We start from the raw sequence: 56,757 nt of genomic DNA on the forward strand, positions 1-56,757 counted from the left end.
GGCCATGGCCACATTTAGCAGGCGCTGGTAGTCGGCCGCCGTTTCAATCGCCAGCGGGTTGTCGCCCTGGGTGATGGCCTGCATCACCGGCGAGGGGTTGTCGGCATAGACGCCGGCGCTGTCCACCAGTACCAGCCCGCGCACCTGCTGCGGGCGGGCCATGGCGAAGAGTGCGGCGACGCCGCCGCCCATGGAGTGGCCGACCAGCACATAGCGTTGCGCGCCGATGGCATCGACAAAACGGCCCAGGGTTTGGGCCATGCTGTCGGCGGAGGCGTCGTTGGCCAGCGGGGTGCCGCCATGGCCGGGCAGGTCCGGAATGATGACGTGCCAGCGATCGGTGAGATCGCGGGCGACCTCGTTCCAGTGGTTGCGATCGCCGGTGTAGCCGTGCAGCAGGATCAGCGTGGGGGCGTTGGCCGGGCCGCCCTCGGAATAAGGCATACCGCGGCCGTCCGGCAGGGTGGCGGTATGGTTGGTCAGCCCCGCCCAGGCGCGTTCCTGTTGCATGAAGGCATCGAGCTGCGCGGTGGCAGACCCGCTGCCCATATGGGCACAGCCGGCGAGCAGGCCAAGCGCGGCAACCAGCAGCAGCCGGCTGAAAACAAGGGCGTGATTCGAGCGATGACGCATGGCGATCTCCAGCAGCGCCGGCTGATCGGGCCGGCCTTGTGCATCATGGCACGTGCGCCGCGAACGGCGCGCGGTCGCGGCGTCGGCGGTTGGCATGATCGAAAGGCGATAGCCGGCGCGGTTAGCGATGAGGGCGATCGGTCGCGGTGCACGAAGCGCCTACGAGCAGCCGTTATAATCGGCCGCCAATCCATAAAGCCGGCCCGCAAGGTTCTGCGCAGCGTTTGTCGCAGCCTGACGCGGACCGGGATGCGCGATGCACCCTGCGTTTTTTGCTTTGCTGTTCGTGCTGGTTGTCAGCATTCCGTTGTGGCTTCGCTACCAGCGCCACCGCAGGGTGTCGCGGCGGCTGGCCGCCCAGGATGACGCCGATACGCTGTCGCCGCGGGATCAGCTGGCCGTTGCCCTAGCATATCCGCACGAAGTCCTGATCGATGGCCGCGTGCACGCCACTCAAGGAGAGTTCGGCGTCACGGGCGGCCCCAGCCGCGACCGGCGAATTTATATCGGCGATCTATGGGTGCGCGTGCATGAAAGCCTGCTGGAGTCGATCGCGCCGTATTGCACCGCCCGTGTCGTACGCGCCTGGGACAAGTCGCTGGTGGTCGAACTCAACGGCGTGCCCGTGCTGCCTACGCTGGTGGCGGGCGATACGCCGCCGGAAAACCACAAAGACCACGGCGTGCGGTTGCTGGGTGAGTACCGCGAGAGCGGCGCCGATTTTCGTCTGCGCTTGAGCGACAGCGCGGTCGAAACCGGCGGCTTGCGGGTGATAAGCGCGAGCCTGATCGCCCTGGGCGCGGTGATCGTGATGCTGGCGGTGCCGAGCCTGCACCCGGTGTGGTTCGGCGTGGGCAGCCTGCCGCTAGTCTGGGGTTTGCTCGTCTATAGGCCCGGGTCGAGCGTGGGCAGGTACGAGCAGGGCGAGCGCCTGTTTCGGGTACGCGGCCGCGTGAGCGTGGCCGACCGCGAAGCGGATATACCGGGCAGCGAACGAATCGGCGAGCTAACCGGCGATGAGTCGGCGCGTATATCGCAGATGATGATCAACCAGGCGGCCACCGGGCCGGTTCTCAGCCTAGCCCGGAAATGGCCCGTGGTGCTGATCGGCAATATCGTGTTTCGCTACCCCGAACACTGGCTCGAAACCCTGCGCGAGCGTACGCCGGCGGTCGCCGACGTCACGGTGACGCAGCGTGGGCAGGTGATCAGCCATGCGGCGTTGTCGCGCTACAACGAGCTGCGACATTTTCCGCCCGTGGACTGGCTTTCGCACGCGCTGGTGGCCGGTTTGGCCCTGGCGGCTATCGCGATCGCGCTTTTTTGCGGCACGGCGACCTATCGCACGCCCATGGATCTTGCGGCCAGTGCATCAGCTATGGACTGGCTCGACCGGCTGCCGGCGGCGCTGGCGTTCTATGGCCTGGCAGGACTTGGCGTGTATCACGGTATTTGTGCCGTGGTGGGGTTGTTGCGCGGACGCGATCGCAGCGCGCGCCTGGCGCGCTGGCTGGCTGCGCAATAGTTTGCCGGGAGGCGGGTGGCCTAGCCATAGGGCACGCGAAGATGCGACCGGCTACGTAGCGCGCTCGGAAAACGCCGTCGATCGGCGCGATCGGGTTGGAGGCACGCCAAGGACGAGCCCGCCGGGGGCGGCGGGCTCACGGAGCGGCTCAGGCAGCACAAACGGCAGAAGCCGGCGCTGCCTCGTAATGGTCGATAATCGTCTGCCAGCGGTCGCGTTCCTGGGCGATGTTGCAATCGCCGTGGGCGATCACTTCGTCGACGATGGCGCGGAACAGGCCGGCAAACGCGGTCAGGCCGGCGCTCATCTCCGCGGTATCGGGATGCATGAAGTTCAGGTTCGTGCCGTGCCCGACCCGGTTGACCCAGTAATGCACCGACTTGGCATTGCGCCGGGTACCGATCACGGTAAAGGCATGGGCCGAGAGATCGCGAAAGGTGGGGATCAGCCGGGTATCGATGAACGACAGGCTGGTCATTTCCGGCGGCATGCTCGACAGCGCCGGGTCCACCACCTTCTGGGCCGGGTAGACCGGGACGCCGATCATGCTGCGCGCGGCCTTGTTGGCCTTGCGGGCGGCGGCCACGGTCTCGGCAAAGGAGTCGGCAATCGTGAACTCCAGCGGCACCGGATGCGCGAACCAACCCATGCTGTAGTGCTCGGCCTCGGAAACACGCGTCGAGCGCGGCGTGCAGATGGTAAAGCGCTCGCTGTGGCGCACCAGCCGCTCGATCAGGGCGGCCACGGCCGTGAAGCCGGCGCTGAGCGAGCCGCCTGCTTCGGCACAGGCCGCCTCGAAGGCCTCGGATTCGGCCACCGATAGAAAGTCGGGAATGGTGGTCATGCGACCCGGCGCGAAATCTTCCGGGCCGTTCAGCCCGGTGGCAAAGCAGAAGTCCGGCAATGCGCCGCCGTGCAGGGCCTTGAAGCGCTCCCATTCCGCCACCTGGGGCGAATCGGGCGTCAAGCGGGCGCAGTAGGCGGTATCGCGCCGGGCATAGTCGGCATACGACGCGCTTTCGGGTAGTTGATCGAACGGGTCGCGCCCGGCACGGAACGCTTCGTAGAACATCATGAGCTCTTCGAAAATCATGAACACCGAAAACCCGTCGGTCAGCAGATGATCGAGACAGACGGCGACGGTGAACTCCGGGTTGGCGGTATCGGCGCCGGCGTTCTCGATACCGAGCGCACTGAAAGAGAACAGATCCCATTCCGGAATGCGCGGCTGGCGTACATCGATCACCGATGCGAAATCGGCCCCGCCACTGCCGGGCGCGGCCAGGTCCACCGACTCGGCGCTGAGCTCGATATCGTGCGCGGCCACGGTGCGGCTGGCCCAGTCGCCGTCGCGATAGTGAAAGCCTGTGTGGTAGACGTCGTGGCGCTGCAGATGCGCTTCGCAGGCTTGTTTGAAGGCCGCGTCGTCGTAGTGGTCGAACACCTTGAACGCAATGCCGAGAATGCGCACCGCATTGCCCTGCATATAAGCCGAGGTCTCGCGGCTGGAGTCCAGCGCCGCGCGCTGGATTTCCGAAGGCGGCACGCCGTTCTCGGGGGCGCAGGCATGGGCCCGACGGGCGGCGTCGCTGGCGAAAAACAGCCGTGCGGGGCCGGCGGGCGCCGGCCAGTCGCGTAGTAGATTCATCTCCATGGTTAACTCCCTATTACCGATAAACGAATCGAGTGTTCGGGTGTGAACGATCGCTGGTGCGCGATCATTTCATGTCACATGAATTTATCTAAGCAAGTTGCGCGCCAAGGGCGACGGGTACGACACGTCTGCTTGCAGGCGCGGGCTCTTGTGTATCGATACTGCGTTAGCGATATGACGGTTTTTAGACGCGTGGCCTGTGGGCGGAGACGAAGCCGCTCTTCGCCCACGCCTGTGCGAGCGTCCGCGCGCCCCGGCCACGGGCGGTAAAGCCATTGGGGGATAAGACGCACAGCTGCCGGCGTCGACTTCTAGACGACGTTTAAAACAGTTGGCACGGCCAGCCGTTTTGGTGCCGGATTAATGGTCAACACCGGCGGCGGCTATCGGGGCGGATGCAGGCCTGGTAAGAGAACGCGCAAGCGCGCTTGTTATCCGTGTTGGCGAGCGCCGGGCGGCATAGGGGCTCGTTGGACGCGAAAACCGTTTCGTTACGAGCGCCCGGGCGCGGGCCAAGCCAACGCCTGCGCTCGCATCTGCATCGCTACGGTGAACGATTACACGCCATAGGCAGGCGCGGCCGGATCATGCGATGCGTCGGCCCATTGCTCGCTCGGGCGGCGTTCGCTGCGTGCCTGAAACTGTGATGCCGCCTGGGCATTGTGCGAGCTGAGCTTGAACGCGCCGATGATGCGCGCCAGTCGCGTGGCCTCCTGGCTGAGCGAATCGGAGGCGGCCGCCGACTCTTCCACGAGCGCGGCGTTTTGCTGGGTCATTTCGTCGAGCTGGGAGACGGCCTGGTTGACCTCGAGAATGGCCGTGTTCTGCTCCTGTGCCGCGGTGGTGATTTCAGTGATTAGCCCGTTCACGCGATTGACCTGTTCGACGATGGATTTGATCCGCTCGCCCGTGCGCTCAACCAGGGCTTCGCCGTTGGCGGTTTTCTCCACCGAGGTATTGATGAGTGTCTTGATCTCGCCCGCGGCCTGCGTGCTGCGGTTGGCGAGGTTACGTACTTCCTGGGCCACCACGGCGAAGCCGCGGCCCTGTTCGCCGGCGCGGGCGGCCTCTACCGAGGCGTTGAGAGCGAGCAGGTTGGTCTGGAAGGCGATGGAATCGATCACGGCGATGATCTTTTCGATTTCGCGGGCAGAGCCGCTGATGTCGCGCATGGTATCGACTACCGCGGCCATGGATTGGCTGCCTTCGTCTGCCGCCTGAGCCGCCTCGGAAGACAGGCGCGCCGCATGCCGCGAGGATTCGGCCGAGTTGGCCACGGTGCTGGTGAGCTCTTCCATGGCGGCGGCGGACTGCTCCAGGCTGGCGGCCGTGTTCTCGGTGCGCCGCGACAGGTCCACGCTGCCGGTGGAAATTTCGCCGGAAGCCATTTTCACGTTTTCGCTGCTGTCGCGCACGTCGATCATCACGTGGTCGATCTTGTCGACAAAGGCGTTGAACTGGGTCGCCACGGTGGCCAGCTCGTTGCGGCCGGCGACCGGCAGACGCTGGGTGAGATCGCCGTCGCCGCTGGCGATTTCACGCATGCGATCGCCAAGCTGACTCAGCGGACGGGCAATACTGCGGCCTACCATCCAGATCAGGACCAGGCCGAGCAGGGCAACCAGGCCGCTGACGAGAACCATGCCCAGGGTGTCGGCCGTACGCTGGTCGGCGAGGTCGCCTTGCAGCACATCGAGATCGGCCATGACCGCGGCCACCGGCAGCTGCATGACCAGCGTCCAGACGGTATCGGTATTGCCGACCCGAACCGGGCGATAGGATTCGATCATCTCGCCGTTGGTCGAACGGGTGCTGACCGCTTCGCCGCTCTGGCGGGCCTGGGCCAGCTTTTCGAGCCCTTCCGCGCTCAATACGCTCGTCGCCGGTTGGCCGAGTCGGGCTGCATCGCCGGTGTAGGCGACCAGCCGTCCCAGCGGCGCGACCAGCGCCATGCGCCCCGCGCCTTCATAAAGACCCTGGTTCGACTGGCTGAGCAAGGTCTGGATGAAATCCACGGATACGTCGGTGCCGGCCACGCCCTTGAACGCGCCATCCACCACGATGGGCACGCTGAAGGTGGCTACCATCACGCGCTTGTCGTCGTAGTCGTAGAACGCTGGGTCCACCACACAGGTGTCGCCGCCTTCTTTCGGACACAGATAGTATTCGCCGCGTCGGATGCCGGACTCCAGCATCTTGGGGTTTTCCATGCCGGTGATGTCGAGGGCCGATACTTCAGCAACGCCTTGGTCGTTCTTGAATGCCCAGGGCCGGAAACGGCCGCTGCCATCATAGCTCTGCGCGTTGTTTTCGGGCACGACATAGGCATCGTCGTTGCCGAAGGCGTTCGGCTCCCAGCCGATGAAGGCATCCAGCAGGAAGTCGTTCTTTGCCACGGCCTGTTGGACCAGCGCCGACAGCTCCGGGCGGCCGAATTCGAACGCGGCGCTGTTCGCACCCGGCTCGGCCGCCAGTTCGCTTGCCGCGGCCAGGTCGCGGGCGATGCCCAGGGCCTGTTCCAGCTTGCGGTTGATCTGCTCGCCCTGGGCGTTGGCCAGGGCGGCCAGGCGTTCGTCGATGGCCCCTTCCAGCAGGGCGCCGGTACGTTGCTCCACGAACTCGCCGGTACGCTTGGTGGCGACATAGTTGTAGATCAGCAGGGCGGCGACCACGCTCAGAATACAGGCGCCAGCGGCCAGTACGACGAAGTGTTTGATCGAGGTGAAATGCTTCATGCGGCGAGGTCCGGATATCAGACGAACAGTGGTGTCATCGGATCCGGCTTGCCTTGAGGCGGATGGGCCGGGTCTCTCTCAAGGTAACGACACGGCTAAAGCAAACTTTAAAACCATGCGCTGGGTGGTATGCACAGCTAAAGCCTCCGTCGATTCTTAATAAAGTGGCGCGAGGAGCGCCAAGCGGGCGCCCTGAGCTAAAACTGGCTGCTGGATGAAAGCCGCTATCTGAGCGATCCCGATAGGTTTCGATCGCTAAATATCTGCCACAAGAACAATTCTCGGTTTAGCCGGCGCGATAACAGGCCGTAATGCTCGGCGCGTGATCGATAGCGCAAGAGAAAATTCATGTTGAGTGCAGTTGTTCGCGGCGTGATATGCCGTATCAAAAACCGGCCAGCCGCAGCTGACAGGACCCGCAGATACAAATGGCCGATACCGTCTCGCGGGGCATGAAACGCATGACGGGCGTCGACAAGCACGGCGGCAGGCATGCGACACCTGGCGGACGGGCGAGATTGTTGTCAGTCGGTGGCAACGACCCAGTGGCCATCGCACAGGGTTTGGGCAAGCCAGTCGGCGACCACCCGCAGGCGCGGCAGATGCGCCATGTCCTGATGGCGCACCAGCCAGAGTTCGCGCCCGGCAGGGTCGATATCCAGCATGGCCAGGCCCGGGGTGCGATCGCCGACACAGCGGGGCATGAGGCAGCAGGCGCCGGTGGCCAGTGCCAGCTCGGCGATGATGCCCCCGCGGTTGGCGCGCAGCAGAGTTCGTCGTTCGGGGAAATGTTCGGCCAGCCATTGCTGTTCGGGCTTGTCGATGAAGGCCTCATCCAGATCCACCCACGGCGCGCGGTACGGATCGGCGTTCCTGTCGGCGGCATAAATGCCGTAGGCGAGATCGCCCAGCCGGCGGACATCGAGGGTGGTGCCGGCCGGCCGGGCCAGGCGCAGGGCGATATCGGCCTCGCGCTGGGCAACGCGCAGGTTGCGATTGCCGCCAATCAGGTCGATACGCAGGCCCGGATGCTCGGCGAGCAGGGCATCGATGCGGGGTGCCACTGCGTTTTCGAGCACGCCATCCACGCCGGTGATGCGTACCAGGCCGGAGACGGGCTGGCGGCCGGGCGGCCTTTCCAGGCCGGTCAGCGTCGCGGCGAGCCGGTCTTCCATGGCACGGGCGGTGTCCAACAACGGTTCGGCGTGGGCGGTGGCCCGGAGGCTTTGGCCGTCCCGGCGCAGCAACGGCTGGCCCAGTTTTTGTTCGAGGCGCTGCAGCCGTCGTGCCACGGTGGTCTGGTTCACGCCGAGCTCGCGCGCGGCCGCGCTCATCGTGCCGCCGCGACATACCAGCGCAAACGTTTTCAGGCCTTCCCAGTCGAGCGTGCTCATAACGACTTTGTACTCTATCGCGGGTCTGCATTTATGCAGAATGTGCCTGCAAAAGCCCCGATTTTAATTGCGAATTAGCAGGTGCATGATGTGCCCGTCCTATTCACCCGTCCATTCAGGAGAGACAAGATGTCCGCACAAACCATGCTCCAGATCGCCGGCGCGGCGCTGCCGCTCGGCACGCCGAAAAACGCCGCCCTTATCGTGATCGATGCCCAGGAAGAATATCGCGACGGCGCCCTGTCGCTGTCGGGCCTGGCGCCGGCGCTGGATAACGTCGCCCGCCTGATCGCCCACTGGCGCGGAAACGGCGGCACCGTCATCCATTTCGTGCACCACGGCGAATCGGGCGGGCCGGTATTCGACCCGGACGGGCAGTATGTCGAGATCATGTCGGAGGTGGCGGCTAACGAGGGCGAGCCGGTGATCGTCAAGCATGTGCCCAACGCCTTCGGCGGCACCGATCTGCAGGCCCGCCTGCAGGCGGCGGGCATCCAGCAGCTCGTGCTCGCCGGTTTCATGAGCCATGTCTGCATATCGACCACGGCACGGGCAGGCCACGAGCTGGGTTATCCGGTCACGATTGCCGAAGATGCCGTCACCACGCGGGATCTGCCGGCCACCGACGGTCGCGGCGCGATCACGGCCGCGCAACTGCACCGCGCCGAGATGGCGATACTGTCGGATATCTTCGCCCGGGTGACGGCGACCGAAACCATCGTATCGGCCTGAAATCGCCCGGACAGCACGCCCCGATCGCCGTTGCGGTGGTCGGGGTGTTTGGCCTGGGCGAGCTAGTCGTGGCCGCCCCAGCGGCGCGGATCCAGCCGGCCTTCGTACATGGGCAGCTCCAGCGCCGGATCGTCTGCGCGCCACTGCGACCACAGCCGATTGAGGCCGGCGGTGCCGAAGCGGCGCACGCGCGTGACCTCGTCCAGGTTGAGCACGTCGGTCAGCGTGCCGGCGGTGGCGCCAGTCAGCTGCGCACGCACCCGGCCTTCCGGGTCGATGATCGCACTCTCGCCTACGCCGGAGGGCGTGGCGGCATTGACGCTGACCAGAAACACCTGGTTGAAGATCGCGTTGGCGCGGATGAGCACCTGTTCCTGGGCACGGTCGCTGGTGGTGGTGGCCACCGGGTTGACGATGACTTCTGCGCCCATCCAGGCCAGCTGGCGACAGACTTCGGGAAACCAGATGTCGTAACAGATCGCCAGGCCGATCCGCCCGATGCCCGGCACGTCGAACACGGTGAACGCCGAGCCTGGCCGATAAGGCTCGAACGGGCGCCACGGAAAACACTTGCGATAAGCCGCCACGCAGTCGCCGGCCGGCGAGAACACGGGCGCGGTGTTGTAAAGGTGGCCGTCCGTGCCGCGTTCGCACAGGCTGCCCGGTTGCAGCCATATGCGATGGCGGCGGGCGATATCGGCAAGCGCGCGCATACGCGGGCCGTCGATGGGCTCGGCCGCGGCCTCGAGCTGGGCACGGCGTTGCTCGGGCGTGCCCGCGTTCGGGCACAGGTGCATTTCCGGGTAGCAGACCAGCCGCGTTGTCGCTTCGGCTTCCGCGCTGAAATTGGGGCCGAAGTCGCTCAGCTGTACGGCGAGCTCCTGCTCGAATGCCTCGTAGTCGTCGCTGTTCAGGGCAGCCTGGGCCGGGCCCTGGATTGCCAGCACGGGTAGAAAACGCGTCATCGGTCGCTCCGCTGCGGGCTATTCTGCGTCGTCGAATTGGACCTGCGGCGGCTGACGGGTGAAACCGCGGGTCAGATAGGTCAGCTGCGCCAGGCCCAGCGCCAGCCAGATCAGGCCCAGCACGACGGCATGGCTGTCGAGCTGGGTGAGCAGTACCAGGTTCACCAGGGCGCCGATGCCGGGAATGATCAGGCCACCGATCACGCCGTAGCGATCGCGGGTCGGGCGATCGCGTCGGTACATGAACAACACCGACACGTTGACCATGGTGAAGGCGATAAAGGCGCCGAAGTTGATGAACGAAGCCGCCGAGAGCACGTCCAGGAAAATGGCGACGATGCCAATGGCCCCGGTGAGTACGATATTGAACACCGGGGTATGGAAGTTCGGGTGCAGTTTGCCGAACAGCCGGCGCGGCAGCACGGCGTCGCGGCCCATCGCATAGAGCAGCCGCGATGCGCTGGCCTGGGCCGCGATGCCGGAGGTGAACTGGGCCAGCACCATGCCGGCCAGAAAGATCGCGCCGAACAGATCGGCGCCGATCGTGCGCGCAATTTCGAAGGCGGCCGAGTCGGCATCGTCGAAGATCGCGCCCGGGTGGACCAGCTGGGTGGTGTAGCCCACGGCCACATAAATGCCGCCACCGATGAGCGCGGTCAGCAGAATGGCGCGCGGTATGTTGCGACGCGGCTCGATGGTTTCCTCGGTAAGCGTGGTCACCGCATCGAAGCCCAGAAACGAATAGGCCGCGATGGCCGCACCGGCGGCAATGCTCGACAGGCTGGACTGGTCGTTGAAGAACGGCGTGGTGCTCAGCAGCGCGTCGGCGCCCTCGGCGGCGAATACGTGGCGCAGGGACAGCAGCACGAAAAAGGCGACCACGAGCACCTGAAACACCATCAGCAGCGAGTTCACCCGCGCGGCGAGCTTGATGCCGTAGGCGTTCAAGGCGGTGGTAAGCCCGATGAAGCCGAGCAGGAACACCCAGCTGGGGACCTCCGGGAAGCGCGCGTTCAGATAGGCCGCGCCGATCAGCCAGATGACCATCGGCAGGAAGAAATAATCCAGCAGCACGCCCCAGCCGACCATGAAACCCACGCGATCGTCGATGCCGTTGCGTACATAGGTGTACGCCGAGCCCGAGGCCGGGAAACGCCGCGACATGATGCCGTAGCTGTAGGCGGTGAACAGCATCGCCAGGGTGGTCAGCAGATAGGCCGTGGGTACGGCGCCGTGGGTGGCTTCGGCCACCACGCCGAAGGTGCCCAGCACGATCAGCGGCGTCATGTAGGCCAGGCCGAAGAGCACGACGGCCTTGAGCGTGAGCGTGCGTTCGAGTTGCGTATCGGTTTCGGACATGCCAAGTATCCTCGAGTACGCGGCGCAGCAGCGAAGCCGTTGGCTCGCAGCGCCGGCTAGGTTGCGCCTGGCGCAAACCCCAATTCATACCAGGCCCGAGGCGCGATGCGTGGTAGTCGACACCGTTCGCCAGAGCGCGATCCCAGGTTCCGAAAAAACGATAGCCCTGCGGCGCGGCCGGCGTATATAACCCCGCGGGGGTATGCCAGGGCGCAGGGGGGCGTGTTCGCTTATGGGTGACGTGCAAACGCGGGCGGCCACTGCCCAGACGATACGAGCGCTGGGCACGCCGCAGTTCATGCCCTGTTTCCTGTCGTTGCTGCATACCCTGGCCGCCTTCGACAATCTGATCGTGATCGCCTACTGCGACGAGCAGCGCCCCGAGGCCTTGTATCGGGAATACACCGATCCGGTGGTCTATCTGCCGATGGACAGCGAATATCTGGAAGGGGCCTATGTGCTCGACCCGTTCTACCTGCAGCACCGCGAAGGCCGGGCCAGCGGGGTAGAGCGCCTGGCCGATATCGCGCCCGACCGGTTCCGACGCAGCGAGTATTACCGCAGCTACTATCGTCAGACCACGCTCATCGACGAGATCGCGATCTTCGCGCGCCTGTCGCCGCTGATCACGCTGACCGCCTGCATGGGCCGGGATCGTTCCAGCGGCACTCGTTTTCTGCCGCGCGAGGTTAACGCGCTCAAACGCCACGAAGCCACTTTGAGCGCCTTGATGGAAACCCACTGGCGCGATTATCAGCCGGCGCTGGGCACGCCGGCCCGGGCGCTGCCGCTGAGTCAGCGCCTGCAGCATGCGCTGGCGCGCGAGCACGGCGTGCAACTGAGTCCGCGCCAGGCGGAAGTGGCGCTGTATATCCTGCGCGGGCATTCCTCGCAGTCGATTGGCCGGGCCCTGGGTATCAGTGCCCAGACGGTGAAGGTTTTCCGGCGTCAGCTCTATGCCAAATGCGCGGTGTCGTCGCAGGCCCAGCTGTTTGCCCTGCTGCTGCCGTTGCTGACCGGTCTGGGCGAATAGACCGCCATCCCGGCCGGGCGTCGGATTCTGATATAAAACGGGTGGGGCAGCCGGCCCGACCTCGTCGTGCCGGCAGGCGGTCTATTGGGGAAGCCAAATGCAGGAACGGTCACTGGAGCCGGCATGTCAGATCACGCCGGCGCGGCGGGTTGGCGCACGCCGTGGCTGGCAGTGGTGGCGCGAGAGTATTGAGCTGTTATCGGTGGATACCGAACGCTGGATCGTTGCCGTCTTGCTTTTGATGGGCGTCGGGCTGGGCGTGGCTATCGTCTGCGAGTTCTTGCCCTATATCGGCGATCTGATTACCGGCCTGGTGATGCCGGTGTTTTCGGTGGGGTTTCTGTACCTGGTCTATCGCGTGCTCTACGGCCATACCTTCGCCTATGGCAATGTGCTGATCGGGCTACGCTATCGCACCACGGCCCTGCTGCTCGCCGGGGCGGCCCAGGTGGGCCTGCAGGTCATGGCCGGCGTGGCGTTCTTTTTCCTTTACGGGCTGTTCAATTCAGGCGTGCCCGCCGCCGAATTCGCGCGCGGCAGCCTTTCCCTTGCGGTGATGGTGCTCTTCTTCCTGCTGGCCACCTTTCTCTATCTCGCCGCGGTTTGGTTTCAGCCCGCGCTCGTGTTTTTTGGTGAAAGCGGGCCGGTACAAGCGATCAAACAGAGCTTTCACGGCGTATGGATCAACTGGCGCGCGTTCACCCTGTATGGGTTGGTGGGCCTTGGCGTGGTCGTGCTCCCCAGCGCGGTGTTTCTGCTGCTTTTCAGCATGGTCGCTGCATTCACGGCCGGTCTGCTCGCGCTGATTCTTTATGTTTTGGTCGGTATCGCGGCACTTGCGACGTCGTTGTTCTTTCTGGCCGTGATGGGCATGACCACTTATATGGCCTTTCGCGATATCTACGGGCTGGAGGCCGATACGGGCCGTTTTATCTAGGGAAGCTCTGCACAACCTGTCGCGGTCGCGCCGGCGTGCTTTGCGCGCGATTGACAGACAAGGGAGAGCGTAGCGTGCCGAAGCCAAAAAAAGTGGCACGGTAGCGAACACTGACGCCGATCAAGCTCGCGCAAAGCCGGCGGCCTGCAAGGGGTTCGGCCTCACAGACGCCGCGACTGCGTTGCCGAGCTTGACCTGCCAATGAGGCAGGCGCTGCGCTCGGACGCCTTGCCGCAACGTCTGTGAGGACTCGAACGCGACCCGCGAGAGGTTGTGCAGAGCTTCCCTTGCCGAAGCAGCGGTGAAGCCGTCCGTACAAGAATAGTCGATGACGCACTAAAGTTATCGCGCAGACCGGCCGATAGGTCGTCGTGGACCCGACGTGCCGACAGGCGCAAAACATGAGTGAGCTCGCGATCGGTACGGCCAACGCCGCCCCACCTGCCGCATCGGCCCAGGCGGCCAATAACCGGCCGCAGTCGGAACAGGCCGGCCAGACCAGCGCGCCGCCGCTGCGGCCGAAGACCGACACCGACGAGTCGGGACAGGTGGAAGAAAAGTCGCGGGTGGCCGGTCTGCAAGCCCAGATTCAGGCCCTGGAACAGCAGCTGCGCTGGCAAATGCAGGCGCTCGAGGTTGCACAGACGCACGCCACCCAGAGCAGCAACGCCGCTCAGGCCGGGGAGGCGAGCGATGTGGCGGCCAGCAGGGCGTCGGACAGCTCCGATGTGCAATCCGCTCGATCGCGGGTTGCCGGTACCCAGGCGTTGCTGCAGGTGGCCAAGACCCAGCTTTCCCAGGTGCTGGTGGACTCGGGGCGGGGGCTGGCCGGCCACAGCGTGGACGTGAAGGTCTGAGTCGACCGGGGCGTTATCGCCGCGGCATGCAGAGGCGCTAATCGTCTTTTAAAAGCGCGGGCAGTTGGGCGAGCACCTGTTTCGAAAAACCCATGCCCACATGGGTGCCGGTGACCCGGATATGGCGGACATCGTCGCTGAAGCGATCGATACAGGCCTGCCACGCCACCACGCCGTCGGCTTCGCTGTAAATCGCGCGCACCGGACGTTCGATGGGCGTGGCATAGCGCTCCAGCGAGGCCGCTGCCAGCGCGTCTACGGACAGGCCACGGCGTTTATAGAGACGGTTCACGCTGGTGTATTTCGGCCCGCCTACAACCGGGCTGCCGATGGTCACCACGCGGCGTACGAGTTCTGGGTGCTCGCGGGTGATTTCGCGGGCGATATAGCCGCCCAGACTCCAGCCCACCAGCGCTACCGGTTCGCCGAGCCGTTCGACGAGTGCCTCGAGGCGCTCGACCACGCGCGGCGCCAGCGTGGCCACATCGCCGTGGTTCTTGCCCTGGCCCCAGTCCCAGGTACGAAAACCGCAGCGGCGCAGGTAGCGGCGGATCAGCCACATGGTGCCGGGGCCGGCCCACAGGCCCGGCAACAGCACGACCGGCTGGTTATCACCGCTGATATCGCGCGGCAGGGGCCGATAGGTCGCCGGGTCCAGGGCCAGCCGTGCGGGTGTGAATAGCTCGCCCACGAGCAGGCGCCGCGGCGGCGCAACCATGCGGTGGCCGTAGCGGCGCTGGAATTCGGCGGTATCCATGGGTCAGGTGCACAGGCGTGACGAAATTCGAACGCCGAGTGTAACCATGCAGGCCGCGCGCCGTGTGTTGGTCACATCGCTTTTGCGCTGCTATTGCCAGCCGATACGCCAGGTTTCGTCATTCTTGAGCGCGCGCCAGGCCTGGGTGATTCGGCGCCGGGTGAGCACGGCCTCGAGCACGACCTGAACGACGTTGTCGTTATCGTCGCGCAGCAGATCGACCACGAGGAAGTGTTTTTCGCCGTTTTCGGGTCGGGCGGCGGTCCACTTGCTGTGCTGTAGCTTGTCCGGATTGATCCTGTTCATGTGCGGGCTCCAGATGTTGGGCGCAACGCCTTCAAGGGCCGGCGGCCGAAAAACGACTCAGCCGTGATGTACGCAGCAGACGCCGGCCAAGCAGGGCCGCGGCCACGCTCAGCCCGGCGATCAGGCCGATCCAGTAGCCGTAGACGCCCAGGCCTTCGAATACCCCGCTCACGCCACGCCCGAGCAGGTTGCCCAGCCCCACGCCCACGCCCCAGTACGACAGCAGGGTCACCACCATGATGATGCGGGTGTCCTTATAGCCGCGCAGCGCGCCGGCAATGCTCACCTGGAGCGCATCGGAAAACTGATAGAGCGTGGCGATCAGCAGCAGCTGGATCGCCAGGTGCTGGACCGCCGGATTGCTCGTGTACAGCGAGACCGCGAAGGGCCCGGCAACCACCAGGATCACGTCGATCACGAATGCCGCCGCCAGTGCGCAGAGCACGCCGTTGAACGCCACGAAGCGGGCATGGCGCAGCTTGCCGCGCCCGAGCGCCTGGCCCACGCGCACGGTCAAGGCCATGCCCAGCGACAGCGGCAGCATGAACAGTACCGAGCTGAAGTTCAGCGCCACGGTATGCGCCGAGATCACGATTTCGCCGTAGCCGGCAAGAAACAGCGCGATCAGCGTGAACAGCGATACCTCGGCAAAGATCGCTACCCCCACCGGCAGGCCAACGCGCAGCAGTTCGCCGATGGGCGCCAGCGCCGGCCAGGAGAACGCCGTGCCGAAGCGGGCACGGGTATAGGCCGGCGCCAGCTTGGTATAGAGCAGCATGGCCAGAAACATCGACCACATCGATATCGCGGTCGCGATACCGCAGCCGGCCGCGCCGCGCGCCGGGATGGCCTGCACCACATCGGGCACGAACGCGCCGAACAGCGCGATCAGTCCGTCGCCGCCAAAGATCAGCACATAGTTGGCGATCACGTTCACGCCCAGGCCGAACAGCGCGAACTGCAGCGAGGCGCGGGTATGGCCCATGCCGTCGGAATAAAAGCGCAGCGTTTCGTACAGGGCGATGGCGGGCAGCCCGTAAGCCACCCCGGTCAGATAGCGCATCGCCAGTGCGAAGACGTCGTCGGGCACCGACAAGAGCGTGAACAGCGGCGTGGCCAGCGTGCGAATACCCAGCGCACAGGCCAGGCCCAGCACGGCCGCTACCCACAGCGCCTGCTGCACGGCAGGGCGGATGTCGCCGAAACGACGGGCGCCCACGTGCTGGGCCACGATCGGCGTCAGGCCCATGAGCGTGCCGATCATGAACAGCACCAAGGGTAGCCACAGGCTGGAGCCGATCGATACCGCGGCCAGATCGGTGGCACTGGCATGACCGGTCATCGCCACATCGACCGTGCCCATGCCCACCTGGGCCAGCTGGGCGCCGACGATCGGCAGCGCCAGGCGAATCAGGCGCATGCTTTCGATACGGCGCAGTCTGGCGTGGCGGATCGTGAACAAAACAGCTCATCCCGGCGGTGCGAATCGTGACCCGCATCTCGATCGCAGTTCGAGCGCAGGGGCCGCGATTCTAGCCTACGGGCTGCGACGATCGTCGCACGCGCCGGGTATGCGCTGACATAGGGCGCCCACGGCGGCGCATCGGCTGGCGTCGTGTCGGCCGGGGCCGCCGGATCAGGCTGCCATCACCCGATCGCGCCCGGCGTTCTTGCCTCGATACAGACGTTCATCGGCACGGGCGAGCAGGCTCTGCAGGTCCTCCGAGGTGGCGTCGAGTTCGGCAACGCCCAGCGTGGCGGTAATCGATATCGCGTGACCGTTGTGCTCGCAGCGCGCGGCGGCGATCGCGTTGCGAAGACGTTCGGCGATCTGCGTGGCCTCGTCGAGCCCGGTACGCGGCAGCAAGAGCGCGAATTCCTCGCCGCCCAGGCGACAGGCCAGATCGCTTTCGCGCAGTGCGTCCTTCAGGCAGTCGGCAAACGCGACCAGGACCTTGTCCCCGGTTTCGTGGCCGTAGTCGTCGTTTATGCGTTTGAAGTGGTCGAGGTCGAGCAATACCGTCGACAAGGGCGTGCCGTATCGATCGGCCTGTGCACGCTGCAGCTGAAACGCTTCGGACAGGCCGGCGCGATTGCACAGCCCGGTGAGCGGGTCGCGCAGTGCGAGCGCGCGCAGGCGGGCTTCGGCCTGTTCACGGGTGACCTCATAGGCATGGGACAGCCCGAAGATGCAGGCCGCACAGAGCACGACGTTGGCGATCGCCGCTATCGCATAGACATCGCCGGTTTGCGCAAGCTTGATCGCAAAGATCGCCAGCGAGATACACAGGAACACCAGGGTGAACCAGAACCCGGCACGCCGACCGAGCAACAGATAGGAAACCACCGGGATGAGGATCGGCCAGACAAAGACCGTTGGCTCTGCGCGTCGATACCAGCAGGCGAACATCATGGTGGTGCAAAAAGGAATCAGGTAGGCGAGTATCCAGCGGTCCAGGTGGATTTCGGGCCGGCGGATGACCCACAGCAGCAGGCCGGCATAGGCGGCCATCGTCAATTCCGCCAGAGCCACCGGGTGGTTGCCGACCGTGATGTTAACGCTCGCAAAGAAGACGCCGCAGCTAATCGTGAGCCACAGCAAGGCGCGCAGTACGGCCCTGCGATGCGGGGCATTCGTGGCGGGGAGGGACAGCTCGACGTCTGCACCCTGTGCCGACTGCCAGCCCTGGCCGGCTGCTGTCTGTTTCGGTATCACGCCGTGCGTTCCCGTTCCTGTATCCCCCGATCGAGTTATAGCGCAAACGGCCATGCCGGGCGAGCCGGGCGCAGGCACAACAGCGGCAGGGCCGCAGTCAGCGCACGTGGCGCAATAGATCCGACACCACGCGTTCGAGCTGGGCCAGCGAGCCGCATTCGTTGACCTGGTGGCAATGCGCGCGATAGCGGCCCATGACCGAATCGCCGGTATCCCAGGCCACGCGCGGCTCCGGATTGAGCCAGATCACGCGCCGGGCACGATCGTAGATCTTGTGCAGCAGGTCGGTGCGGGCGTCGCCTTCGTTATTGCGGGCGTCGCCGAGGATGAGCACCGTCGAGCGTCGATCCACGTCGGCTAGGGCGGTGCGCTCGAAATCGGCCAGGGCATGGCCATAGTCGGTACTGCCCTGGCCGTGTGCCGCCAGGGTGCGTTGCATGGCCTCGTCCAGCTCGTGCTGCTTGAACAGGTCGGTGACCTCGGCCAGATCCGAACAGTAGGCAAACGCGCGTACCTTGGGCAGCACGTCGCCCAGGCTGTAGAGAAACATGAGCATGAAGCGTGCGTACAGCGCGACCGAGCCGGAGACATCGCAGAGCGCGAACACCTGCGGCCGCTCGACTTTTTTCGAGCGCCAGGCCAGTTCGATGAGCGTGCCGTCGTGGCGCATATTGCGGCGCACGGTACCGGCGACATCGAGCGTGCCCCGCCGTTTGACGCGCTTCTTGCGCGAATGCGCAGCGATGAGCTGACGCGCCATGCGCTCGATCGCCCGGCGCATGAGCGCATCGTCGCGCCGCGAGATCGCCGCCAGCCGGGCGCGATAGAGCAGCTGCTCGCGCAGTCGCTCGCCCTGGGCATCGGCATGCAGCAGGAATTGGCGCTCGACATGATCGCGTACGCGAACACGTAGCTGTTCGTAGCGCCGCCGCAGCTCGGCGGCGAGCGCGCGCTCGCTTTCGCTGGCGGCGGCCTCGCCGGCCAGAATTTCGTCCAGCAGCGGGCCGCGGCCCATGCTGTCGAGAATGCGGCGGGTGTACAGCCCCTGCTGGGTGAACACCTTGATGTCTTCAAGACCGTGCGCGCGGGCCGCCTGCGACATCGCCATGGCCAGGGCATTGCGCGCGTCGGTCATGAGCTGACGGCCGAGTGGCGAACGGGCGGCGGCCAGAGACGCGCCGGTCGCGCTGGCCTGAGATCCGGTGTCGGTTTCGTCGTTGCCACCAGTCGCATCCTCCGGCGTCGTGCCGCCGCTGCCGCTGCCGCCGCCCTGGCGCTGGCCAGGCGCGGCGGATTGTTCGTTCGCTGGGGTCTCGGGTTCGCAAGGCGGGTCGCGATCGGGCGCCGCTTCTGCGTCGGTGAAGGCGTCGAAGCGGAAGAACTGCTCGAAGCAGGCATCGAAGGCCTCGGCTTCGTCGTGGCTCTTGGCCAGCACCGCGGCCAGGGCGTTCTTGAGCTGGCCGCGGTCATGCCAGCCGATCATCTCGGCGGCACGAAACGCATCCAGTGTTTCCGCGGTGGAGACACGCACATCGGCCGCGCGCAGTGCACGCACGAAATCGGTGAGCGTGCGTTGCACGGCTAGTCGACCACGTGGCGCATGAGCGTGGGCAGCTGGGATTCGACTGCCTCCACGTCGTCTTCGAACTTGAGCAGCACGTTGAGCGTGTCGCGTACCCAGGCTTCATCGAGCGTATCGGCGTTGAGCAGCAGCAGGGTCCTCGCCCAGTCGATGGTTTCGCTGATCGCCGGCGTCTTGCGCAGTTCCAGCGTACGCAGTTTCTGGACGAAGGCCACCAGCTGGCGACGCAGCGCGGCCGTGACCTCGGGCACGCGGGTTTCGACGATCCGTTGTTCCAGCGCCGGCTCGGGGAAGGGGATATACAGATGCAGGCAGCGGCGCTTGAGCGCATCGGATACGTCGCGGGTGTTGTTGGAGGTCAGAAACACGATCGGCGGCGTGCCGGCAGCGCGAATGGTGCCGATCTCGGGCACGGTGACCTGATAGTCCGAGAGCATTTCCAGCAGCAGGGCTTCGAATTCCTCGTCGGATTTGTCGATTTCGTCGAGCAGCAGCACGCTGCCGTGCGGCTCGCGCAGCGCTTTCAGAAGCGGGCGTGCTTCCAGAAAATCTTCGGAAAAGAAGATGTCGTCGTAGCGATGCAGCTGCGCCACCGATTCGCGCAGCCCGCGGGCACCGCCCAGCGCATCGTCGATCTTGTCCTTGAGCACCTGGATATAGAGCAGCTGCTTGCCGTATTTCCATTCGTAGAGCGCCTTGGCCTCGTCCAGGCCTTCGTAGCACTGCAGACGGATCAACGGCAGTTCGAGCATGGCGGCCACGGTCTTGGCCAGCTCGGTCTTGCCCACGCCGGGCGGGCCTTCCACGAGTACCGGCTTCTGCAGCTGCGCGGCTAGATAGACCACGGTGGCGATGCGGCTCGAGCCGATATAGCCGTGTGCGGCGAGCGCGCCGCTGACGGCATCGACGTCGGTCAGGATGTCGGCAGGCGAATAAGCGGGCGAGTCGGCCACGACGGCTCCGGGGGAAAACACAGGCAGGGCGCCATCATAGCGATGTGGCGCGCGCGGATCAGCGTAGTGGCCGGACCGGGGTGCTCAGGCGCGCGGGGCGAGTGCGATGAGCAGGGTCTTGTCGTCGCCGGTGATGTGGTGCGTGCGCTCGTCGGCGAGCGTGGCCTGCAGCGCTTCGTTGCCGGGGGCCTCGTCGCTGCTGCGCAGAAATCGGGCGACCGGCTCGAAAAAGGGCGCATAGACCTGGTGTGCGCCCTTGTCCATGACGAAGCCCATGGCGCCGTCGGACATCAGCAGCACGCTCTGGCAGCCTTCTTCGACCGGGGTCAGACGTAGATGCGTGGTCCAGTCGTGGCCGGTGAGAAAGAAGGTTTCGTTCGCGTATTCGCCGTTTTTGGGCGCGGATATCGTGTCTGCGTCGGCGAGGCGGGCCGCAGCCAGTCCGTCGCCGATATGGAACAGCCAGCCACCCTGGGCGCCCATCCAGGCGCCGACCACGGTACAGGCATAGTCCTTGAGTTCGTGCGACTCGGCCAAGGCGCGCCGCGCGAGGCGGTTGCGGGCACCGGCCAACGCCCAGGCGACGCGATCGGTGGCGAGCTCCAGAGTGAGTGTTTCCGGCGGCGTGGTCGCATCGGCGAGTGCCTCGGCCACCTGGGTGCACACCAGGCGCGCGCCGGCATCGCTATAGGCCGCCGAACCGGCGCCGTCGCAGACCACGCCCACGAAACCGTTGCCGGTATGGCGATAGGCATGGGCATCCTGACAGGGCAGATCGCCCGCGATATGCGATGTGCCGATCGCCGAAGCGCCGAACAACTGCCAGCTCACCGCAAAACGTCCTAGACCTGAACCGACGACCAGCTATCGGTCGGCGGCAGCTGGACCCGGTCGCCGGCCTGGGACTGGGATACGGTTTGCAGGCTGGTGCTCAGCCACAGGAACAGCTTTTTAAAATGCAGCCCGGCCAACTGTTTGACCCCGGCCATGCCGCGGCTGGAAAACGCGCCCAGCGTTTCGGTATTGGAGCCGTTGCCCACGGCGATCGGAAACACCGCGACCTTCTGGTCCGTCTCGGCCTGGCAGCAGGCGGCCGCGCTCTGTTCCCAGGCATCGGTCGGCAGGCCGTCGCTCATCACGAACAGCCAGGGGCGCGTGTAGGCGATGCCGGATTCCTTGTAGCGGGCCTTCTCGTCCTCGATTTCGGCCAGCGCGATTTCGACGCCCTGGCCGGTCGGCGTTGTGCCATTGGCTTCGAGTCTGGGCGCGCTGAAATCCATGGCGTCGCACCAGTCGCCGACGATGCTGGCCTCGTCGTAGTCGCCCAGGGTGACGATGAGAATACGTACCCGCTTGGCGGCGATCACATCGTTCTTGAGTTCCTGTTCGAGCAGCTGCAGCCCTTCATTGAGCTGTTCGATCGGTGCGCCGGCCATGCTGCCGGAGCGATCCAGCACCAGCACCAGCGGAGTGCGTTGTTCGGTGTTGTCGATCAGGGCCACGTCCGGGATCGCGTTATCGCTCATCGCATGCTTCCTGTTGTTTTGGCATAAGTTTAGCGCCAATCTTCGGACAATGCCCAGCGCCGCATGCGGCCACGGGTATCGCTATACTCGCGCGTTTGTCGGCGCGCCAGGCGTGGGCGAATCGAGCAGGCAGCAGGGTCGTTTCATGGCAGCAGGGCAACACGCCGTACAGGGCAAGAGTGATGGCGCGCGCTGATCGCGTGGGCCAGCGGGTGCGCGTGGGTGAGCGCGCCATGGCGCTGGGCGGGGCAATCAAGAGCGGCGGGGCCGGCACCATCTATCGCCTGCCGGATGCGCCCGACCAGGTGGCCAAGATCTATCACCCGCAGATCGAGCGGGGCGACTATGCCCACAAGATCGAGGCCATGCTGGAACTCGCGCCGCGTCTGCCGGCGCGCGAATTCGGCGGGCAGACGATCACCCAGATCGCCTGGCCGCAGGACAAGATATTCGATCGCGGCGGTCGCTTCATCGGCTTTGCCATGCCGTTGCTGGACATGGGCTCGACCGAAGAGCTGGAGCTCATGCTGCAGGCACGCCAGGCGCGCGCCGCCGGTTTGAATCCCAGCCTCGGCGTGAAGATGACGCTGGCCGCGAATCTGGCCAGCGTGATTTCTTCACTGCATCGCCAGAAGCATTATCTGGTGGATCTCAAGCCGGTCAACCTGCGCTTCTATCGCGATTCGCTGTATATCGCCCTGCTCGACTGCGACGGCTTTTCCGTACAGGGGCGCAGCCGGCGTTTTCCCGCCGAGCAATTCACTCCCGACTATCTCGCACCGGAATTTCAGGGGCGTGGCGTCAAGCCGGGCAAGGGTCGCGAACAGGATCTGTTCGCGCTGGCGGTGATCGTATTCCGGCTGTTGAATTTCGGTATTCACCCGTTTACCGGCAAGCCGAGAGACGATCGTGTGCCGACCGATATCCCGGCGCGTATTCGTGGGTGGCTCTATGCCTATGGCCGCCAGCCGCATCCGCAACTCGCGCCGAGCCCCGTCAGCGCACACGAGGCGATGCCGCGCGAGCTGCGTGATCTGTTCGATCGTGCCTTTGCATCGACCGATCGTCCGAGCGCGGCTGCCTGGGCGGACGCGCTGTCGGTCTATGCCCGGCGCGACTCGGGGCGGATCGTGGTCTGTTCGAAGAATCATGGGCACCAGCATTTTGCCGGCCAGCCCTGCGGCGAGTGTGCCCGCGAACGGGTGCTGGCCGCCTCACGTCGGCATGCCGGTGCCCGTCGCAAAGAACGCGAACGCCGGCAGCAGAAAGTGCGCCAGCGGGTACGCCAACGCACGACAGCACAGGCGCGAGCGGCAGGGAATACGGCCCGGGCGACCGGCCGGCGTCGCCCCGCCAGGCCTGCTTCGCGGAGCGGCCAGGCAGCGTCTGCGGCCGCTGCCGGCGACAACATCCGGCTGTTCGTGGTGAGCGTTGTGGTGGTCACGCTGGTGCTCATGGCGGCGGTATCGATACGCGGCTGCAGCACCTCCGACCCGTCCAGCCGGCGGACCAAGGCGAACGCGACGGCGCCAGTGCAGCAGGAGGTGCCGAGCGAGCCGCCCACAACGCTGCGCCAGGCGCGTGCTTCGGTGCCTGATGAAAGCGAGCTCGAAGCCGATATCGACGCGACCGTCGCGGCCGTGAACAGCGACGACCCCGAGCGTTTTCGAGCGCGCCTGGAAACGCTGGCACGACGTACCCTGCAGCATCCACGGCCACGGCGATCCAGCGTGCGTGAATACAGGGATTTGATGATCGGCGCGGCGCGCCTGCCGCAGGCGGATCGGCGACCCGGTGAAACCATGGATCGGCTGAAAACGCGTATCGAGGGCTTGAAGTCCATCGTCGACGACGACCCCTATGCCGCGATGGCCGCAGCGGAAGCGGGCAAATGGCTGCTTTTGCTGGGCGAGCGTGAATCCGCACAGCATTACTACCGGCAGGCGGTCTGGGCCGATCCCACGGTTGCCGACGCCTGGTACGGGCTGGGCGTGACCTGCATCAACGACGACCCGGATCGTACGGTGGCGTTGATGACCATGGCCTATGCCACGGCCGAGGAAGTCGACGGCCTGCAGATGCGAATGCTCGCGGCGGTCTATCGGCTGGTGGGCATGCGCTACACCGCCGACGATGCGCCCTCGCTCGACGCACTGGACGAGCGCGCGCGGGCGCTGGTCGAAAAGCTGGAAGCCGCGCTGTTCAAGCCCTGAACGGCCCGGCGGGCAAGCGCGGCGGTGCGTTCAGCGCGTGTCCGTGGCGTGCTCGGCGGCCGGTAGCGTCCAGCGCTTGTCGACGGTGATGTCGCCGGGTTTCACGACTTCGACGCTGGCAGGTTGCCCGGCGATTCGCAGATAGCGCCCGTCGACGAGAAACGGCGCGAGCCGGTCGTTGGCCGGCTGGTAATCCCAGAAGTGGTCGAACTGGGCCGGCAGTACGCTCAGGGCCTGGCCGTTGGCGTCCAGAAAACGATAACGGCCGAGCAGCACGCCGACCGGCATGGCCGGATCCGGCTGTTGGCCGGTCAAGCGTTCCAGGTCGATCAGCCAGGGTCGGTCGCCCAGGTCGTAATTGGCGGTCTGCCACTGGCGGGCACGGCAACGCAGCCCCAGTTCGACCGCGCCCTCGGTATTGGCCGGGCCGCCGTCTTTCGCGATCAGCCGCCAGAGCAGGGTGTCCAGCATCTGGCGGTCGGCGCCATCCCCGAACGTCGGGTATTCCTGGCGTATCACCTGCCAGCGTGCGGCCACCGGTTTGCCGTTCGGCGTCGTGGCCGAGAGGGTGCACAGCGCGCTCTGTTCGGGCGAGAGCGCGAAGATCGGCGCGCCGCTGTCCATGGCCAGCGGCTTGAGTTTGTCATCGGCCATGGCACGCACTTGCTGCTCGCCGCGGAGTTCGCTGAAAAGCCTCGACGGCACGAAATTCAGCGGGATATGCACGCCCGGGCCGATATCCAGCGCGTTGTAGCGCGCCTTGTAGGGAAGGAATCGCACCGCCTTGCTAAAGGCCGGCTCCTCTGCCAGCACCCGGACTGCGACCGTTACGGCACGAGCCTTGGGGTCGATGTGCAGTGGCAGCAAACGGGCGCGGCCGTTGCCGAGGATCGTGGCGAACAGATCGCGTTCGCCGGGCCGGACCCAGTCGGGCCATAGGCCGTTGTTGCGTTCGGCGGCAAACATGGGGGGTTCGCGTTCGAGCATCAGCGCGCTGAGGTAGTCGCGACGTCCGGAAAGTGTCAGCAGGTAATTGTGCTCGCCTTGCGGGATGAGCGACGCGGTCACGCCGCTTTCGCCCTCGACGCGGTTTGGGTCGCTATCGTCGGCTTGCAGGTCCAGGGTCAGCGTGTCGGTGGTGTCGATCGGATAATAGTCGGCCTTTGCGCTGATCGCCGCGATACGCTCCAAACGTTCGGCGACATGCTCGATACCCAGCGGCAAGCGCCGATTGCTCGTGTGCAGGTTGCCGGTAAGCGTATCGGGGGCCGTTTTCGTATAGTCGCCGGCGAGCTCGAGATCGATGGCGCGATCATTGGCGTCGAGCGGTGTCACGTCACGGTATGCCAGCCGCCCGAAGCGCGGGCGCTGGTCTTCCCACAGGGCATGGTCGAAATCCAGCTCGACACCCCAGGCTGTGTCTGCCCTCAAACCGCCAACCGCGGTAGGGAAAACCTCGCCTTCGGTCAGCGGCTCGGGTGCGTGTGGGTCGTCCTCGTCGAGGGCGACGGCCGTGGTCGGGCTCGTATTGAACGTGGTGTAGACCTGGCCTTCCGACCGCGAATCGTAGCGCGGCGCTTCGTAGTGATGACGCAGCGACTGTGCATGCCAGTCTGCCGGCACCAGCGTGACGAGCTGGCGTACCGGCTCTTGTCGGCCGCCCATGGACACGCTGCTTTCGTAGACGGCGGCCATGCGCTCGATCCAGCCGCTGTGGCGATCGAGCACGAGGTGCCCGGCCAGATGATCGCCCTCGACCGAGGGCGCGAGCGATACGAAGACACGATCCGGCGTGACCGCCATCACCGTGAGTATGGCCGGCGGCAGTCCGGCAATGCTATCCAGAGTTTGCGTGTTGCCGGGCGTGGCATCCAATCCCGAAAACACAGCCGGCGCCACGAATTGACGCGGCATCAGCCGGGCAAAATCTTTATCCCGTTCGCGCAACGCGGCCATGGTGTCGGGTTTGAGTGCTTGCGGCCAGCGCTGGTCGTGCGCGTCTTCGGGCACCTTGAAGCCCGCAGCAAGCACCGCACGCAGCCAAGGCGAGCGTTCGCCTTTCCAGGAGCTGCAGTAGTTGCGCACGCTTCGCTGCCCGCTGACACAAAGATTCAGCGGTGTGATCGTCATGCCAGAGGCGTCGTCGCCGGCTCGATAACGCACGAGTCCTTCGCTTTCCAACACCCAGTCTTTGTCCGTGGTGGCATCGCGCATCTGGTACTCGGCTCGCGAGAAAATACGGTACGTGCGCGCATCGCCCTTCTCGGGCGCAAACGAGACCTGCGTTTGCGAGGTGCAGCCGGCCAGGATGCCGATCGACAAGGCAAGAACAATCCCAATACTCAATCGACGCATACGCCAGGTACTCGGCATGAAACAACGAACAGGGGGCAGAGCGGCCTTTGGCCGGACGCTGCGGGCGGGCAAAGAATAGCGTTCGGTGCGCAGAGCGCAAGGCTTTGTTTATTTAGCACAAATTTATTTTGGGCAATCCGTGCGGCCACGCCTGCTATGTATGGAAATCGCGATGCGCCGATTGAAGCGGGAGAAGGGCCTGCGAGAACCTCAGTCCGGATAGGGCGCTTCGACGGCATCGGGATCGTCTGCGGCGAGGGTGGTGCCTACCGAGGCAACGATGATCGCGCCGATCGCCAGCCATTGCAGCAGTGCGAGTCCCTGGCCCAGAAACAGCAGGCCGGATAGCGCGCCAAAGGCCGGTTCCAGACTCATCAGCGTGCCGAATGTCTGGGTGGGCAGGCGGGGCAGGGCCACCATCTCCAGGGTATAGGGCAGCGCGGTGGACAGAATGGCCACGCCGAGTGCCACCAGCAAAAGCTGCGAATCAATGGCTTCGACGGCGACATCCACCAGCCCGATGGGTGCGATCACGATCGCGGCAATGGTGATGCCCCAGACCGCGCTCTGTATGCCGTTGACGGCGCCGGCCTTCTGTCCGAACAGAATATAGGCGGCCCAGCAGCCGCCGGCGCCCAGGGCACAGGCCACGCCGTAAAGATCGATCGTGCTGGCGTCGCTGTCGTGATCCAGGCTTAGCAAAACGGCAAGGCCTGCGATCGCGATGCCGACCCAGAGCAGGTCGAGTCGGCTTTTGGACGACCAGAGGGCGACGCCGAGCGGGCCGGTGAACTCGAGGGCGACCGCGATGCCGAGCGGGATATGGTCGATGGCCTGATAAAGCAGGAAATTCATCGTGCCCAGGGCGATGCCGTAGGTGGCCAGATTGCCCCAGTCGCGGCGCGCCACGCGCCAGCGCCAGGGCCGGAACACGAGCCATAGCAAGGCGGCCGCAATCAGCAGTCGCAGCGATGTTGTGGTGGCAGGCCCGACGGCTGGAAACAAAACGGTGGCCAGCGATGCGCCGCCCTGGATACAGGCCATGGCGATCAGCAGCAGGCCGATCGGCAAAAGACGCGACAGGGCAAAGGAACGGCTGAGTAACATCGACAACCCGTGCTGGAATGCGCGGCGCAGTGTGCCGCGCCACGTATCGGTTGTCAGTTCAGCCGGCCGCCCACGGCGCGCTCAGACGAGCGCGCCGCGGGCGAATGGCGCGCACAGGCCCTACGCCAGCGCAGCCTCGTTCGGCTGCGCGCCGGCGTGGCGTGGGCGGCGCTCGGCAGCCGCGGCGGGTCGCCGGGCCGTGGCGGTGGGCTGGGTTTCAGCTGCGCGTTGCGCGACCATCGGGCTGTGGTCGATACGGAAGATATCGACGCTGCGCCCGAGCTCGCTCGCCTGGCTGCTCACCGATTGTGCCGACGCCGCGGATTGCTCGACGAGGGCAGCGTTTTGCTGGGTCATATGATCCATGCGCGAAACCGCGACGCCGATTTCCTGGATGCCGGTGCGCTGTTCTTCGGCCGACAACGACACCTGCTGCATCATGGTGCTGACTTCGCGAATCGAATCGACGATGCCCTGCATGGTGTCGCGGGTACGCTCGACCTGGGTACTGCCGGTCTGTACGCGGGTGTTCGAGGCTTCGATCAGGCTCTTGATCTCGCGTGCGGACTTGGCGGTACGGCTGGAGAGCGTGCGCACCTCGTCGGCGACCACGGCAAAACCACGGCCGTGCTCGCCGGCGCGTGCGGCTTCCACCGCGGCGTTGAGCGCCAGCAGGTTGGTCTGGAAGGCGATGTCGTCGATCATGCCCACGATGCCGTGGATCTGGGTCGAGGATTCGGCAATCTGGGTCATGGTGTCGACGACGTTGTCGATTTCCTGGCCGCCGCGTTCGGCTGTGTCCGCAGCCTGCTGTGCGAGGCCCGAGGCCGACTGCGCGCTTTGTGCACTCTGACTGACGTTGGCCGTAATCTCTTCCATGCTGCTGGCAGTCTGTTCCAGCGCGGCGGCCTGTTCTTCGGTGCGGTTGGACAGATCCGAATTGCCGGCCGCGATTTCGGCCGTGGCCGGGGCCACGATACCAATGCCGTTCTTCACGTCCTGCACGATCCGAATCAGGCTGCAGCGCATGACGTTGAGAGAGGCCATCAAGCGGCCGACCTCATCGTTGCGACGGGTCTCGATTTCGGCGGTGAGGTTGCCGGCCGCAATCTGGCGGCTGAGCGCGAGCGCTTCGTTGAGTGGCTTCATGATGCGTCGGCCCAGCAGAAGGCCCCACACCAGCAGCACGACACCGAACACCGTCGCGACCGAGGTCATGGTCAGCATCATGCGATCGAACATCGCTGCGGTATCTTCTTCCAGCCGCGTGATGCTTTCCGGTATGGCGGCGCCGGCAGCGGTCAGCGCGGCTTCGCTTTCCTGACCCAGCTGGACGGCGAGGGCATGCATCATGTGCAGCTCCTGCGAGGACAGCACGCCCATGGCGATGATGCCGGCCAGACTTACCAGCGTCATGAGCCCGAGCCGTGCACCGAACGACACGTTACGCAGGCGCGAAAGGCGCGCCTTGAGCGAATGTTCGTGAATGACGCCGTTGACGAGATGGGCACGGGGTTTCTGGTTGTTGCGCATCCGTGTGTAGACGCGTTCGGCCTGGTGTTTTTCTTCCTCGGTCGCGCCGCGCCGTACCGAGGCGTAGCCGACGGCGCGCCCCTGCTGGATGATGGGCATCACCGTTGCGTGCACCCAGTAGTAGTCGCCGTTCTTGCGTCGATTCTTGACGATACCCGTCCAGGTCTTGCCGGCCCGAATGGTGTCCCAGAAATTCGCAAACGCGCCCGGCGGCATGTCGGGGTGGCGAATAAGGTTGTGCGGTTCGCCGACCAGTTCGTTCCAGGTGAACCCGCTGGCTTCGATGAAGGCAGGGTTGGCAAATACAATATGGCTATCGAGGTCGGTCTGCGAGATCAGGTATTCCTGCTCGCCGATTGTGTATTCGTTCGATGTCACCGGCACGTTCTGGCGCATAAAGTCCCCTTCCAATTGTTTCTATGGGTGCAGGGCGTACCGAATGCACTGCATAAAGGGGTAATACGGCTGGTATTTTGCAGTTCTTTAGCCTGCGCAAGGCCAGCGATTTGCGCTTTGCGAAAGACCTCTGAAGTTTGGCGATTGTAATTATTTGAAAAACATATGGTTTGATTCGCCGCTGGGTGTTTTTGCAAACTAAAAAACGAATAGCGGCCGGTATTGCAGTCTGCTCATCGATCGACTCGCATTCTGCGAAGCCGCTGCAACGCGCGTGCCGACTGTGGCGCAGCCACACGGGCAGGACGGAACTGAGTGGCGTGCCGGGCTCGCGCAAGGGGTGCGAACATCACGCGGATAGCTCGCATCGCGAAAGCTGTTGTCGGATCAATGGCTGCCCGTGCAGAGCCTGGATCGGACATGGGCGGTCGCTGCCGCGCGAGCGACCGTGATTGCGCCACGATGCGGAAAGGGTAGGGGCCGGCCTGGCACGGGCCTTATGCGCGCGCCAGAGAGCGATTGCTATGTGGCATGCCTGAGATCGACCACGTCGAGCCATTCGCCCGACGCGGTACACGGTTTACGCACAGCGGCCGTCGTGTGTCGAAGGCGCAGACGCCGGCATGCGATGTACGTCATGCCGGCGCGGTACGATATCGACTAGGCGGGCCGTCCGCCGCTGTGGTCGTTGTTATCGCTGCTCTTGCGGGTCGTGGCATCGGCCAGTACCACGCGATTGCGGCCGCGCTGCTTGGCGGCGTAGAGCGCCTCGTCGGCGGCTTGCATCAGCTGTCGTGATGAATGGATGCCGTCGCCGGGAAAAGTCGCAATCCCGGCCGAGAGCGTCACGGTCAGCGATTCGCCGTTATCCAGCGGGTGCGCCAGTTCGGCGATACCGTCGCACAGGCGCACCAGGATCTTCTTCGCGCCGGGCTGATCCATGCCGGGCAACAGGAGTACGAACTCTTCGCCGCCATAGCGGGCGAACAGATCGTTTTCGCGCAGCTGCTTCTGAATGCTCTTGGCGATCGCGGCCAGAATCCGGTCGCCCACCGGGTGGCCATGGCGGTCGTTGACCGCCTTGAAATGGTCGAGATCGAGATAGGCCAGGCTCAGCGCATAGTTTTCGGTCTTGGCACGGGCGAAGTGACTGCCGAACGCCTCGTCAAAATGACGCCGATTGAAGATGCCGGTGAGGGCATCCTGGCGCGAGATATAGTCCAGGCGGTCGGCTTGCTGACGGAACGCCTGCTCGCGGTCCTGCACTTCCGTGGCCGAGCGCAACAACTGAAGATTGCGTGTGGCCAGCAGTTCGCGGGCCTGGTCGGTCAGGCCCAGTGCCTGGGGCGGCGACAGAACGGTCAGGTCGAACAGCGTTTCGACGTCCGGCAGGGCATCGGCCATGCGGCTGAGCACTTCGCTGAGCTGGTCGGGATTCATGTTCAGACAGGATCGCGCGCTGCGCACGGCAGCAGCGGTCGCGGCCTGGGTGTCTTCGGCCAGATAGATTTCGGCAATGCGTCCGGATACCGCCACGCAGCCGACAAAGGTTTCCAGGTCTTCGGGTATGTCCACCCGGGAAAGATCGTCGCTGGCGCGGGTGGCCAGGGGCAGATAGTCGGGCAGCCCCCACTCTTCCATCAGCCAGGCGCCGGCGTCACAGTGGTCTGTGCCCACAAGCTCGCGCTCGTAGGCGGGCAGGGTGTCGTGGTTGTGCACGATATGCTTGAGCTGACCATAGGTTTCGGGCATGGCCGCATCGAGCGCGAGCATGCCCAGATCCTGCAGCAAGCCGGCGAGGAAGAGTTCTTCGGGCGCGTAGATTTTCTGATATTCGCCGAGCAGGCGTGCAGCCAACGCAGACAGCAGCGCCCGCCGCCAGTAGCGGTCGAGATCGATACCGGCGGTCTTCGTGTTGCGCAGGGAGGTGCTCAACGAAAAGCTCAGTGCCACGCTTACCGTGGCGTTGAGCCCGAGCACGGTGACTGCCTGATGCAGATTGCGGGCCTGGCGGCCGCGCATGTACAGCGGCGAATTCGCCATGCGCAGCGTCTTGGTGGCAAGCGCCGGATCGTTGGATAGCAGGTTGGCCACTTCCGCGAGATCGATATCCGGATTGCGGCCAACCTTGATGATGCGCAGCGCCACGCTTGAAATGGTCGGCAGCGTGGGACACAGCCGCAGCTGGTTTTCGATCGTGATGTCCATAGGCGTTCAAACTCTCCCCCGGGGTACGCGCTATCGGCCGGGCCGGCGGGAAACTTTACTCGTCCTGCCGCGCTCTACGGATCCGTTCGACGAGGGCGGTGTTGACCGGCATTTCCATGCCCAGGCGTGCGCCCTTGGCCACCAGCCAGCCATTGATTGCATCGATTTCGGTCACCGCGCCGCGCTGCAGGTCAGCCCGCATCGACGATGTATTGGCCGCGGTGGCCCGAGCGACGTCTTCGACCGCGGCAAGCGAATCGCCCGGCCAGTCGGCGTCGAGTGCGCTCAAGAGCATATCGGCCTCGGCGACCACGCGCTGCATACAAGCACGCAGGTCGGCCCGGTCGACCAGAGCGCCGTTTGGCACGTCGTAAAGCGCGCTCAGCGGATTGATGGCAGCGTTGGCCACCAGCTTGCGCCACTGTGCGCTGCGGATATCGTCGGCCCACACCAGCCCCGGCCAGGCGTTCGCTACTGCCTCGAACCAGGCTGGCGGTCGCCCGCCGTCGCCCATCCAGCTGTGATTTTCGGCTACCACCTCATGCATGGTCGGCGTGCCCGTCACCGCGTTCGTGGTGACCGTTTCGATCAGGCGGTTGGTTGGCGCCAGCAGGCCGTCCAGGCTGCCCATGCCGTTCTGCAGTCGGAGCACGGTGGCATCGTCGGCGAGCGGGCAGCCGGCCAGCGCATTGGCCGTATAGGGTGTCTTGCAGGCCACGATCAGGTGTTCGATCGGTGCCGCCAGCGTGGCCGGCGTGTGCACGTCCAGCGTGATGTGCCGGCGCTGCCCGTCGCTGTGAAAATGCAGGGTCGTTTCGATCGGTTCACGGGCGCTCGTACGCAAAACGCTTACGCGGTGGCCGGCGCATTGCAGATAGTGGGCGGCAAGCGTGCCGATGTGGCCCGCGCCGGCAAGAAACCAGTGCGGGGCGGCGGGGCTGGACATGGCCGGATCCTCGACAGACTGAAGACGTCCATTATGGCGCCGCAGAAAGCACGGCCGGGTTTGCGACAATGCGGAACCTTGTTTGCATACCCGGTGAGACTGTCATGAGCGAAACCGGCTCCCCTATCGTATCGGCTCTGCTGGATCGGCACGGGCAGACCTTCGCCGCCGAGCTGGGTATCGATATCGAGCGCAATACGCCGTCGCCGTTGTTTCGTCTGTTGTGTCTGGCCATGCTGACCAGCGCGCCGGTGCAGGCAGATATCGCCATGCGCGGCGCGCGTGCAATGGCCGATGCCGGCTGGACCACGCCGGACAAGCTCGCCGCCAGCAGTTGGTCGCAGCGCGTCGAGGTGCTTAACGGCGCCGGCTATGCGCGCGTCGACGAGAAGACCGCGACCCAGCTCGCGGACTTCAACGACACGCTGCGCTCGGAATACGACGGCGATCTGCGTCGCCTGCGTACCGCGGCCGATGGCGATACCGATACGGCGATCAAGAAACTCACCGCATTCAAGGGCATCGGGCCGGTCGGTGCGGCGATATTCCTGCGCGAAGCACAGGCGGCCTGGCCGGAGTTCTACCCGTTTGCCGACAAGGCCACCTTGAAAGCGGCAGGCAAGCTCGGCCTCGGCGACGAGGCCGAGACGCTGTCCCGGCAAGTGTCGCAGTCCGACTACGTGCGCCTGGTCGCGGCGCTTGTACGTGTCCAGCTGGCCAACGATTTCGACGCCGTTCGCGAGGCGGCAGGCCCGCGCTAGGACACGGCCGCCGGCGTTCTACAAACGCGCCAGGAGCTCCTGTTTCTTGGCGGCGAATTCATCTTCGCTGAGCAGTCCCTTGGACTTGAGATCGCCCAGCCGCTCGATGGCATCGAAGATGCCGGCGCTGTCTGGGGGGGCAGACGCAGCGCGTGACGGCGCGGGCGTGCGATCGGCTTCCTTGGCCGGATAACGTTCGACGACCGGCAGGCTGGCCAGCGCGATCGGCCCATGCTGGCTGGTAAAGCACAGGTTCAACAGGCTGTTGCCCTGCTGCTGGGATACGCCGGTAATACGGTGATCGCCGGTGTCATGAATATTCATGCGGTCGCCGATGCGTATTGCCAGCCGTTGCGGGCCCGCGAAATAGGCATAGCACAAATCGTTTTGCTGGCCCGTGGCATCGGGCTGGCCCAGCGAGTCGGGCCACCAGGCGCCGCTGTTCGATGCCATGGTATGGGCGATCATCGGCCCGGCGTCCGTGCCTGTCGATTGATGCTGGCTGGCCTGTGCGAACGGCCGCGGCGTTTCCACGCGTTCGCCCAGGGCATGACAGAGCGCGTCCAGCCGCCCCTTGAGTTCGTGGTTGAAGCTGTCCTCGATCATCAGCAGGCCGCCGCGCATCCATTGGCCGGCCCCTCCGAGTTCGGGGTGATTGAAGCTGGCCATATTGCCGTGCCCCTGGGCCACGGCCACGTTCAGAACGTGCGCTGCCTCGGCGCTGAAGCCGTAGCGCTCTGCCAGATCTTCGATCCGCGTTGCGCGCGTAGAGGTTGTGCTCGCCATGACCTATCACTCCGACCGGTTGGAGTTCGAGTCTATGTCGGGCCGGACAGGGCGCCTATCCGTAGCAGCGCGTAGCCTGAAAGACGCAGAAATCGCCCGGGCGTGAGGCGGTTACTCGTCTTGGCGATCCACGAATTCGGCAATCAGCGCGGCGACCTCGCGCGGGCGCTCCTCCTGGACGAAATGCGCTGCATCGAGCTTCTCCAGTCGAATATCGTCGAACACATCGTCGAGATGGCGGGTATAGGGTTCGATGATCACCGGGTCGTGCTGACCATAGATATAAAGCCCCGGCATGGCGAAGCGCCTGCCCGCGATCTCGGCCCAGCGCGCCATATCGGGCTTGTAGCAGCGATAGTAGGCCGCCCCCGTCGCCGGAGTATGTGCGATGGCATAGCAGCGCACGTATTCCTCGAACGCGTCTTCGGGGAAGGCTTGGCGGGACCAGGTCTTGAGGAAGTGGCCCAGCCAGGCTTTTTCGTTGCCCGGAATCATTGCCTCGGGCAGGTTCGGTTCGGCCTGGAAGAGCTGATACCAGAACGAGCGCCCGCCGGCCTTGCGCAGCTGGGCCTGGGCCGCGGCGTTGCCGCGCGTGTTGGTAATCACGGGAATATTGAGAATCACCAGACGGCGGACCCGGCCCGGCGCGGCCAGCGCCATTTCCTGGGCCACCGCGCCGCCCCAGTCGTGGCCGACGAGGTTGAAGCTGTCCACGCCCAGGCTGTCGAGCAGGCCGAGCATGTCGGCGGCCAGCGCCTGCTTGGTATACGCGGCGTTATTAAGCGTGCGCTCGGAATCACCCAGGCCGCGCAGGTCCGGCATGATCAGGCGATAGTGGTCGGGCAGGTGTTCGGCCACGCCCTGCCAGCAATAGCTGCTTTCCGGCCAGCCGTGCACCATGACGATCACAGGGCCGGTTGCGGCGCCTGCGAAACGCACGTTGAAACGCCCTCGATCGGTTTCGATCATCCGATTCTCTGTGGCAGCCATTCTGTCTCCTCGTTGTAATGTTTTGCCCGCGAGCTTACGCGAAGCGGGTTGGGCTGCTGCAATCGCTTACTCGTAGCGCCTGCCCCGGTACTCGAGCCAGCCGCCGGCGTGCCGGGCCTGTGGGTCGTGATGGGTCCAGTGCACCACGCCGCCCTTGGCGTTGAATTCATAAACACCCTTGAAGCGCACGCGCTCGCCGGTTGCCAGGCGCGGCAAACGCGGTGCGATATCGATGTTGTGCGCGATCAGTATTGTCTGACCACTAGCCAGACGCAGAATGAAACGCTGGTGCCGGCTGCCACGGGTATCGTCGGCGAGCACGGCCTGGACTTCGCCTGTGCCCGAGACGGCCACGTCGTGTGCCCGGTCGCGATAGGCACGGGCAATGGCATCTGCTGCCCTGGGTGCATTTTCGTACGCCTTGCCGGGCGCGCCCGTGTCGAGCAGGCGTTCGCCGCCAACGAGCAGCACGAGGGCAATAGCAATCGGCAGCAGCAGGCGCCTCATATCGCTTCGGGTTTTGTCCTATGAGTAAAGCGTGGCGCAAACCGGTCGATAGGAAAAGCGACGACGCCTTGGAATCCGGCATTCGGATGATGCGGCAAGTCGTTTTCCGTCACCATCTGATACCTATGCCATGCAGCGCCTATTCATCGACAACTTCACGGTATCCGGCCTGATGCGTCTGACGTTGAAGGCAATCGCAGCCGGCATGCTGTGCCTGTGCATCACCGCGGCCAGCCATGCGGCGGAATATTATGTTGCGCCCGACGGCAACAACAGCGGGGCCGGCGGCCGGCACTCGCCCTGGCGCAGCATTGGCTTTGCCCTGCGTCATGCCAACCCCGGCGATACCGTTTATCTGCGCGAAGGCCGCTACAACGAAGCGGTTCACATGCCGCATTCTGGCTCGCGCGGCCACGGCATGATCACGCTGCGCAACTATCCGTTCGAAACCGCGGTGATCGACGGCACGGGCCTGTATGTCAACCACGGCGAACAGGGGCTGGTGACCATTGCCGACCGCAGCCACGTGCGTATCCAGGGCCTGCATCTCACCAACTTCCACTCCGACGACGAATCGGTGCCAATGGGCATATTCGTTACCGGTGCGGGCGAGAATATCGAGCTGATCGACAACCACATCAGCGCCATCGAAACCCGCAAGGCCGGCTGCGACGGCAACGCCCTGGGGATCGCCGTTTATGGTCGCCGCTCGGATGCGCCGCTGCGCGATATCCGTATCGCGGGCAACGAAGTGTCGCACCTGAAAACCGGCTGTAGTGAATCGATGTCGATCAACGGCAACGTGACCGACTTCGAGATCGTCGGCAACTCGGTACACGACAACAACAACATCGGCATCGACGTGATCGGCCACGAAGGCATGGCGCGCGATCCGGCGGTGGATATCGCCCGCAACGGCGTGATTGCCGACAACATCGTCTACAACATCACCTCTGCCGCCAACAGTGCCTATCCGGACGGCGAGATGGCGGCGGGCGGCATCTATGTCGACGGCGGCTACAACATCGTGATCGAGCGCAACCGCGTTTTCGCCAGCGATATGGGCATCGAGCTGGCCAGCGAACACGCCGGTAAGGCCACCCGCAACGTGCTGGTGCGCAACAATCTCATCTACAACAACCACCGGGTCGGCCTGTCGATTGGCGGCTATGCGCCGGACGTGGGTGGCACCGTGGACTGCCGCATCGTGCACAACACGTTCTACAAGAACGATACCGCCATGAGCTGGGGCGGCGAAGTCGTGATTCAGTACAACGCCCGTGACAACGTATTCGAAAACAACATCGTCTACGCCAACGCGCAGGCGGTGTTCATCAACTACTACGTCGAGTCCACCGAGCGGCCGCTGACCAGCGACCGGAACCTGTTCTATACGGAAGCAGGGCGCTACGCCGGCCAATGGCAATGGCGCGGCAAGCACTACGACGACATGAGCGGGTATGCCCGTGTATCGGGTAACGATGGATCATCCCTGTTCGGGCATCCGCGCAAGGTGTCCGCGCGCTTTGTCCCGGATTTCGCTCGTCGCCAGCAGACCGGCCCGCGCGTGGTTCCACGAGGGCACGGCGAAGGTGCTTTGCGCGATACGGGCTATGCGGCCGCCGCTGCCGGCACGTCCGATTTCGGCGCCTACGAATATTATTGAATCAGTGCCTGCGGCAAACCTCTGCGAAGGCGAATACCGCATAGCTCACGAACCAGCAAAGCGCGATGCTGACCAGGTCGTGCGATAGAAAATGCGCACCGCGCAGCTGTTGTGTCAGGCCGTAGAGCGGACCGATGAACACCGCGGGCAGCAGCCAGAGCCAGGGGCGCTGTAAGTGATAGTGGCGGGCGAAGAAATACAGCGCGACCAGGCAATAGCCGCCGGCGGCATGCCCGGCCGGAAAACAGCCACCCACGTCGCCGGGGTACAGCGTATAGGCGCTGCCGGCCAGATCGCCGCCATAGCGTTGCAGATCCCAGGGGCAGGGCAGCGCCAGCAGATGTTTGCTCAGCGATACCAGCAGCAGGCTGGTAAGTACTGCCGCACACAGGCAGACGAGGCCGCGCCGCCACGGCCGCAGTCGGGTATGCCAACAACTCATCGCCGTGAGCACGAGCAGGGCCACACCCCAGGCGATCGAAAAACGTTGCCCGTCATCATGCAGCACCTGCGAAGTCAGCCAGGCATGGCGTAGCGCCCAGTGCCCGCCTTCCACGCCATACAGCCAATCCGCCCAGAGCCGGTCGATATCGAAAGCGCGAATGACCACCAGGCCTGTAATGAATGCAAGACCGGGGTAGACCAGGAACGGTCTGTTGATCGTCGGCATGTGGCTGCGGACAAGCCGCAGGCGATCGGATGTCATGTGTGAGGCCTGGTGTGCGGGCGGGACCAAGCCAGAAGCCTGTGCGGATACGCGTTCGCCATTTGTCGGTGTGCTGTCGGAAATTCGTGCGCGCGGCGGCCCCGCGACCGCGGCGAACGAAAAACAAACGCTTGGCTAACAGCGCAGTTATCGGCCGTATCGATAATCGTGCGACATATCCCTACAAGCAGGAGGCTGGATGCGCAGCCTGGGCGGTTTTGCTATGTCGAGCGGGACTCGGATTGACATGCCCGATGCGCGTTGTTCGCAGCGGCCCGGTCTTGCCGTGGTCATTCCGTTCTACAACGAACAGGACAATGTCGAGCAGCTGATCGATGAGCTGCGTGCGGCGCTCTCTGCGTTGGGCGACTACGAACTCATCGCTGTCGACGACGGGTCGACCGACGCCACGGCCGCAGTGCTCGAACGTGCAGCCGCGCGCGTGCCAGCGCTGCGGGTCCTGCGTCTGGCCCGCAATCGGGGGCAGAGTGCGGCCATCGCCAACGGCGTGCGTGCCGCGCGTGCACCCTTGATCGTCACGCTGGATGGTGACGGCCAGAATCCGCCGGCCGATATCCCACGTCTTGTGCAGACCTATCGAGAGAGCCGCAGCAGCGGGCCGGTGCTCGTGATGGGGTGGCGCCAGCAGCGTAACGACAGCACGCTGCGCCGGCTGTCGTCGCGTTGTGCCAATCGTTTACGCAAGGCGCTGCTGGGCGACGGCTGTCCGGATACCGGTTGTGGCCTGAAGGTGTTTGCGCGCGATGATTTCCTGCGTCTGCCGGCGTTCGATCATATGCATCGGTTCCTGCCGGCGCTGTTCGTTCGCGATGGTGGCGAGGTGGTCAGCATCGCGGTATCGCATCGCCCGCGTCACTCGGGCCAGTCGAAGTACGGCGTACGCAATCGGCTCTGGGTTGGCCTGGTCGATTTGGTGGGCGTGTTGTGGTTGCAACGTCGTGCCTGTCGTTTCGAATCCGAGGAATCCCATGTTTGATGCGCTGCAGACACAGGATCTCGCCTGGATCGGCCTCGGCCTGGTTGGGCAGGCGTTGTTTTCGGCGCGTTTCATCGTGCAGTGGATCGCCAGCGAGCGCCGTCGGGCGAGCCATGTCCCGGTGGCGTTCTGGTACCTGAGCATCGCTGGCGGCATCACGTTGCTCGGCTATGCCATCTACCGCGCCGATCCGGTGTTCATCCTGGGTCAGAGTACCGGCGTGTTCATCTATGCCCGCAATCTGTATCTGATTCGCAACGGGCATTCGCAGTCCGCGCCGGCCGAGACCTGACATGGCGCTGTCACGATCGGGCTATCAGCGTCTGGCAGCGGTTGTCTTGATTGTGCTGCTGGGACTGGCGGCCGCCGGGCGCGGCATGGGCGATATCCCGCTGGAAAGCCATGAAATCTATGTGGCCCAGACCGCCGAGAACATGCTCGAAAGCGGCGACTGGCTGGTGCCACGGCTCAACGGCGAATATCGGTTGACCAAGCCGCCGTTGAGCTACTGGCTGGTGGCGGGCGCCGGCGCCGTGACCGGGCAGGCACAGGTCAGCCCGGCCCTGGCACGCGCGCCGTCCGTGCTCGCTCTGGTGGGTATTGCGCTGCTCGCGGCCTGGATGGGCGCGCGCCTGTTCGAGCCGCGTGTCGGGTTGCTGGCCGGGCTGATGTGCGTGGCATCGTTCTCGGCCTTCAAATACGGGCACAACGCCCGACCGGACATGCTCTATGCGTTCTGGACCACCGCCGTTCTGGCCGTCTGGCTTGCCCTGCGCGAGGTGTCGCCGCGACAAGCCCGTTACGGGGCCTGGGCGATGTGGCTGTTGTTCGCACTGGCGACCTTGACCAAGGGCCCCCAGGCGCCGGCCATCATGCTGGGCGGCGCGGTGGTCTACGACGGGCTTTTCGGTACCGGCTGGCGCGCCGTATGGCGGCGGCTGCATGCGGTGGCAGGCCTGGCGATCGTGGCGGTCATCGTGCTGCCCTGGTATCTATGGCTGCGCGCAGCGATCGGCGCGACCACGCTGGACGATTCCCAGGTCTCCGGTGCGCTGTTGAGTGTGGATATCACGCGTTTGTTTGCGCCCTTCTATTTCCTGCGTACACCGTTACTCTGGTTGCCATGGGCGTTGTTGTTGCCGGTGGCGGGGCTGCAGATATGGCGCGATCGGCGCGGGCCGTCCGGCCTGCTCGCCTTCGGCGTGCTCTTTGCGATGGCGGTGTTCACGCTCGGCCCGCAGTATCGCGAAATTTATATGCTGCCCTGGCTGGCGCCGGCCATGGTGGTGTTCGCGGCCGCGCTCGTTCGGGTGCCGGCAGCGCGTGTGTGCGTGGCTCTCGTGCTTGTCGTGGTCGCGGCGGGGCTCGCCTGGCTGCTCTACCAGAGCGGTTTGGCGGGTCTGGCGAGCGTGCTGGTGGCGCTCGCCGTGCTGGTTGCCGCGGGTCATGCGCTTTGGCAGCGGCAGACGGCACGCAGCGCCGGTTGGGTCGCCATCGCATTTGCGATCGGTTTGTTTCAGGGCGGGGCCGTGCCGAAACTCTGGAGCAGCCAGCGCTACGAGGAGCTGGCCTTCACCCAGCGCCTGGCCGGGGTGGTCGATGCCGATACCCCGGTCGTGGTGTGGGATATCGATGCTGCGCATTATTCTTATTATCTGGGCCGGCCCGCCCGCGGTTTCGAGGCGCTGGATAGGGTGTGCGACTGGATTGGCACACAGCGCGGGCGGCTCGTGCTGGTCTATCCGCAGGAGCGGCGTGCCGAACTCGCCCAGCGCCTGGCGCTGGACTCGGTGCTCGGCCCGCGCGATTCGGAGTTCCAGGCGAGTTGGGTCGCGGCCGGCCGCGACTGTAGCGCCGATACAGTCTCGGGGAGTTAAAGCGTGTATATCCTTATTGTAGAAGATAGCGACGACCTGGCCGCGAATATCGGCGAATACTGCGAAGAGCGCGGCGATATTGTCGACTACGCCGCGGACGGTCTTGCCGGGCTGCATCTCGCCGCGGTCAACCGCTACGATGTGCTGGTTCTGGATTTGAGCCTGCCGGGCCTGGATGGTCTGTCGCTGTGTGAACGCCTGCGCCTGGATGCCGGCAATAACGTGCCCATTCTCATGCTCACCGCGCGGGATACGCTCAACGACCGCTTGACCGGCTTCGAGACGGGGGCGGATGACTATGTCACCAAGCCGTTTTCGCTGCCGGAACTGCATATGCGGCTCAAGGCGCTGGTACGACGCGCAGCCGGCGCCAGCGAGCAGTTGAGCGTGGCCGACCTGGTCTTCGATACGCGCAGCCTGATCGTGCGCCGCGGGGGCCGACGCCTGGAACTCACGCCCACCGGTATGCGCATGCTCGAGCTGCTCATGCGGGCATCACCGGCGGTGGTCCGTACGGCGACCGTCGAACGCGCGGTCTGGGGCGACGATCCGCCCGATAGCGAGGCTGCGTTACGCGGTCATATTCATCAGCTACGCGGCATCATCGACAAGCCGTTCCCCCAGAAGCTGCTCAAGACGGTACACGGCATCGGCTACCGGCTCGCCGACGATGACAAGCTTTAGTCTGCGGCCCGGGCTGCGCCCGCGTATTCTGCTGGCCACGCTGGTGCCGGTGCTGGTGGTGCTGGGCGGCATGGTCTATGCCGTGTCGTCGTTTCTGGAAGTGCTCGAACACGACATGACCCACGGCCAGCTCGCCCGTGAACTGGACCGGGTGGACGCCCTGTATCGGCGCGACCCGCAGCTGTTGGATCTGCTCGGGCCGAACCTGGAGACGTACGTTGTGCCCAAGGGCGACACCGACAGCCTGCCGGACAGCGTGAAACCCATTCGCAACGGCGAGTCGCACGAGGTCTGGCTGCCCGGCGCGGACTACGAATATCAGGCCACGCGACGCGATATCGGCGATCACAGCCTGTATGTGCTGCTCGATCTCACGCCCGAAGAACGCCTGGAGAAGGAGTTGATCGGCGTGGCCTGGATCGCCGGACTTGGGGCAATGTTTCTAGCCGTGCTGGTCGCACTGTGGCTATCGCACGTGGTCATGCGTCCGGTGCGCCGGCTGGCCCATCGCGTATCGGCGATCGTACCGGGCGAGCAGCGCCCCGATCTCACCCCGGCCACCGGCGATCGGCAGCTCAACATCATTGTCGAGGCCTTCGATGGCGTGCTCGATCGTTTCGATGCCTTCGTCGCCCGCGAGCAGGCCTTCACCGAGGACGCCAGCCACGAGCTGCGCACGCCGTTGGCCACGGTAATCAGCTCGCTGGATCTGATCGTGGAAGACCGGGATCTGTCGGCCAAGTCGCAGCGGCGTCTTGCACGGGCGCGGGCCGCGGCCACGCGCATGCATGAGCTCATCGAGGCGCTTCTGCTGTTCGCGCGTGAGCAGGGCAGTGAGGTTTTCGATACACCGGTCAGCCCGGTCGTGCGCGAAGCCATTGCCATGCAGGGGCATCTGTTTTCGGCGCAGACAGCGGCCGCGATCGCGTTCGAGGCTGAAACCGAAGTCCATGTGAATGCGCCGTCCAGCATGGTCCTGTCGGTGGTGAACAACCTGCTCCGCAACGCGATCGAGCATGGCGACGGCGCACGGATCGACGTGCGTCTCGATGCCACCGGCCTGAGTATTCGCGATCACGGGGCGGGCATTGCACCGGCCGCACTGTCGCGGTTGTTCGACCGCCGCTTCAAGGGCCAGCATAGCCGCGGCCAGGGACTGGGACTCTATCTGGTCAAACGTGTCAGCGAACGCTTCGGCTGGCGCGTGGAGGTCGACAGCAACGTCGGCGCCGGCACCGAATTCGTGCTGTATTTCGCGGCGTGAAGTTCGTTCGCTGCCAACCCGGCGCCGCCATAACGAAATAACAACGCAAGCGCGATCAGTCGGACACGCTCCGCGCGCCATGCTCGGCGACGAAATTCATCGTTCGCGAGCGTTGGTATGGCGTCGAAGGCTCACGGTTTCAGAGCGGGTCTGGCTGCATGGCTGCAAAGGCTGCCGCGACCGGCCAGCGGCGTGCCGGGGCTCACCGTCGTGGCCGCCGCGTTCATCACCGTTTTTCTGAACAACGTGTTCTGGAAAACGGTGATCGCCGAAGCCGATATCGGCGTGGCGCGCCACCTGGGGTTCGGTCTCGCGCTCGCGGCGGCCATGGTCGCTTTCTTCGTGTTGCTCATTTCGCTGTTTGGTCTGCGCTACGTGTTCAAGCCGGCCGTCGTGATGCTGTTGCTGGTGGGGTCGTTCGCGAGTTATTTCATGAGCACCTATGGCGTGGTCATCGACGACACGATGATTCACAACATGCTCGAGACCGACCGCGGCGAGGCCGCCGGGCTGTTGAGCCCGGCGCTGATACGCCACGTTCTGTTGACCGGCATCCTGCCTGCGCTGGTGGTGTGTTTCTGGCAGGTGCGCTATCGCAGCGTCTGGCGCGAGACCGGTGTGCGCGCGCTGACGTTAGCAGTCGCGATCGCGGTGCTGGGCGTGAGCGTGTATAGCCACTACAAGGATTTCGCCCTCGTGCTGCGCCAGAATCGCGAACTGCGCTATCTGGTGAATCCGACCTATCCGCTGTACGCGGCGATCGAAGCGTTTACCCAGACCGCCGAGGCTGCCGACCGGCCCGTCGAGGCGCTGGGCACGGATGCGCACCAGCAGACGCGCGCGGGTGCGCCTCGACGGGTGGTGGTTCTTGTAGTGGGCGAGACCGCGCGCGCCGCCAATTTTTCGCTGGATGGGTATGCGCGCAATACCAATCCAAGGCTGGGGCAACGCGATCTGGTCAACTTCACCCGGTTCAGTTCCTGCGGTACGTCCACGTCGGTGTCGGTACCGTGCATGTTCTCGCGCCAGGATCGACACAACTTCGACGGCACCGATGCACGCTATACCGAAGGCCTGCTCGACGTGCTCGCCCATGCCGGTGTGAACGTGCTCTGGCGCGACAACAATTCCGGCTGCAAGGGCGTATGTGCACGGGTGCCCAGCCAAGATCTGTCCCATGCCGACGATCCAACACTGTGCAACGACGAAGAATGCTTCGACGAAATCCTGCTGCGCGGGCTCGAATCGCGTATCGATGCCACATCGGGCGACCTGCTTGTGGTGCTGCATCAGAAAGGCAGCCACGGGCCGGAATACTACAAGCGCTACCCCAAGGGCTATGAGCGATTCACGCCGGTATGTGAAAGCAACGAGCCCCAGAACTGCGATCGTCAGGCAATCGTGAACGCCTACGACAACACGATCGTTTATACCGATGCGGTCCTCGACGAGCTTATTGCGCTACTCGCGCGTGACGCCAAGCGCAAAGGCGATGCTACCGCGCTGTTCTATCTCTCAGACCACGGCGAATCGCTGGGCGAGGACGGGCTGTATCTGCACGGTTTTCCGTACGCGCTCGCACCCTCGTATCAGACCCACGTACCGGCGCTGGCCTGGTTGTCACCGACCTTCGGACTCGATCGTGATTGCCTGGCGGGGCTTGCAGGACAACGACTACTCGCAAGACAACCTCTTCGATACGGTGCTCGGCCTGTTTGCTGTCCAGACCCAGGTTTATCGCCCGGGTTCGGATATTTTTCGGGGCTGCCGCGCCGCGAGCTGAGGCTGCCGCCCTCAGCCCGCTGTTCATCCGCGGTCTGACGCGGGCGCTTAGCGGGGCAAATTCTTGGGCGCTGGCCCAGCCGATCGGGACAGGTTGATCGGCCGGGCGCTTGCCGCGCTTAATCGACCAGTTCGAAGCTCACGCCGGCGCGCTCATGCAGGCGTTCGATCAGGGTGTCGCCGAGCAGGGTGGCCGGGGTCCAGAAGCCGCCTTCGGTTTCGCCGCGCTGGCTTAAACAGATCGCCGCCTCGGAGAGCATCTTGGAGGTGGAGCCGTAGCCTGGATCGCGATCGCCGACGACCTTGGCCTTGAGTTTTTCACCGGCCGCGGTGGTGCCGAACAGGCGCATGTCGTAGAAGCCTTTTTCCTGCGCGCTCGGGCTCGGGCCTTCGCCGGGCTCGGGCAGCACGAAGCGTTGCAGCAGCGCACGCGTGGGCTTGATGGCCACGCCGACGAGAAAACCACCCAGGCCCGCCGCCAGGCCGTAGGCGTTGAGCCGGCCCTTCGTGCCGCGTCCGGTCATCATCGCTTCGTCGTATTTGAACTCGGCGCCGTAGGCCTGGCCCGACAGGGCATTGCTGCGCTGAACCACGCGCGTGTTGCAGCTGGCCATGATGAACGGCGCGATCCAGCTGTTGGCGTCGGGGTCGAAGGAGGCGCCCTTGGGATTGGGCTGGCGCACCTCGGGCCGATAGCCTTCGGGGCAGATCGAATAGGGGTTGGCCAGCTGTTTGCGCAGTGCCGGATTGGCCCGCACTTCCTTGGCGAAGTTCACCAGGCTGGCCACGGTGCCGCCCGAGAAGGTGCCGCGCATGGCTTTCACTCGCAGCTTCACCCGTGTGCAGGGCGCGCCGAAGCGCTCGCGCGCGTTGCGCTGCAAGAAATGCACGCCCAGATCCGACGGCAGGGAGTCGAAGCCGCAGCAGTTGACGATGCGTGCGCCGCTGGCTTTGGCGCGCGCTTCGTACTTGTCGAGCATGGCCGCGATCCAGTGCACCTCGCCGGTGAGATCGCAGTAATCGGTGCCGCTGTCGGCACAGGTGGCCACCAGCGTTTCGCCGTACAGCGCGTACGGCCCCACGGTGGAGATGACCACGCGGGTCTGGGCACACATCGCCGCCAGCGAATCCGCGTCGTTGGCGTCGGCCACGATCATGGCGACTTCGGGGTTGCCGATTTCGCTGCGCACCTGGCCGAGCTTGGCCTTGGAGCGTCCGGCCATCGCCCAGCGCACTTCGCCGTCGTCGCCATAGCGTTCGGCCAGGTAGCGGCAGGTTAGTTGGCCGACAAAGCTCGTCGCCCCGAAAACCACGATATCGAAAGCAGGTGTATCCATAGCTGAGAGCACCGTTTGAACAGATGCGCGTAATCTACTAGACAACCGCTATTACCCGTCATTGTCGACGCTGCTTGGCCGCCTGCCGTGCCTCGCGTAAGCTTGCCGCAGCCTCAATTCAGGGTCCGCCATGGTCTCTCAAGACGACTCCTACGATCGCGCTGCACGCAGCGCCGACAACGCCGGTTCCGGCGACGATACGATCGACTTCGGCTACGAACGCGTCGCGCGCGGCGAAAAGCAGCGCCGCGTGGGCGCGGTGTTCGATTCCGTTGCCGACAACTACGATGTGATGAACGACCTGATGTCGATGGGCATCCATCGGGCGTGGAAGCGCTTCACCCTGGAACTGGCCGCCGTGCGCGAAGGCGAGCAGGTACTGGACCTGGCCGGCGGCACCGGCGATCTGGCTGCGGGTTTCGCGCGCCGCGTCGGCCCGAGCGGGCGCGTGCTGCTCTCCGACATCAACGGCGCGATGCTCGCCAACGGCCGCGAGCGCATGCTCGATCGCGGCGTGGCTGGAAATATCGATTACTGTCTCGCCAACGCCGAGAAACTGCCGTTTGCCGACAACAGCTTCGACTGTGTCTCCATCGGCTTCGGGCTGCGCAACGTTACCGACAAGCCGGCCGCGCTTGCCGAAATGCAGCGGGTCACCCGTCCGGGCGGCCGGGCTATCGTGCTGGAGTTTTCCAAGCCGGCGGTGCCGGGGCTGGACAAGCTTTACGACATCTACTCGTTTTCCGTACTGCCCTGGCTGGGCAAGACGGTGGCCAAGGACGAAGCCTCCTATCGCTATCTGGCCGAATCGATTCGCATGCACCCGGACCAGGGCACGCTCCAGTCGATGATGGAAACGGCCGGGCTCGTGCGCTGCGGCTATCACAACCTCACCGGCGGCATCGTCGCCGTGCATCGCGGTTACGCGCCCTAGCGCGCACGCTGCGCGCCGCCATTCAACAGGCCCGGATTCGTCATGACGGACTCTTCTCTGCGAAGCCTGCCCACGCCCGCGCTGGGCGCGGCCGAGATCGCGCTCAATCGTTATCTGGGCAACGACCCGCGGGCACTCGCGCGCTGCGAGGACCTTGCCGGACATTCCCTGGAGCTGCGTTTTTCCGATCTGCAGCTACGGCTCGTATTCATCGCCGAGCGCCACGGTATGCAGCTGCGCGGCGTACCGGATACACAGGCAGACGTCTGCCTGACCGGCACCTCGACCGCCTTCGGGCGCATCCTGTTTTCCGGCGGCCGCGAAGGCATTACCGGCGGCGGTCTGCGTATCGAAGGGGATGTCGGCGTCGCCCAGCGCTTTTCCGATCTGTTCGCCAGCGTGGATTTCGACCTCACCGATATCATCGACGCCCGGCTGGGGCCGGTGCCGGCTTATTTCGTCGGCCAGGGCATCAAGCAGGTCCGGGCGCTGTTTTCGCGCGCGGCCCGTGAATTTCCGGAACAGACGGCCGAGTATCTGCGCGAGGAAACGCGCGACGTGATCGGCCCCTGGGAACACGAAAAGTTCGTGACCGAAATCGAAACGCTGCGCGACGATGTCGAGCGGCTATCGGCGCGGGTAGCGCGTGTGAGTGAGGGGAGCCGCTGATGTTCGATCGCAGCCGGCGCATGCTGGAAATCATCCGCACCGCGCGTCGCTACGGCCTGGGTGAACTCGCTGGCGATGCCGCGCCCACCTGGCTGCTGGGCAAGCCGCGCGCGTTCGACGAGCCGCTGAACGTGCGCCTGCGTCTGGCGCTCGAAGAGCTGGGCCCGGTGTTCGTGAAATTCGGCCAGACGCTGTCCACGCGCCGCGATCTGCTGCCCGAGGGCATGGCCGAAGAACTGGCCAAGCTTCAGGATGAAGTGCCGCCGTTCGAAGGCGCCGAAGCACGACGCCTGATCGAAGCGGCCTACGGCCATTCGCTCGACCAGTTCTTCGAGTATTTCGAAACCGAGCCGATGGCCGCGGCCTCGATCGCGCAGGTACACCGTGCCCGCCTGCATGCACGCGACGGCGAAGCGCAGGGGCGTGAGGTGGTGGTCAAGGTGCTGCGCCCGGACGTGCACGAACGCATCGGGCGCGACGTGGCCGTGCTGTATCGGCTGGCCGGGCTGGCCGCGCGTTTTCACCCCGAGGCCAAGCGCCTGCGCCCGGTCGAGATCGTGGCCGAGTACGACCGCATCATCAACGACGAGCTGGATTTGATGCGCGAGGGCGCCAACGCCAGTCAGCTCGGGCGCAACTGGGCTGGTTCCGATCTCATCGTGCACCCGGAAATCCACTTCGACTACAGCACCGAAACGGTGCTGGTCATGGAGTATATGCGGGGCGTGCCGATCGACGACGTCGACACGCTCAAAGCGGCCGGCGTGGATTTCAAGGTGCTCGCCGAGCGCGGCGTGGAGATCTTTTTCAAACAGGTCTTTCGCGACAATTTCTTTCATGCCGACATGCACCCGGGCAATATCCTGGTGCAGCCGGAAGTACCGCATCGGCCGCGCTATGTGGGCCTGGACTTCGGCATCGTCGGCTCGCTGACCGTGGACGACCAGCGCTATCTGGCCGAGAATTTCCTGGCGTTCTTCAACCAGGACTATCGCAGGATCGCCGAGCTGCACGTGGAATCCGGCTGGATGCCGGCGGATACCAGCATCGAGGAATTCGAAGGCGCGATCCGGACCGTGTCCGAGCCGATCATGAACAAGCCGCTGGCCGAGATTTCCTTCGGGTTGTTTCTGGTACGCCTGTTCAAGATTGCGCGTCGCTATCGTTATCAGGTCCAGCCGCAGCTGGTGCTGCTGCAAAAGACCGTGCTCAACGTCGAAGGCCTGGGCCGCGATCTCTACCCGCAGCTCGATTTGTGGGCCACCGCCAAGCCGGTGCTCGAGGAGTGGATGCACCACCGCGCCAGCCCGCGCGTGGCCGGCGAGCGGTTGAAAAACCAGCTGCCGCAGATCATGGACAGCCTGCCGCGCATGGTGCCCACGCTCATGAAGCGCCTCGATGAAGGCACCAATCCGGCCGCGCGCGAACTCGAACGCGCGCTCACCGATATCACCCGCGAGTTGCGCAGCGCGCGCCGCGCCATGCGCTGGACGGTGGTCGGTACCGGGCTGGTCGTTTCCGGGGTGCTGCTGGTGATCTATCCGCCCGTGCCGCTGTGGGTCGGGATTGTCGGCGGCCTGGCCGGACTGGTCTGCTGGGTGCAGGCCTCGCGCGGCTAGCGCGCTAGCGCATGCGTGCATCGGCGCTCGAGCCCGGGCCGGTCGACGACCGGCTCTGGCTGCGCGTGGCCGACGCCATCGACCGGCCGATTCTTTTTCGCTGGCAGGTCGAGGCCTATCGCGCCCATATCGAAGCGCTCTGGGGCTGGGATGAAGCGTGGCAGCAGCGCGACTTCGAGCGGCTGTTCGCTGCGCTCACGCCGCGGGTGATCATGCAGCGTGCCGGCAACGACAGCCGCGCGGCCGGCTATATTCAGACCCAGCGCCGGAGCCAGTCGCTGCATCTGGCCAACATCGTAGTCAGGCCGGACCGGCGCGGGCAGGGCATCGGAAGCCGTCTGCTGCGCCACATGCAAACGCAGGCCGAGCAGGCACGCTGTGCGGTGACGCTCAAGGTGTTTCGCTGCAACGAGCGGGCGCGCGTGTTCTACGAGCGGCTGGGCTTCGAGGAAATCAGTCGCAACCGAACGCATTTCGTGCTTCGCTGGGCGCCGAACGGCGTCGATGAGAGTTTGTAATGGGATGGCTGGATAGCACGCGCCTGCAGGGCGACCACGTCGTACTCGAGCCGCTGGCGCACGGGCATGCCGATGCGCTGTGCACGGCCGTGCGCGATGGCGAGTCCTGGCGGCTGTGGGTGGCCGACGTGCCGAGTCCGCAGCAGATGGGCGCCTATGTCGAGACCGCGCTGGCCGCGACAGATCAGCGTGCCTTCGTGGTGCGCGAACGCGGCGGCGAGATCGTCGGCACCACGCGTTTTTATGGCGTGGACGCGGGCAATTGTCGGGCGTTGATTGGTTACACCTGGTATGCCGCGCGTGTGCGCCGTACCGCGATAAACAGCGAAAGCAAGTATCTGCTGCTGTCGTATCTGTTCGACGACCACGAAGCCATCGCGGCGGAGTTTCGTACCCACAGCCTGAATATCGCCTCGCGCCGGGCCATAGAACGGCTGGGCGCCAAGCAGGACGGGCTGCTGCGCAGCCACCAGATCCGTGCCGATGGCACCCTGCGCGATACCGCGGTCTATTCGATCATTGCCGCCGAATGGCCGGCCGTGCGCGCGAACCTGCGATCACGCCTGGCCGGTTAGGCCTGAGCGTAACCGGCACCTCGAGCGCTAGCGGTTGCGCAGAATGTGCAGGCCCTTGAGCAGGTTGAGCGCTTCGTAGAGCGGATAATCGGTCTGGGCGAGGTCGCCGCTACCGGTGGCATCGTTCGACGGCCCCGGTACGCGCTGGTTGTCGCGGGTGTCGTTGGACAGGGCGCCGGCCAGATCCGCCTCCGAGAAGGGGGTGACGTTGTTCGATTCCGCGGCGGTGACGTTCACGTTCTGTATGCCCACGTCCGGCTCGATGCCCTCGGCCTGAATCGAACGCCCGCTGGGTGTGTAGTAGCGCGCGGTGGTGAGCTTCAGGGCCGCCCCGTTGGCCAGCGGCACGATGGTCTGCACCGAGCCCTTGCCAAAGGTGCGATTGCCCATGATCACGGCCCGGTTATCGTCCTGCAGCGCGCCGGCGACGATTTCCGAAGCCGAAGCCGAGCCTTCGTTGACCAGCACCACGATCGGTGCGCCGTCGAGCATGTCGCCCGGGGTGGCGGCGAATTGTTGATCGGTGTTGGGCGCGCGCCCGCGGATCGAGACGATATCGCCGGCGTTGATGAACGTATCGGCCACGTCCACGGCCGAGTTGAGCACGCCGCCGGGGTTATTGCGCAGATCGAGCACGATGCCGCGCAACGGGCCTTCGGCCTTGTCCTTCAAGTCGGAAATTTCGCGCTTCAGGCTGTCTCCGGTCTGACTGGAGAACTGGGTGATACGCACATAGCCGTAGCCGCGGTCGAGCATGCGCGACTTCACGCTCTCGACCCGGATCACGGCGCGCTTGAGCGTGACCTTGAACGGCTCGTCGCGCTCTTCGCGCAGGAGGGTGAGCGTGACGTCGCTGCCGGCATCGCCGCGCATGGCCTTGACCGCGTCCATCAGGCTCATGCCTTTGACCGCCTGATCGTCGATCCGAATGATCAGGTCGCCGGCCTGGATGTTGGCCTTGCTGGCGGGCGTGTCGTCAATGGGCGCGACGACCTTCACAAAGCCGTTGGCCATCTGTACTTCGATGCCGAGGCCGCCGAACTTGCCCGAGGTGGAGATCGAAATCTCCTTGAATTCCTCGGCGTTCAGATAGGCCGAATGCGGGTCCAGGCCGTCGAGCATGCCGCGGATCGAGTTTTCCAGCAGCGCCTGGTCGGAGACGTCCTCGACATAGCCCTGCTTTACCCGGTTGAGGATCTCGACGAACGTACGCAGTTCGTCCAGCGGCAGGCCCTGGGCCTCGACGCTGTCGTTGTTGCCGGCATTGCCGCGATCGGCCAGGCCGCCCTGGGCAACGCTCACGATCACGCCGATGACCACGCCCAACGCAATCAGCAGCGAGCTGCGGGTTTTCGATCGCATGAATCCTGACTCCCTGGGACGACCCCACCCGCACGCGCGAATCACGCGTCGATAATCAACGACAGATGCGGGAATAATGCTGCGCAAAAGATAGCATATCGCGGGCTCGCCCCGGTTGCCTTACCCGGCCAGCCAGCTGGCCGGATTGATCGGCGTACGCCCGCGGCGCAGCTCGAAATAGGCGCCGTTCTGGCTGTGCCCGCCGCTGTGTCCGGCCTTGGCCACGGCCTGGCCCTGCTCGACGCGGTCGCCGACTTCCACGTAGGTGCTCTCGGCGTGGCCGTAGAGCGTGTAGTAGTCGTTGCCGTGATCGACGACCACGATTAGCCCGTAGCGGTGCATATAGCCGACATAGACCACCCGCCCGGCGGCCACCGCGCGTACCGGCGTGCCGGCGGCAGCGCCCAGCCATTCGCCCTGCCATTTGAGCGGTCCGCCGGCCTTGGTCGTGCCAAAGCGCGCCAGCACCGGGCCGTTGACCGGCGGCTGCATGCGTCCCTTGAGTTGCCCGAAGGGCGTGTCGTCGGCGGGCTCGGGCGGCAGATCGGACAGCTGGGTGCGCAGCCGGCCCATGAGGCTGCGCAGGCGCTGCTCGTCGGCTTTCATTTCGGACAGCGTGGCCTGCTTGTTCGATAGCTGGCTGTCGAGCGCGGCAATGGCCTGTTCGCGCTCGGCCTGGTTGGCCTTGAGGCTGGCCAGGGTGGATTCACGCGTTTCGCGCTGACGGCTGAGTTCTGCCTGCTCGTTTTCGAGCGCGTTCTGGCGCACGGCCAGATCGGCGAGCGCGCCGCGCAACGCGGTTACCTGCTCGGTACGCGCGTTGGCGAAATATTCGTAGTAGACCAGCATGCGGCCCAGCTTTTCCGGCGACTGGCCCGACAACAGCAGGCGCATCTTGTCCATCTGGCCGCTGGCATACGCCGCGCGCACCTGTTCACGCAGCGCGTCCAGCTGGCTGCCGAGATCGCGGCGTTCGCGATCGCGGCGGCGGGTGAGGTCGGCCACGCGCTCGCGCGCCTCGGCAATCTTGTCGTCGAGTTCACGAAGGCGCTTGGAGGCGGCGCTGATATCGGCTTCGGCCTGGCTCAGTCGGGTGGACAGGTCGCTGCGTTGGCTTTTGTCCTGGGCGATCTGCTGGCGCACGTTGTCGATGCGATCGCGTAGCGCATCCAGCTCGGCGCGCGTGCTTTGCGAGCGCGCATCGCCGCTCTGGGCCAGCCCGGGGCTGGCCACAGCGAAAGCGAGCAGGCAGACGCCAGCAAGAACAACTACGCGCATGCGACTAGTGTATGGGTCTGCTGCCAAGCCGTCATGCCCTGCGTGGCTCGCAGCGCGGGTCGTTAGCAAAGCGCGCGCGGGCCGGGCCTGCACTCGATAATCCCGGTCGTTCGTCGCCCGTGGCGGCGAGCGGAGCGCCCGGTATGCAATAATCGCGGCGCGACGCGCAGCTTGCGCATCTCTCGATCGTGAATTCACCGGCCCGCAGCGGCCGATTGGGACCGTACACGCCATGAATTTGGAGCAGATACAGGAATTCATCACCAACCACCCCTATCTGTGGAGTGCGCTGGTTCTGGTGCTGATCGCGCTGGCGGTCAACGAGGCGCTGCGCACCGTCAAGGGGCACAAGCCGATCCCCGCCAACGAAGCAGTGCGGTTGATGAACACCGAGGATGCCATCGTCGTGGACACGCGCTCGGCGGCCGATTTCAAGAAAAGCCATATCCTCAACGCCAAGCATGTGCCGATGGCGGGCATTGAGGAACGCGCCAAGGAAATCAGCAAGAACACCGACCGTACGATCATCTGCTATTGCGGTATCGGCAACGTCGCCCCGCAGGCGGTGGCCAAGCTGCGTAAGCTGGGGTACACGCGTGCCTATGCGCTCAAGGGCGGCATCAACGCCTGGCAGGGCGATGGCATGCCGGTCACCAGCAAGTAGCGGCGCTGCCCGAGTGACAGCAATTCAAGGCAACGAGGAGGCGAGATGGCAGAGGACAACGGCCAGCAGGCCAGCGAGAACGGCGAGGCCCAGCGCCAGGTCGCGCTGCAGAAGATTTATATCCGCGACGCATCCATCGAGGTGCCCAACGGCCCGCGCGTGTTTACCGAGCAGTACCAGCCGGAGGTCAACGTCGACCTGAATACGCGCATCGAGAATCTCAGCCGCGAAACGCACCAGGTCACGCTGACGGTGACGGTCACCGCCAAGCAGGGCGAGCGCACCGCCTATATCGTGGAGGTGCAGCAGGCCGGGGTGTTCCAGATCGACGGCTTCGACGATGACGCCGAGCGCGGCCACCTGCTGGGCGCCTACTGCCCGTCGATCCTGTTCCCCTATATTCGCGAAAGCGTGGGCGATATGGTGCAGCGGGCGGGTTTCCCGCATTTTCTGCTGCAGCCGGTCAACTTCGATCGCCTGTATGCCCAGCATCAGCGCAGCGAAGGCGGGCCGACCGAAGTCGGCGACGCGACGCATTAACCCATCATGAGCGCTGCGCGCGAAGCGACCGGTCGTTGTATTGCGGTTCTGGGGGCCGGCTCCTGGGGCACCGCGCTGGCTATTCAGCTTGCGCGCAACGGCAACCGGGTACCGCTTTGGGCGCGCGATGCCGATGCCATCGCCGCGATGGCGGCCGACCGCGAGAACCGTCGTTATCTGCCCGGTTGCCCTTTGCCCGAGTTGCTCGCCCCCGAAGCGGACATGACCCGTGCCGTCGCGGCGGCCGACGATGTGCTGGTGGTGGTGCCCAGCCATGCGCTGCGCGAAACGCTTGAGCGCCTGGCGCCGCTTCTGGGCGAACACCGCCGTGTGATCTGGGCGACAAAGGGGCTCGAACCCGAGTCGGCCAAGCTGCCCGATCAGGTGGCCGCGGAAACGCTGGGCGTGGACCGCGTGACCGCCGTATTGTCGGGGCCGAGCTTTGCCGGCGAAGTTGGCCAGGGCATGCCCACGGCCGTGACCATCGCCTCGCACGACGACGCCTTTGCCCGCGACATGGCCGGGGCGTTTCACGACGGCGTGTTTCGCGTGTACACCACCCGCGACGTGATTGGCGTGGGCGTGGGCGGGGCCGTCAAGAACGTGCTGGCCATTGCCGTGGGCATATCCGACGGGCTCGGCTACGGCGCGAATGCGCGTGCATTGCTCATCACCCGCGGCCTGTCGGAGATGATGCGCCTGGGCGAGAAGATGGGCGGTGAGCGCACCACCTTCACCGGTATGGCGGGGCTGGGCGATCTGCTGTTGACCTGCACCGACGACCAGTCGCGCAACCGTCGTATGGGCCTGGCCCTGGCGGCCGGCAACGATGTCGAGGGCGCCCAGCGCGAAATTCAGCAGGTCGTTGAAGGCGTGCGCGTGGCCCGTGAGGTCTATCGCATCGCCCAGCAGCTGGGTGTGGAAATGCCGATCGCGACCCAGGCATTTCGCGTGCTGCACGAAGACGTCGCGCCGCGCGATGCGGTGCGTAAATTGACGGATCGACCCTTCCGGTCCGAAAAAGACTAAAATATGACAGTCGGCGATGGCTTGTCCTCGCCGCTGCGGGTCTCATGACCGCACCAAGTATTCATCACAAGACGACCGCGCCATGGCGAACTGGGTAACTTTCGGCCGTTTCCTGCTGCTATTCGTACTGCTGGGGATCATCTACTCCGGCGTGCCCGTATTGCAGCTGGTCAACGCGCCCCTGACCGTGCTCATCATCGCCCTCGACGGCGTCGATGGCTGGGTCGCACGCAAGTACAACGAAGAGTCGCTTTTCGGCGCCACTTTCGATATCGCCATCGATCGTATCGTGGAAACCGTGCTCTGGGTGGTGCTGGCCCATCTGGGCTTCATCGGCGTATGGATTCCGCTGCTGTTCATCATTCGCGGCAACCTGGTCGACGCCATCCGTAGCAAGGGGGCGGCCTCGGGCACGGCGGCCTTCGACATGATGCAGTCGCCAATCGGGCGTTTTCTGGTGGCCGGGCGTTTCATGCGTGGTTTCTATGCCGTGCTCAAGGCGGTGGCCTTTGCCTGGATTCTGTTCTGGCAGCCGTTTCCCTTCCTGGCGCCGGAGTTCTGGGCCAACTACGGCTGGTTCTGCGTGGGCGTGGGCACGGCGCTGGCCTGGGCCTCGGCAGCGATCTGTATCGCCCGCGGTCTGCCCGTGATCATCGAGTTCTGTGTTAACGAGCGCCCCGGTGCGCCAACGGGGCACAGCTGATGCGCCTGGTATTGTTCGATATCGACGGCACGCTCGTGCCGGGCGCGAGTTCCGAGGCGCGTTTTGCCCGCTATCTATGGGATCGCCGCGCCCTGGGGCTGCGTCAGCTGTTGGCCTTTGCCTGGTTCTGCCTGCGCTACTTCCCGCGCTACGGTCGCCACGTCATGCAAAAGAACAAGGCCTATCTCAGCGGGCATGGCAAGGCCGAAATCGCGGCGCTCGCGCGCGACTTCGTCGCCGAACGGCTGCTGCCTTCGCTGTATGCGCCCGCCGTCGAGCGGCTGCGCGCGCATGAGGCTGCGGGCGATCGGGTCGCTTTGCTGTCCGGCACGCCGCAGTTCATCGCCGATGCGCTGGCCGACGCCCTGGGCGTGGAATATGCCCATGCCTCGCTGTGTGCCAGCAGCGGTGACCATTACACCGGTGCCCCGCCGGTGCGCCATCCCTATGGGCCCACCAAGATCGATGCGGCCGAGGCGCTGGCGCGCCAGACCGGTCTACCGCTAGCCACGGCGGTGGCCTTTGGCGATTCGATCACCGACGCGCATCTGTTTCGAGTGGTGGAGGAGGCCGTCGCGGTACAGCCGGACAAGCGCCTGAGCGAAGCCGCTGAAGGCGCGGGATGGGAAGTGCTGCTCGACCGCATGACCGCGCCGGGCAAGGCCGAAGCGCAGGAGCACGAGCCGCGGTACTGAGCCGGCTCGAAATCACGAGCGATCCGCACACAACACGGTGCGCGTATTATTCGCTCGTCGCGCCGCGGCTCTCGCGCGCCCTTAACGCACGAGGATTCACCAACCGGTGCATTTCCATACGGATTCGCTTGCGATTATCGCGATCGTCTTCTTTTTGACCGCGATCTTGCCGATCAAGCTAGCCGCGAGCGTATTCGCAGCGCGCAACGACTCGTTCGGCGCGGCATTTCTAACCCTTCTGGTCGCCATTCCGTTCGCGTATGTAGGGCAGGCCTATCTGGGCCTGGGAATATTCGGCGCCTATCTGGGTATGGCGTTGGCCTGTGCGGTGGTACTGCGTACGAGGTTGAGCGGCGCGCTCGTCATTCCGCTGCTGGCCTGCATCATTCTGC

The 56,757-nt window shown here is 64.9% G+C and carries 51 protein-coding genes (2 of these 51 running past the window's edge); 25 read left to right on the forward strand and 26 right to left on the reverse strand.

The window, feature by feature from the left end:
* Window positions 1-633 carry the 5' portion of an alpha/beta fold hydrolase gene (locus tag C84B14_RS12840; protein WP_353224640.1) on the reverse strand. The gene continues 342 nt to the left of window position 1, outside the view, so 633 of the gene's 975 nt are visible here — the first part of the coding sequence; its start codon is at window positions 631-633; the stop codon falls past the left edge of the window.
* Window positions 634-889: 256 nt separating this feature from the next.
* Between C84B14_RS12840 and C84B14_RS12845 the strand changes: the two genes are divergently transcribed.
* Window positions 890-2,158 carry a hypothetical protein gene (locus tag C84B14_RS12845; protein ID WP_353224642.1) on the forward strand — a complete coding sequence of 423 codons (1,269 nt, stop codon included), beginning with the start codon at window positions 890-892 and terminating at the stop codon, window positions 2,156-2,158.
* Between the two features lie 148 nt (window positions 2,159-2,306).
* Here the strand turns inward: C84B14_RS12845 and C84B14_RS12850 are convergent, their stop codons facing one another.
* The 3 genes from C84B14_RS12850 to C84B14_RS12860 form a co-directional block, all read right to left on the reverse strand.
* Window positions 2,307-3,812: a condensation domain-containing protein gene (locus C84B14_RS12850; protein WP_353224643.1), complete on the reverse strand. Its 1,506-nt coding sequence runs from the start codon at window positions 3,810-3,812 to the stop codon at window positions 2,307-2,309.
* 557 nt (window positions 3,813-4,369) lie between these two features.
* Entirely contained in the window at window positions 4,370-6,547 is a 2,178-nt protein-coding gene (locus C84B14_RS12855; RefSeq protein WP_353224645.1) for a methyl-accepting chemotaxis protein, read from the reverse strand.
* Between the two features lie 524 nt (window positions 6,548-7,071).
* Window positions 7,072-7,941 (reverse strand): LysR family transcriptional regulator, encoded by an 870-nt coding sequence (locus tag C84B14_RS12860; protein ID WP_353224647.1) that lies wholly within the window; start codon window positions 7,939-7,941, stop codon window positions 7,072-7,074.
* 129 nt (window positions 7,942-8,070) lie between these two features.
* On the opposite strand from C84B14_RS12860, the gene C84B14_RS12865 reads away from it, so the two are divergent.
* On the forward strand, window positions 8,071-8,673 hold the full coding sequence (locus tag C84B14_RS12865; protein WP_353224648.1) for a cysteine hydrolase family protein: 603 nt from the start codon (window positions 8,071-8,073) through the stop codon (window positions 8,671-8,673).
* A gap of 62 nt (window positions 8,674-8,735) precedes the next feature.
* Here the strand turns inward: C84B14_RS12865 and C84B14_RS12870 are convergent, their stop codons facing one another.
* Window positions 8,736-9,638 carry a carbon-nitrogen hydrolase family protein gene (locus C84B14_RS12870; RefSeq protein ID WP_353224650.1) on the reverse strand — a complete coding sequence of 301 codons (903 nt, stop codon included), beginning with the start codon at window positions 9,636-9,638 and terminating at the stop codon, window positions 8,736-8,738.
* 18 nt (window positions 9,639-9,656) lie between these two features.
* Window positions 9,657-10,997, reverse strand: a complete 1,341-nt coding sequence (locus C84B14_RS12875) for an APC family permease (RefSeq protein ID WP_353224652.1) — start codon at window positions 10,995-10,997, stop codon at window positions 9,657-9,659.
* A gap of 232 nt (window positions 10,998-11,229) precedes the next feature.
* On the opposite strand from C84B14_RS12875, the gene C84B14_RS12880 reads away from it, so the two are divergent.
* From C84B14_RS12880 to C84B14_RS12890, 3 genes are all read left to right on the forward strand, one after another.
* Complete coding sequence (locus tag C84B14_RS12880; protein WP_353224654.1) at window positions 11,230-12,030, forward strand: LuxR C-terminal-related transcriptional regulator; 801 nt, start codon at window positions 11,230-11,232, stop codon at window positions 12,028-12,030.
* Window positions 12,031-12,127: 97 nt separating this feature from the next.
* A complete protein-coding gene (locus C84B14_RS12885) occupies window positions 12,128-12,967 on the forward strand; it encodes a BPSS1780 family membrane protein (protein ID WP_353224656.1) in 840 nt (279 codons plus the stop codon).
* A gap of 401 nt (window positions 12,968-13,368) precedes the next feature.
* Window positions 13,369-13,824, forward strand: a complete 456-nt coding sequence (locus C84B14_RS12890; RefSeq protein WP_353224658.1) for a hypothetical protein — start codon at window positions 13,369-13,371, stop codon at window positions 13,822-13,824.
* A gap of 37 nt (window positions 13,825-13,861) precedes the next feature.
* On the opposite strand, the gene C84B14_RS12895 is transcribed toward C84B14_RS12890, so the two are convergent.
* From C84B14_RS12895 to C84B14_RS12930, 8 genes are all read right to left on the reverse strand, one after another.
* Window positions 13,862-14,581, reverse strand: a complete 720-nt coding sequence (locus C84B14_RS12895) for an alpha/beta fold hydrolase (RefSeq protein WP_353224660.1) — start codon at window positions 14,579-14,581, stop codon at window positions 13,862-13,864.
* Between the two features lie 90 nt (window positions 14,582-14,671).
* Window positions 14,672-14,887 carry a TIGR02450 family Trp-rich protein gene (locus C84B14_RS12900; protein ID WP_353224662.1) on the reverse strand — a complete coding sequence of 72 codons (216 nt, stop codon included), beginning with the start codon at window positions 14,885-14,887 and terminating at the stop codon, window positions 14,672-14,674.
* A gap of 31 nt (window positions 14,888-14,918) precedes the next feature.
* The gene (locus C84B14_RS12905) at window positions 14,919-16,307 is read right to left on the reverse strand and encodes an MATE family efflux transporter (RefSeq protein ID WP_353224738.1); all 1,389 of its coding nucleotides are present in this window, start codon (window positions 16,305-16,307) and stop codon (window positions 14,919-14,921) included.
* 216 nt (window positions 16,308-16,523) lie between these two features.
* A complete protein-coding gene (locus C84B14_RS12910) occupies window positions 16,524-17,603 on the reverse strand; it encodes a GGDEF domain-containing protein (protein WP_353224664.1) in 1,080 nt (359 codons plus the stop codon).
* Between the two features lie 97 nt (window positions 17,604-17,700).
* The gene (locus tag C84B14_RS12915) at window positions 17,701-19,182 is read right to left on the reverse strand and encodes a vWA domain-containing protein (RefSeq protein WP_353224666.1); all 1,482 of its coding nucleotides are present in this window, start codon (window positions 19,180-19,182) and stop codon (window positions 17,701-17,703) included.
* 2 nt (window positions 19,183-19,184) lie between these two features.
* A complete protein-coding gene (locus tag C84B14_RS12920; protein ID WP_502949909.1) occupies window positions 19,185-20,138 on the reverse strand; it encodes an AAA family ATPase in 954 nt (317 codons plus the stop codon).
* Between the two features lie 84 nt (window positions 20,139-20,222).
* Window positions 20,223-20,969 (reverse strand): PP2C family serine/threonine-protein phosphatase, encoded by a 747-nt coding sequence (locus C84B14_RS12925; RefSeq protein ID WP_353224668.1) that lies wholly within the window; start codon window positions 20,967-20,969, stop codon window positions 20,223-20,225.
* 11 nt (window positions 20,970-20,980) lie between these two features.
* Complete coding sequence (locus C84B14_RS12930) at window positions 20,981-21,664, reverse strand: vWA domain-containing protein (protein ID WP_353224670.1); 684 nt, start codon at window positions 21,662-21,664, stop codon at window positions 20,981-20,983.
* Window positions 21,665-21,846: 182 nt separating this feature from the next.
* Between C84B14_RS12930 and C84B14_RS12935 the strand changes: the two genes are divergently transcribed.
* Window positions 21,847-23,877 carry a hypothetical protein gene (locus tag C84B14_RS12935; protein ID WP_353224672.1) on the forward strand — a complete coding sequence of 677 codons (2,031 nt, stop codon included), beginning with the start codon at window positions 21,847-21,849 and terminating at the stop codon, window positions 23,875-23,877.
* Window positions 23,878-23,907: 30 nt separating this feature from the next.
* Here C84B14_RS12935 and C84B14_RS12940 read toward each other — a convergent pair whose 3' ends face one another.
* The 5 genes from C84B14_RS12940 to C84B14_RS12960 form a co-directional block, all read right to left on the reverse strand.
* Window positions 23,908-26,223, reverse strand: a complete 2,316-nt coding sequence (locus tag C84B14_RS12940; protein WP_353224674.1) for a hypothetical protein — start codon at window positions 26,221-26,223, stop codon at window positions 23,908-23,910.
* A 219-nt stretch (window positions 26,224-26,442) separates the two neighbouring features.
* Window positions 26,443-27,339 (reverse strand): EamA family transporter, encoded by an 897-nt coding sequence (locus tag C84B14_RS12945; protein ID WP_353224676.1) that lies wholly within the window; start codon window positions 27,337-27,339, stop codon window positions 26,443-26,445.
* 120 nt (window positions 27,340-27,459) lie between these two features.
* The gene (locus C84B14_RS12950) at window positions 27,460-29,268 is read right to left on the reverse strand and encodes a methyl-accepting chemotaxis protein (protein ID WP_353224678.1); all 1,809 of its coding nucleotides are present in this window, start codon (window positions 29,266-29,268) and stop codon (window positions 27,460-27,462) included.
* Between the two features lie 660 nt (window positions 29,269-29,928).
* Complete coding sequence (locus C84B14_RS12955) at window positions 29,929-31,476, reverse strand: HDOD domain-containing protein (protein ID WP_353224680.1); 1,548 nt, start codon at window positions 31,474-31,476, stop codon at window positions 29,929-29,931.
* A gap of 55 nt (window positions 31,477-31,531) precedes the next feature.
* Window positions 31,532-32,422 (reverse strand): ketopantoate reductase family protein, encoded by an 891-nt coding sequence (locus C84B14_RS12960; RefSeq protein ID WP_353224682.1) that lies wholly within the window; start codon window positions 32,420-32,422, stop codon window positions 31,532-31,534.
* 104 nt (window positions 32,423-32,526) lie between these two features.
* Between C84B14_RS12960 and C84B14_RS12965 the strand changes: the two genes are divergently transcribed.
* The gene (locus C84B14_RS12965) at window positions 32,527-33,183 is read left to right on the forward strand and encodes a hypothetical protein (RefSeq protein ID WP_353224684.1); all 657 of its coding nucleotides are present in this window, start codon (window positions 32,527-32,529) and stop codon (window positions 33,181-33,183) included.
* An 18-nt stretch (window positions 33,184-33,201) separates the two neighbouring features.
* Here C84B14_RS12965 and C84B14_RS12970 read toward each other — a convergent pair whose 3' ends face one another.
* The 3 genes from C84B14_RS12970 to C84B14_RS12980 form a co-directional block, all read right to left on the reverse strand.
* Window positions 33,202-33,969, reverse strand: a complete 768-nt coding sequence (locus C84B14_RS12970; protein ID WP_353224686.1) for an SHOCT domain-containing protein — start codon at window positions 33,967-33,969, stop codon at window positions 33,202-33,204.
* Window positions 33,970-34,080: 111 nt separating this feature from the next.
* Complete coding sequence (locus C84B14_RS12975; RefSeq protein ID WP_353224688.1) at window positions 34,081-34,959, reverse strand: alpha/beta fold hydrolase; 879 nt, start codon at window positions 34,957-34,959, stop codon at window positions 34,081-34,083.
* A 66-nt stretch (window positions 34,960-35,025) separates the two neighbouring features.
* Window positions 35,026-35,466, reverse strand: a complete 441-nt coding sequence (locus C84B14_RS12980) for a DUF3465 domain-containing protein (RefSeq protein ID WP_353224690.1) — start codon at window positions 35,464-35,466, stop codon at window positions 35,026-35,028.
* A 130-nt stretch (window positions 35,467-35,596) separates the two neighbouring features.
* Here C84B14_RS12980 and C84B14_RS12985 point away from each other — a divergent pair, with 130 nt between their 5' ends.
* Complete coding sequence (locus tag C84B14_RS12985; protein WP_353224692.1) at window positions 35,597-37,132, forward strand: right-handed parallel beta-helix repeat-containing protein; 1,536 nt, start codon at window positions 35,597-35,599, stop codon at window positions 37,130-37,132.
* Window position 37,133: 1 nt separating this feature from the next.
* Here C84B14_RS12985 and C84B14_RS12990 read toward each other — a convergent pair whose 3' ends face one another.
* The gene (locus C84B14_RS12990; protein WP_353224694.1) at window positions 37,134-37,838 is read right to left on the reverse strand and encodes a phosphatase PAP2 family protein; all 705 of its coding nucleotides are present in this window, start codon (window positions 37,836-37,838) and stop codon (window positions 37,134-37,136) included.
* A gap of 247 nt (window positions 37,839-38,085) precedes the next feature.
* On the opposite strand from C84B14_RS12990, the gene C84B14_RS12995 reads away from it, so the two are divergent.
* The 6 genes from C84B14_RS12995 (at window position 38,086) to C84B14_RS13020 (ending at window position 44,481) form a co-directional block, all read left to right on the forward strand.
* Entirely contained in the window at window positions 38,086-38,835 is a 750-nt protein-coding gene (locus C84B14_RS12995; protein ID WP_353224696.1) for a glycosyltransferase family 2 protein, read from the forward strand.
* Window positions 38,828-39,127: a lipid-A-disaccharide synthase N-terminal domain-containing protein gene (locus C84B14_RS13000; RefSeq protein WP_348766005.1), complete on the forward strand. Its 300-nt coding sequence runs from the start codon at window positions 38,828-38,830 to the stop codon at window positions 39,125-39,127. The genes C84B14_RS12995 and C84B14_RS13000 overlap by 8 nt, the downstream gene beginning before the upstream one ends.
* A gap of 1 nt (window position 39,128) precedes the next feature.
* On the forward strand, window positions 39,129-40,712 hold the full coding sequence (locus tag C84B14_RS13005) for an ArnT family glycosyltransferase (protein ID WP_353224697.1): 1,584 nt from the start codon (window positions 39,129-39,131) through the stop codon (window positions 40,710-40,712).
* A gap of 3 nt (window positions 40,713-40,715) precedes the next feature.
* Window positions 40,716-41,396 (forward strand): response regulator transcription factor, encoded by a 681-nt coding sequence (locus C84B14_RS13010; protein ID WP_353224699.1) that lies wholly within the window; start codon window positions 40,716-40,718, stop codon window positions 41,394-41,396.
* Entirely contained in the window at window positions 41,383-42,660 is a 1,278-nt protein-coding gene (locus C84B14_RS13015; RefSeq protein ID WP_353224701.1) for a sensor histidine kinase, read from the forward strand. Before C84B14_RS13010 ends, C84B14_RS13015 begins: the two co-directional genes overlap by 14 nt.
* A gap of 117 nt (window positions 42,661-42,777) precedes the next feature.
* Complete coding sequence (locus C84B14_RS13020) at window positions 42,778-44,481, forward strand: phosphoethanolamine transferase (protein ID WP_353224702.1); 1,704 nt, start codon at window positions 42,778-42,780, stop codon at window positions 44,479-44,481.
* Window positions 44,482-44,561: 80 nt separating this feature from the next.
* Here C84B14_RS13020 and C84B14_RS13025 read toward each other — a convergent pair whose 3' ends face one another.
* The gene (locus C84B14_RS13025) at window positions 44,562-45,779 is read right to left on the reverse strand and encodes a saccharopine dehydrogenase family protein (RefSeq protein WP_353224704.1); all 1,218 of its coding nucleotides are present in this window, start codon (window positions 45,777-45,779) and stop codon (window positions 44,562-44,564) included.
* A gap of 130 nt (window positions 45,780-45,909) precedes the next feature.
* Between C84B14_RS13025 and ubiE the strand changes: the two genes are divergently transcribed.
* Genes ubiE through C84B14_RS13050 form a run of 5 tightly spaced genes read left to right on the forward strand, consistent with a single transcriptional unit; the run spans window position 45,910 to window position 50,094 of the window.
* Complete coding sequence (ubiE, locus tag C84B14_RS13030; RefSeq protein WP_353224705.1) at window positions 45,910-46,713, forward strand: bifunctional demethylmenaquinone methyltransferase/2-methoxy-6-polyprenyl-1,4-benzoquinol methylase UbiE; 804 nt, start codon at window positions 45,910-45,912, stop codon at window positions 46,711-46,713.
* A 42-nt stretch (window positions 46,714-46,755) separates the two neighbouring features.
* Complete coding sequence (locus C84B14_RS13035) at window positions 46,756-47,382, forward strand: ubiquinone biosynthesis accessory factor UbiJ (protein ID WP_353224707.1); 627 nt, start codon at window positions 46,756-46,758, stop codon at window positions 47,380-47,382.
* Window positions 47,382-49,001 (forward strand): ubiquinone biosynthesis regulatory protein kinase UbiB, encoded by a 1,620-nt coding sequence (ubiB, locus tag C84B14_RS13040; protein ID WP_353224708.1) that lies wholly within the window; start codon window positions 47,382-47,384, stop codon window positions 48,999-49,001. The genes C84B14_RS13035 and ubiB overlap by 1 nt, the downstream gene beginning before the upstream one ends.
* Window positions 49,002-49,012: 11 nt before the next feature.
* On the forward strand, window positions 49,013-49,519 hold the full coding sequence (locus tag C84B14_RS13045) for a GNAT family N-acetyltransferase (protein WP_353224710.1): 507 nt from the start codon (window positions 49,013-49,015) through the stop codon (window positions 49,517-49,519).
* Complete coding sequence (locus tag C84B14_RS13050) at window positions 49,519-50,094, forward strand: GNAT family N-acetyltransferase (RefSeq protein ID WP_353224712.1); 576 nt, start codon at window positions 49,519-49,521, stop codon at window positions 50,092-50,094. The genes C84B14_RS13045 and C84B14_RS13050 overlap by 1 nt, the downstream gene beginning before the upstream one ends.
* Before the next feature lie 27 nt (window positions 50,095-50,121).
* Here the strand turns inward: C84B14_RS13050 and C84B14_RS13055 are convergent, their stop codons facing one another.
* Both C84B14_RS13055 and C84B14_RS13060 read right to left on the reverse strand, forming a co-directional pair.
* Window positions 50,122-51,456 (reverse strand): S41 family peptidase, encoded by a 1,335-nt coding sequence (locus C84B14_RS13055; RefSeq protein ID WP_353224713.1) that lies wholly within the window; start codon window positions 51,454-51,456, stop codon window positions 50,122-50,124.
* 120 nt (window positions 51,457-51,576) lie between these two features.
* Window positions 51,577-52,734: a murein hydrolase activator EnvC family protein gene (locus C84B14_RS13060; protein ID WP_353224715.1), complete on the reverse strand. Its 1,158-nt coding sequence runs from the start codon at window positions 52,732-52,734 to the stop codon at window positions 51,577-51,579.
* Window positions 52,735-52,966: 232 nt separating this feature from the next.
* Here C84B14_RS13060 and C84B14_RS13065 point away from each other — a divergent pair, with 232 nt between their 5' ends.
* The 6 genes from C84B14_RS13065 to C84B14_RS13090 form a co-directional block, all read left to right on the forward strand.
* Complete coding sequence (locus C84B14_RS13065) at window positions 52,967-53,398, forward strand: rhodanese-like domain-containing protein (protein ID WP_353224717.1); 432 nt, start codon at window positions 52,967-52,969, stop codon at window positions 53,396-53,398.
* A 45-nt stretch (window positions 53,399-53,443) separates the two neighbouring features.
* Window positions 53,444-53,938: a protein-export chaperone SecB gene (gene secB / locus C84B14_RS13070; RefSeq protein ID WP_293623486.1), complete on the forward strand. Its 495-nt coding sequence runs from the start codon at window positions 53,444-53,446 to the stop codon at window positions 53,936-53,938.
* Window positions 53,939-53,944: 6 nt separating this feature from the next.
* Window positions 53,945-54,967 (forward strand): NAD(P)H-dependent glycerol-3-phosphate dehydrogenase, encoded by a 1,023-nt coding sequence (locus C84B14_RS13075; protein WP_353224719.1) that lies wholly within the window; start codon window positions 53,945-53,947, stop codon window positions 54,965-54,967.
* Window positions 54,968-55,049: 82 nt separating this feature from the next.
* Complete coding sequence (locus tag C84B14_RS13080; RefSeq protein ID WP_353224721.1) at window positions 55,050-55,670, forward strand: CDP-alcohol phosphatidyltransferase family protein; 621 nt, start codon at window positions 55,050-55,052, stop codon at window positions 55,668-55,670.
* Window positions 55,670-56,365: an HAD family hydrolase gene (locus tag C84B14_RS13085; protein ID WP_353224723.1), complete on the forward strand. Its 696-nt coding sequence runs from the start codon at window positions 55,670-55,672 to the stop codon at window positions 56,363-56,365. The genes C84B14_RS13080 and C84B14_RS13085 overlap by 1 nt, the downstream gene beginning before the upstream one ends.
* A gap of 106 nt (window positions 56,366-56,471) precedes the next feature.
* Window positions 56,472-56,757: the 5' portion of a hypothetical protein gene (locus C84B14_RS13090; RefSeq protein ID WP_353224725.1), read on the forward strand. 50 nt of this gene lie beyond the right edge of the window; only the first 286 of its 336 coding nucleotides appear in the window; it begins with the start codon at window positions 56,472-56,474; its stop codon lies beyond the right edge, outside the window.

This window comes from Salinisphaera sp. C84B14 (assembly GCF_040361435.1).
Lineage (GTDB): Bacteria > Pseudomonadota > Gammaproteobacteria > Nevskiales > Salinisphaeraceae > Salinisphaera.

Coding starts and splice junctions, on each gene's coding strand:
- C84B14_RS12845 (WP_353224642.1), top strand. CDS start 890: ATGCACCCTGCGTTTTTTGCTTTGCTGTTCGTGCTGGTTGTCAGCATT.
- C84B14_RS12850 (WP_353224643.1), bottom strand. CDS start 3,812: ATGGAGATGAATCTACTACGCGACTGGCCGGCGCCCGCCGGCCCCGCA.
- C84B14_RS12855 (WP_353224645.1), bottom strand. CDS start 6,547: ATGAAGCATTTCACCTCGATCAAACACTTCGTCGTACTGGCCGCTGGC.
- C84B14_RS12860 (WP_353224647.1), bottom strand. CDS start 7,941: ATGAGCACGCTCGACTGGGAAGGCCTGAAAACGTTTGCGCTGGTATGT.
- C84B14_RS12865 (WP_353224648.1), top strand. CDS start 8,071: ATGTCCGCACAAACCATGCTCCAGATCGCCGGCGCGGCGCTGCCGCTC.
- C84B14_RS12870 (WP_353224650.1), bottom strand. CDS start 9,638: ATGACGCGTTTTCTACCCGTGCTGGCAATCCAGGGCCCGGCCCAGGCT.
- C84B14_RS12875 (WP_353224652.1), bottom strand. CDS start 10,997: ATGTCCGAAACCGATACGCAACTCGAACGCACGCTCACGCTCAAGGCC.
- C84B14_RS12880 (WP_353224654.1), top strand. CDS start 11,230: ATGGGTGACGTGCAAACGCGGGCGGCCACTGCCCAGACGATACGAGCG.
- C84B14_RS12885 (WP_353224656.1), top strand. CDS start 12,128: ATGCAGGAACGGTCACTGGAGCCGGCATGTCAGATCACGCCGGCGCGG.
- C84B14_RS12890 (WP_353224658.1), top strand. CDS start 13,369: ATGAGTGAGCTCGCGATCGGTACGGCCAACGCCGCCCCACCTGCCGCA.
- C84B14_RS12895 (WP_353224660.1), bottom strand. CDS start 14,581: ATGGATACCGCCGAATTCCAGCGCCGCTACGGCCACCGCATGGTTGCG.
- C84B14_RS12900 (WP_353224662.1), bottom strand. CDS start 14,887: ATGAACAGGATCAATCCGGACAAGCTACAGCACAGCAAGTGGACCGCC.
- C84B14_RS12905 (WP_353224738.1), bottom strand. CDS start 16,307: ATGCGCCTGATTCGCCTGGCGCTGCCGATCGTCGGCGCCCAGCTGGCC.
- C84B14_RS12930 (WP_353224670.1), bottom strand. CDS start 21,664: ATGAGCGATAACGCGATCCCGGACGTGGCCCTGATCGACAACACCGAA.
- C84B14_RS12935 (WP_353224672.1), top strand. CDS start 21,847: ATGGCGCGCGCTGATCGCGTGGGCCAGCGGGTGCGCGTGGGTGAGCGC.
- C84B14_RS12945 (WP_353224676.1), bottom strand. CDS start 27,339: ATGTTACTCAGCCGTTCCTTTGCCCTGTCGCGTCTTTTGCCGATCGGC.
- C84B14_RS12950 (WP_353224678.1), bottom strand. CDS start 29,268: ATGCGCCAGAACGTGCCGGTGACATCGAACGAATACACAATCGGCGAG.
- C84B14_RS12955 (WP_353224680.1), bottom strand. CDS start 31,476: ATGGACATCACGATCGAAAACCAGCTGCGGCTGTGTCCCACGCTGCCG.
- C84B14_RS12960 (WP_353224682.1), bottom strand. CDS start 32,422: ATGTCCAGCCCCGCCGCCCCGCACTGGTTTCTTGCCGGCGCGGGCCAC.
- C84B14_RS12965 (WP_353224684.1), top strand. CDS start 32,527: ATGAGCGAAACCGGCTCCCCTATCGTATCGGCTCTGCTGGATCGGCAC.
- C84B14_RS12970 (WP_353224686.1), bottom strand. CDS start 33,969: ATGGCGAGCACAACCTCTACGCGCGCAACGCGGATCGAAGATCTGGCA.
- C84B14_RS12975 (WP_353224688.1), bottom strand. CDS start 34,959: ATGGCTGCCACAGAGAATCGGATGATCGAAACCGATCGAGGGCGTTTC.
- C84B14_RS12980 (WP_353224690.1), bottom strand. CDS start 35,466: ATGAGGCGCCTGCTGCTGCCGATTGCTATTGCCCTCGTGCTGCTCGTT.
- C84B14_RS12985 (WP_353224692.1), top strand. CDS start 35,597: ATGCAGCGCCTATTCATCGACAACTTCACGGTATCCGGCCTGATGCGT.
- C84B14_RS12990 (WP_353224694.1), bottom strand. CDS start 37,838: ATGACATCCGATCGCCTGCGGCTTGTCCGCAGCCACATGCCGACGATC.
- C84B14_RS12995 (WP_353224696.1), top strand. CDS start 38,086: ATGCCCGATGCGCGTTGTTCGCAGCGGCCCGGTCTTGCCGTGGTCATT.
- C84B14_RS13000 (WP_348766005.1), top strand. CDS start 38,828: ATGTTTGATGCGCTGCAGACACAGGATCTCGCCTGGATCGGCCTCGGC.
- C84B14_RS13005 (WP_353224697.1), top strand. CDS start 39,129: ATGGCGCTGTCACGATCGGGCTATCAGCGTCTGGCAGCGGTTGTCTTG.
- C84B14_RS13015 (WP_353224701.1), top strand. CDS start 41,383: ATGACAAGCTTTAGTCTGCGGCCCGGGCTGCGCCCGCGTATTCTGCTG.
- C84B14_RS13020 (WP_353224702.1), top strand. CDS start 42,778: ATGGCGTCGAAGGCTCACGGTTTCAGAGCGGGTCTGGCTGCATGGCTG.
- C84B14_RS13025 (WP_353224704.1), bottom strand. CDS start 45,779: ATGGATACACCTGCTTTCGATATCGTGGTTTTCGGGGCGACGAGCTTT.
- ubiE (WP_353224705.1), top strand. CDS start 45,910: ATGGTCTCTCAAGACGACTCCTACGATCGCGCTGCACGCAGCGCCGAC.
- C84B14_RS13035 (WP_353224707.1), top strand. CDS start 46,756: ATGACGGACTCTTCTCTGCGAAGCCTGCCCACGCCCGCGCTGGGCGCG.
- ubiB (WP_353224708.1), top strand. CDS start 47,382: ATGTTCGATCGCAGCCGGCGCATGCTGGAAATCATCCGCACCGCGCGT.
- C84B14_RS13045 (WP_353224710.1), top strand. CDS start 49,013: ATGCGTGCATCGGCGCTCGAGCCCGGGCCGGTCGACGACCGGCTCTGG.
- C84B14_RS13050 (WP_353224712.1), top strand. CDS start 49,519: ATGGGATGGCTGGATAGCACGCGCCTGCAGGGCGACCACGTCGTACTC.
- C84B14_RS13055 (WP_353224713.1), bottom strand. CDS start 51,456: ATGCGATCGAAAACCCGCAGCTCGCTGCTGATTGCGTTGGGCGTGGTC.
- C84B14_RS13060 (WP_353224715.1), bottom strand. CDS start 52,734: ATGCGCGTAGTTGTTCTTGCTGGCGTCTGCCTGCTCGCTTTCGCTGTG.
- C84B14_RS13065 (WP_353224717.1), top strand. CDS start 52,967: ATGAATTTGGAGCAGATACAGGAATTCATCACCAACCACCCCTATCTG.
- secB (WP_293623486.1), top strand. CDS start 53,444: ATGGCAGAGGACAACGGCCAGCAGGCCAGCGAGAACGGCGAGGCCCAG.
- C84B14_RS13075 (WP_353224719.1), top strand. CDS start 53,945: ATGAGCGCTGCGCGCGAAGCGACCGGTCGTTGTATTGCGGTTCTGGGG.
- C84B14_RS13080 (WP_353224721.1), top strand. CDS start 55,050: ATGGCGAACTGGGTAACTTTCGGCCGTTTCCTGCTGCTATTCGTACTG.
- C84B14_RS13085 (WP_353224723.1), top strand. CDS start 55,670: ATGCGCCTGGTATTGTTCGATATCGACGGCACGCTCGTGCCGGGCGCG.